Source organism: Streptomyces sp. ISL-100, from assembly GCF_018614615.1.
Lineage (GTDB): Bacteria > Actinomycetota > Actinomycetes > Streptomycetales > Streptomycetaceae > Streptomyces.
Genome location: NZ_JAGGOK010000025.1, coordinates 56531 through 111894 on the forward strand (window position 1 = coordinate 56531; position 55364 = coordinate 111894).

The window sequence follows — 55364 nt, forward strand, 5'->3', positions numbered from 1 at the left end:
GTGATCTGATAGGTCGCGTCGTAATTGTTGGTGGTGACGTAGTCCGTCAGGTCGGCGGAGGTCGCCGAGCCCTTCGGCTCGGTCGTTGTCTTGAGGTTGCCGACCTTGTCGTAGGTGTAGGTGCTCTTCCGGCCGGTGGTGACGTTGTTGGCCGGAGCGCTGGCCTCCGTGATCAGGTCGTTGCCGTTGTAGACCGCTTCGGAAATTGCTCCATTCGGAGCCGTGGCCTTGGTGATGTTGTCGTTGACGTCGTACACCGGGGCCGGTGTGGTGATGTAGATCCCTGTCGCTTGGTTCTTCGGAACCTTGCTGACTAGCGGGCGGCCAAAGGTGTCGTACGTCTGCGTCGTCGACTTTTCCAGCGCGTCGGTGACCTGGGCGACCTGGCCGCGCTCGTCGTACACGTACTTCGTCGCGTGCAACTCGGGGTCGGTGATGGTCTTCGGGTAACCAACCACGTCATAGTCCGAGTTGACGGTGACGTTGCCGTTGGCATCGACGGCCTTGGCCAGCTGTCCGAAACCGTCGTACTCGTACTTCGTGGTGTAGTCGTCAACGGTCGACGACGCCACGCCCTTGGGGTCGGTGACCGTTTTCACATTGCCGAAGGCGTCATAGCCGAACTGGTGAGTGCGGCCCGCCGGCGAGGTCTTCGTGAAGAGGTCTGCGGAGTACCCGTCCAGACGCGTCTGATACGCGTACTTCGCAGAGTTCGGCAGACTGCCGTCGTTCGCCGGGTCGCAGTAGTAGGTGGCAATCAGCTGCGTGGACGTCCAGGACTTGGTCGTCTCCGCATCCCACTGCCGCAGCGGATAGCCGGTCTTCTGGTCGTAGCAGAAGGCCGTCTTGGCTCCGTTCGTCTCCTCCAGGTACGTGACGTTGTTGTCGGCGTCCCAGTTCATCTTGGTCGTCTCGGACTTGGCGTTGGTGACCTGCACCTGCCGCCCGAAATCGTCCACGACGTAGGTGGCGGCGTTCGACTCGGCGTCCGTGACCGTGGTGTTGGTGAACTTGAGGTTCGCAACGTTTGGCTTGTACGCGAAACCGGTGGTGCCCCTCAGACGGTCGGTGATCGTCTGCGTCCACCAGTGGTACTTCGGATCGTCACCCTCCTTGGGGAAGTAGTACGCCAGGTCGGTCGCGTTGCCCCGGGGGTCAGTGATCTTGACCAGCTTGACGTTCTTCTTGCCCTGGACGGCGTCGTAGGTGAACTTGAAGACCTTCGGCGCCCCGTTGGTCGAGCCCTCACCGTCGATGAACTGCCCGAGCAGGCCCTCTTTGGTGTAGTAGAAGGAGATCTTGCGGCCCGAGATGTCCGTCATGGACTTCACGTGGTCGTAGATGTTGTGGTTGTTCAGGTTGGTGCCGGAGACCTTGGCGCCGGTGGCGTCGATGTACTCGTAGGTCGCGTCACCCTTGTTGTAGTAGTCGACCGTCAGGGACTGACGGCCCGCTGGGTCGGTGACGTACGCGAGGAACTTGGCCGCCTTGCCGTTGGCCTTGTGCTCCTCGTAGGTGAACAACTGAGTGTTGCCGTTCTGGTCGATCGACGACGTCATGTAGCCGTCACAACCGAACAGGAACCGCGTGCCGTCCGGACGGGTCATCGTCCAGGCGTCCGGGATCGGGTCCTTCGCCGGCGTGCAGTCCAGGTTCGCCTTCGGGGCGAGCTTGTAATGCACCCCCGCCGGGGCCTTCCAGCTGCCATCCGGCTCCTTGCGGAAGACGTGCGTCGTACCATCCCCGTCCGGCAGCCTGACCTCGGTCGGGCTCGGCTTCGGATGCAGCTCCAGATGCGCACCCATGCGGATGGGACCTGCCGCCTGGCCTGACCAGCCCGCACCGAGCACCGTGTCCGAGGTGTCCAGCGAGTTGTAGGAGAACCGGGCGAAGGTGCTCAGCCCGCGCCCCGGATTGCTGAACGCGTTGTAGGACCAGACGCTGTTGCCCGCGGCCAGGTTGTTCATCAGCGAAGCGCCGGCGCCGGTGTTCTTGCCCGTGTAGGCGTAGAACTTCTCCAGGCCGATCTGGTTGGAGGTCGGGTCCTCCACCGTGACGTTCTGGTTCAGCGGGGCGATGGTGCCGCCGGCCGACAGCCAGCTGCCGTCCGCGACCTTGCGTACGTCCCAGCCCAGCACGTAGTCGTTGCGCTTGTTGCCCGAGTCGGAGTTGATCGGGGTCTTGACCTGCGCCTTGATCGTCGCGGACTGGCCGGGCGCGAGGGTCGGGATGGCTGTCGAGACCTGGTTGCCGCCGTTGGTGACGTCGGTGCCGTCGGGCAGCTTCCAGGTGTACGACATCTGCCGCTCACCGGTGGCCCAGGTGGAGGCCGTGGTGTTGGTGACCGTCATGTCCACCGTGTAGGTGGAGTTCGGGGTCATCCGGGCCGGCGTCTGCGGCGCGTAGTACGTGTCCTCGGTCGTCGAGTCGACGTAGATGACCTGCATGTACGGGCGCAGCTGCGGGTCGGAGGCCTCCGAGGACAGGAACAGGGTGCGTTCCTGTGGGCCGGTGGTCGACTCGTCCTTGAGCTTGACCAGGACGCCCTTGTTGTTGGCCGGGGTCTTGACCCAGGACTGCATCAGGGAGGTGGCGCCCCACCAGTGGCGGCCGACCTCGTCGGTGATCTGCGGGACGGTGTCCGCGACCGTGGCCGAGTAGTCGCCGCCTGCCGTGGTCCACGGGGTCGTGGCGTGGGCGTTGTTCCAGGTGGCGGCGGTTTCGGTGAAGTCGCGGGTCAGCGCGTGGAGTTCGTAGACCGCACCGTTGCTGGTGCTGGTGGTCTCCGCTCCCCACATGTACATCTTGTTTTCCAGCACCGTCGCGGTGGTGGGGATGTCGCTGGTGGGGAACTTGACGACGGCGCGGGTCTTTCCGTACGTCGAGGAGTTGTTGCCGACGCTCAGCCAGGTCTGGCCGACGTCCCAGGACTTGATCTTGTCCTGGTTGGTGGTGGGCTGGGCGGAGGACAGGGTGGTGTCGTACTGGCCGCCGGCCGCCGGAGCCTGGATGATCTTCATCGTCCGGCCGGCCTTGGGGATGCCCACCACCCGGGTCGGGGACCCGAGTACCTCACCGGTCTTGGTCTTGACCGCGAGCTGGTAGAAGTACGACTTGCCGATCTCCGCAGAGCTGGAGTCCGGGGTCGGCACCGCCGTGGTGTCCGTGTACGTCGTCGCCGTGGACGCGATCGGGGCGATCAGCGTGGCGGCGGACGGCGTGAAGACCTGCTGCGTGGAGCGGTGCAGCTGGTACTCGGCGATGTCGTTGCTCGTGCTGCCGGTGTTGTTGGTGTACTTCGGCCAGGACAGCTCCGGGCCCGTGGAGTGCACCACAGTCGGGGAGTTCAGCGAGGTGCCGACCTTGCCGTAGCTGACGGTCAGCCGCGGGATGGTCGAGGTCTCGCCGCCGTAGTCGCCGTCACCGGCCTCGTAGCGCGGGCCACCGGTCAGCGCGGTCGCCTCATCGGCGGCCTTGATGACGAAGCCGTGGTTGGACGCGGTTCCGGACACCCACTTCTGGACGGTGTCGGCGACCCGGAAGTTGTGCCACTGGTTGTATTCACCCGTGTCCTTGCGGATCTGGGCGGGGTTGACCAGGCGGATCGCATCCGCGACGGTCTTCTTGGTGGAGTCGCCGGTGTCGCCGAGTACGACCTTTCCGGCATTGCCCTTGGCGAAGTCGAGCTGGCTGGTGCCCAGCTGCTTCCACGTCGCGGTACCGGTCTGGTTGATCGTGTGCGTCGACGTGCCCTCACCGGAGGTGACCGTGTAAGGGGCGACCGTCGTAGCGTCGGCCAGTGCCTGCGTACGGACCTCGACCTTGTAGTCGGCCGTGTCCGCGATGCGCGGCTGCCAGGTGTAGGACTCGCCGGTCGCGGTGTTCTTGTTGTACGCGTAGTCGTCGTTGACGGCGGCGCCGCCGGTCGTCGCGCCCTTGGGCCACTCACCGACCGCGGCCGTGCCGGCATCGCCGTCGTCGAGCAGGACCGTACTGGCGGACTGCTCGCCCACGAGCGCGTTGGTGTTGGACCACGTCGCCGTCGCCTCGTCCCAGGCGCCCGTGGCCCGGTGAACCGCCATGTCCACGTTGTTGGCGTTCGTGGTGTGGGCCTGGTCGAAGTACAGGCCCAGCTGGGCGGCGTCGACCTTCACACCCGACGGGATCTCGTCCAGCGGGAACTTGATCAGCGACCGGGAAGTGCCCGTGCCGGTCAAGCCCGCCGACAGCTTCCAGGTCGAGTTGAAGTTCACCGACGGCTGATCCGACAGGACCATCACGTCCTGCGACGCCGACGGTGACGGCGCGATGGTGATCGTCGGGTCGATCACGACCGGGTACTGGCGCTCCTTGGCCGCGAGCCACTTGGCGTCCGGCGTCACCTTGAGCTTCCAGCTCTTGCCGTCACCCGAGCGGGTCAGCTTCTGGGTGACCTTGGTGGAGTACGTACCACCGGTCGGCGACAGCTTGTCCTTCTTGGCGTCCGTCATGTACGGCGCCGGAATTACCAGGACAGGAGTGTTAGGCGCCTCGCCGAACAGGGCGATCGAGCCGTCCTTGCGCGCTTTCGGCGTCAGGCCCTCAGTGCCCAGGGCGAAGGTGAAGGACACCGGCTCGGCAGGAGCCGCATCAAGGACGATGTTCTCCTTGACCTGCCCCCGGCCCACCTTGTATTCGAGGTCGGCGCCGGCCACCGCGTCCTTGTAGGAGACGGTGTCGCCCTTGGAGGTGGGGGCGAGATCCTTCTTGCCGCCCTCCAGGCCCAGGCGCACCGAGCGGCCGTCCGGTGCCTCGAAGCGCATCAGCTTCTTCGGATCCGAACCGAACCAGCTCCGCCCGGAGTTGGCGGTGTTGGCGAAGTCGAAGCCCTTGGCGTCCGTCGCACGGACGGAGGTGTCGATCGACTTCCAGGACTTGCCGGCTTTGTACGAAACCGGGACGGCCGACAGCTCGGCCTCCACCCGACCGTCCGACATCTCCCAGAACCGGGCCTGCGCGGTCCGCTGCCCCGTCAGCTCCTTGACACGCTTGGCCTTCGGAAGCTTCTTGCCCTTCGGCAGCTTCTCCCGGCTCGGTATCTCGTACTTCCCGCCGACGGGCGGTTTGGCCAGTTCCCTTTCGGAATCGTCGTCGTCCGAAAACCAGCCCTTGACGGTGTCGACAACACCCTTGCCGTCATCGCCCCCGGATGCCGGAGCGGCGTAAGCCACTTGCGGTAGCGCAGTTCCTGCGACCGCCGACACCACAAGGCAGGAGATGAATCTCCCCAACCTTATATTCACAATGCCCTTCCTGGGGCGGCCCAAAAATGGGCACGCCAATTACGCCGACCCTGCATTGCAGGACCGACTTTGGGGGTGAACTCTCATCACCCCTGGCCAGGAGCATGGTGATGTCTAGTCAGGTTGACTGCGCCACGTCAACCCCACGAACAATTCCGACACGTCCGCTTCTTCCGCATGCTCGCACTCGCCGGATCGCCTGGTGTATAACCGGCCGGTTCCAAATTTTTTCCCCGCCGAGTGAAAGATGGACTTCCCATGCCGCCAGCGACGGAAATTGTCGAAAATTCAGATGTTTCGACGGACGAGCCGAAGGGAATGAACTGGCGCGCAATTGCCGTCGCTCTTACGCTTCTGGTCGCCTGCGGCGGTCTCGTCGGTTACGGCATCCTCGACACGCCGGACAAGCCGAAGCCCCGCACCGTCCCCACCGCCGAGGTGACCTACGAGGTCACCGGCGAGGGCACCGCCGACATCTCCTACCTCGCCCGCAACGAGGCCGGGGACGCCACCGTTGTGTCCGGTGTGAAGCTGCCGTGGAAGAAGTCCGTACAGGTGCCGGTCGGCAAGGCGCCCACCGTCTACATCACCCTGGACGAGAAGGGCGGCGAGGTCAGCTGCACCCTCGCCATTCGCGGCAAGCACGTCCAGCGCGCCATGGCCATGGGCAAGTTCGGCCGCGCTACCTGCACCGGTGCGCTGCCCAAGGCCGACGGGAGCATCGGCTGATGCGCGCCACTGTCTCCCGCACCGCCGTGCTGCTCGCCGCGACGTCCCTTGTCGCCGGCTCACTCGGCCTCGTCGGCCCCGCCGCGTTCGCGGACGCGCCGGCCACCACCCCAGCGAAGTCCGGCACTCTGGACACCGTCGCCGTCCCGGCCGGCAGCGACCCGGCGGTCCGCGCGCTCGCGCCGCGCACCACCCGCCCGTTCAGCCTCCTCGGCCTCACCTGGGACGACCCGTACGCCCAACTCGGCGGTACGGCCGAGGTCCGCACCCGGGACAGCCGCACCGGTACCTGGTCCGGCTGGCGTGCGCTGGACACGGATGCACGAACGCCGGAGAGCGGGCCCGAGCACGCCAAGCCCGGACTGCGCGCCGGGACCCAGCCCCTGTGGACCGGTCCCTCGGACGGCGTACAGCTGCGCGCGTCCGCCAAGCGCAATCTCCCGGAGGGGCTGCGGGTGGAACTGGTCGACCCTGAGGGCGCCGCCACGGCGACGACTACCCCTACCGCTTCAGCCTCGGCTTCCGCCACCCCCACCGCCGCCCCGCAGCCGCCCGTCACCTCGCGGGCCGGCTGGGGCGCCGACGAGTCGATCGTCGGCGGCCCGCCGACGTACACGACCGACACCAAGGCCATCTTCGTCCACCACACGGCGGGGACGAACGACTACACCTGCGCCGAGTCCGCTTCGCTCATCCGGGGCATCTTCACCTACCACGTGAAGAGCCAGGGCTGGAACGACATCGGCTACCACTTCCTCGTCGACAAGTGCGGCACCATCTTCGAGGGCCGCGCGGGCGGCATCGACAAGCCCATCCAGGGCGCGCACACCTACGGCTTCAACACCGACACCAGCAGCATCTCGGTCCTCGGTGACTACAACACCGCCACCGCCACACCCGCCGTCCGCGAGTCCGTCGCCAAGGTCGCCGCCTGGAAGCTCGGCCTGTACGGGCACAACCCCACCAGCACCGTGACGCTGACCGCCGGCGCCGACAACGGCAAGTACACGGCGGGCCAGAAGGTCGTCATGGACCGGATCTCCGGTCACCGCGACGGCTACCCGACCGAGTGCCCCGGCAGCAACCTCTACGCCGACCTCCCCGCCATCCGCACGGCCGCCGCCGCCGCCAGCACACCGGCCGAGCGAGGCGACTTCAACCGCGAAGGGCACGCCGACCTCGCCGTCGGGCTCCCCCGCGCGAGCGCCGGGACGCTGAGCGGCGCGGGCCAGGTGACCGTCGTCCCCGGCGGGCGCAGCGGCCCCCAGACGGCGTACAAGATCGTGGTCAACCAGGAGACGACCGGTGTGCCCGGCGGCTCGGAGACCGGTGACGCCTTCGGCGGGGCCACGGCGTACGGGGACGTGGACCGCGACGGTTTCGCGGATCTCGTCGTCGCCGCGCCGGGCGAGGAGATCACGGCAGGGGCCACCGACGAAGGCGTACTGACCGTGCTGCGCGGTACGGCGAACGGGTTCGTCTCCCATCCGTCGATGCTCAGCGTCCCGGCCGCCTCCCGGCAGAGCGGCGACCGCTTCGGCGAGGCACTCGCCACCGGCGACTTCGACCACGACGGCGGCGACGACATCCTCGCCGTCGCGCCCGGCAGCGGCCGGGCCTGGGCCGTCGACGGCGCCGACCACACCTTCTCCGCCGCACTCGCTCTCGCTTCCGGCCCCGTACAGGACGCCGACGTCACCACCGGCGACTTCGACCGCGACGGTTACGACGACGCCGCCCTCACCTTCCGTACGCCCGAAGGCGCGACGCCCCTGGTCGTGGTGTCCGGTTCCGCGACCGGCCTGCGCACCGACGCGCCCGCCGTACTGCACGGCGCCGGCGGCCGGTCGCTGGCCTCTGGCGACCTCAACGGCGACGGTTACGCCGACCTGGCCGTCGGCCGCCCCGGCGCACCGAACGGCGGCCAGATCGCCACCTTCCACGGTTCCGCCACCGGCCTCACCAGCACGGGGGCGGCCGTCCTCGACCAGGCCACCGAAGGCGTCCCCGGCGATCCCGCTGACGGCGACTCGCTCGGCACGTCGGTCGCGGCCGCGGACACCGACGCGGACGGGTACGCCGACGTACTGGCCGGCATCCCCGGCAAGGACGTCACCACGGCGGCCACCGACGCGGGCGCGGTACTGCGCGTACCCGGTTCCGCGGGCGGACTGGGCGCGGCAGGCTCGGCGGCGTACGACACGGACCAGCCCGGCATGCCGGGCGCCGCCGAGGCGGGCGACCGCCTGGGATCGGCGGTGACTCTGGACGACCTCACCGGCGACGGGTACGCCGACCTCGGCATCGGCGCCGACGGCGAGAACACCGACGACGGCACCGTGCTCGCACTTGCCGCCGGCGCGACCGGGATCGTACCGACGAGCGGCCTCTACGCCGGCCCGGTGACGCTCGGCGCGTCCACGGGCTCCCGCGTGGGAGAGGTACTGGCCCCGTAACGGAGCCGGCGGGGGCGGCGGGTCATCGCCGTCGCCCCGCGACGCCGCAGTGATCTGCGCCACAACCCCGCCGACCAGCGTGACGTTTGCGCGGCACGACTCGCTGGGTAAAACAGGCGGCCTCCGCGTGAGGTTCGCCGCAAGTGAACTCTCATGAGGGGTAAGGGATTTGAGCCCGCGCAAGTCGCATGCCTACAGACCGCTGAGCATGAAACGCCGAGCATGGCTGACCGTCGGCGCGGTCGTACTCGGCGGTGCAGGGGCCGTAACCGTCGCCATCGCCAATCCCGACGCGGACCCGGCGCAGGACGGACTGAAGCCGCGCAAGGCCGAGGTGCACTCCCTCACCTTCAAGGGGACCGGTGCCGAGAAGCGCGAGCTGCCGCGCACCGGTACCGACCCCTTCTCGCTGGTCGGTGTCACGTGGGCCGACCCGGACGCGGAGATCGACGGCGAGGCGGAGGTGCGTACGCGCAACCGCGAGACCGGCGAGTGGGGCAAGTGGCTCGAGGTGCACCTCGACCAGCACCTGGCCGAGAAGCGCGACGCCAAGGCCAAGCTGCCCGGTATGTCCGAACCGCTGTGGGTCGGGCCCTCCGACGCCGTCGAGGCACGCATCGTGCGCGCCGACGGCACCGAGACCGCCGGTCTGCCCAAGGGTCTCGAACTGACCCTGGTGGACCCGGGCGTCACGCCCAAGGAGGCCAAGGCGCCGGGCGCGGACGCGCAGAGCGCGGCATTCGCCGCGCTCGCCGCCGAGGAGACCCCGACGCCGACCGAAACGGCGACGGAGACGGCCACCACGGTCCCGACGACGGAGCCGGAGCCCACCGACACCGCGACCGAGTCGGCCACGCCGACCGACACCGCGACGGCCACGCCGTCCGACACCGCCACGCCCACGGACACGGCGACCCCCACGGTCACGCCGACCGACACCGCCACGCCGACGCCGACCGTCCCGACCGCGCCGCCGTCCACCGTGACCCGGCCGCCGATGACCCTGCGCGCGGGGTGGGGCCCGGACAAGTCGCTCGCCACGAACTACAGCGACCCCGAGTACATCGACAAGGTCCAGGCCGTCTTCATTCACCACACGGTCGACTCGAACAACTACAGCTGCGCCGAGTCCCCGGCGATGATCCGGGCGATCTACGCGTACCACGTGACCCCGCGCCCGGGCTACGACGGCTGGAAGGACATCGGCTACAACTTCCTCGTCGACAAGTGCGGCCAGATCTTCGAGGGCCGTGAGGGCGGCGCCGACCTGCCCGTCCTCGGCGCGCACACGTACGGCTTCAACTCCTACTCCACCGGCATCGCGCTGCTCGGCAACTTCGAGACGGGCAAGCCCACCCAGGCCGCCCTCGACTCGGCCGCGCGCGTCGCCGCCTGGAAGCTCGGCCAGTACGGCGTCAGCCCGACCGGCACGGTCACGCTGGAAGCGGCCGCCGACACCGGCGTGTACAACAAGGGTGAGAAGGCCACCCTCAACACCATCTCCGGCCACCGCGACGGCTTCGCCACCGCGTGCCCCGGCGCCAACCTGTACAGCAAGCTGCCGGCGATCCGTAAGTTCGCGGCAGGCGCGGGCCGCAACTCCGCGATCCCGACGACCGACTTCAACCGCGACGGCGTCACCGACCTCGCCGTCGGTACGCCGAAGGTCGCGAGCGGCGACGGCACCATCACCGTGCTGCCCGGCTCCACGGACGGCCCGGTCGCCGACGCCGAGTCCCGCCGCAGCCTGAACCAGAACAGCCCCGGCGTCCCCGGCAGCTCCGAGGGCGACGACCGCTTCGGTTCCTCGTCGGCGTACGGCGACGTGAACGGCGACGGCTTCGCCGACCTGGTCGTCGGCGCGCCCGGCGAGAACGGCACGTCCACCCAGACCAACACCGGCTCCGTCACGGTCATGTACGGCCCCGGGCTCACCTCCGGCACGGCGTACTGGACCAACGAGGCCACCCGCACCGCCGGTGAGGCCCTCGGCGCGACCGTCGCCACCGGCGACTTCAACGCCGACGGCAAGTCCGACGTCTTTTCCGTCGCACCGGGCAAGCCGGGCCGCTGGTGGGCCTGGGACTCCAAGACGGGCGCCGCGAAGAACGGTTACCTCAACACGGCGGCGTACACCGGCTCCGTCTCGTACGCCTCCGCCGCGAGCGGCGACTTCAACCGCGACGGCTACGCCGACGTGGCGGTCTCCTACCGCGACCCGGCGGGCACGGGCCGCCTGCTGTGGCTGAAGGGCTCGTCGTCCGGTCTCCAGCGCGTCGGCATCCTGACCGCCAAGGGCGGCCGTTCGCTCGCCTCCGGCGACATCAACGGTGACGGCTACACCGACCTCGCCGTCGGCCAGCCGTCCGCCACCGAGTCGGGTCACACCGCCAAGGGCGGCGCGGTCAGCGCCGTGTTCGGTTCGTCGACCGGCCTCACCTCCACCGGCGTCAAGACCTTCCACCAGGACACGACGAGCGTTCCGGGCGGCGGCGAGACCGGTGACGACCTCGGTGCGTCCGTCTCCATCGGCGACGTCAACCTCGACGGGTACGGCGACATCCTCGCCGGTCTGCCGGGCGAGGACCTGACCCGCAGCGGCGTCTCGTACGCCAACGCCGGCCAGACCCTCCTGCTGCTCGGTACGTCCACCGGTCCGACCGGCACGGGCTCCGTCGCCTACTCCCAGGACACCTCGGGTGTTCCGGGCGCGGCCGAGGCCAACGACCGCTTCGGCTCGGCGGTCTCGCTGACCGACCTGTCCGGGTACACCCGGGCGGACCTGGCGATTGGCGCGGACGGCGAGGACGCTAACAACGGCACCGTCCTCCAGCTCGACAACAGCAGCACGTCGGGCGTCGTCACCTCCTCCGGCATTTACTACGGCCGTTCGTCGCTCGGCGCCCCGGCGGGCGTCAACATCGGCAAGGTGCTCAGCCCGTAACACCCGCCCCACACGCACGCCCCGGGGCCCCTCCGACAAAAGGAGGGGCCCCGGTTGTATTTCCACCGCTTTACCTACCTACCGAAGGCAGCCATGAAGACCCTCACTTCACGCCGTCTCGCGCCGGCCGTCACCGCCGCCGCCCTGCTGGCCGCTCTCGCAACCGGCTGTTCGGGCTCGAACCCGGCGTCACCCGCCAAGAACGCCCAAGACGCCAAGGACGCCAAGCCGACAGCGGAGCAGCCCGCGCAGCCCGCCGACCAGCCCGCCGGCGCGGTCCTGACGGCTGCCCAGTTGAAGGCAGCGCTCGTGACCCCCGCCGACGCCAAGGGCTTCGAGGGCGTGGACAACGCCCCCACCCCCGTCCGCCCCAAGTCCGACAAGCCGGAGTGCGGCCCCCTCGCCGACGCGACGGCCTCCGGAACAGCCCGTACCCCCGAGGCCAAGGCCTGGTCCAGCCGCAACTACAGCTCCGGCACCACGCCCGGCCTGTCCACCACCACCAGCCTCTTCTCGTACGAGGGCGAGGGCGCCCAGCAGACGCTCGACAGCATGCGCAAGGCGGTCACCGACTGCGCCGGCGGCTTCTCGACCAGCGGCAACAACGGCGGCGCCACGATCAAGTACGTCTCGGTGAAGCCGGGAGAGAGCGCGAAGGCCGCCGACGGCTCGGTGTCCTGGGTCATGACGGGCGAGGCCGGCGGCACGCAGATCCCGATGCACCTCACGGCGGTGCGCGAGGACAACACAGTGGCGCTCTTCTTCACGATCCACCTCACCGACCCGTCGAAGTCGAAGCTCCCGCGGGCCCTCTTCGACAGCCAGACCGCCAAGCTGGCGGAGCACGCCGGCAAGGGCGCGAGCTGAGCTTCGACGACTGGGACGTCATCCGCGCGCGCTGTCCTGGTTCGAAGCGCTGTGGCAGGCCGGGCACGAGGAACTGACGGCGCGGTACGGGCAGCCCTGTGCCCCCTCGGAGGTCGTGGGTGTCAGCCGCTGCTGCGGGCCCGGCGCGACGCCGCGGCCCGCAGCACGCGCTTGCCTTCGTTGGAGAGCTGGAGGGCGTGGTTCAGTCCGCCGCCCGAGTCCTCGGACAGCATTTCGAGGAGCTGGCACTGGCGGCGCAGTTCGCCGGCCGTGAGCGGGCTGATGCCGTCGGTCTCGCCGTTCCGGTACGCCTTCACCCGCGCCTCGTCGCCGCCCGGCGGCACCCCGTCCAGCCGCAGATGGACCTCCAGCACAGCGGCCGAGCAGTCCTCGGCCCACTCGCGCAGCGCGGTCGCGTCGTAGGCGGTGGGGACTGCGGCGGCCATGCGGATGGCGAAGCCGGCCAGTTCGCCGGGGGCGGCCCCGGCGACCCGCTCCACCACGGCGGCGACCCTGCGCAGCCGGCCGAGCCACGCGTCGCCGCCCTCGACCGCGACCCACAGCGGCCGGAGCGCCTCATCCGTGTCGAGGCCGATACGCCCGGCACCGTCGACGTACTCCAGCAGGGGCAGGCAGCGGTCCAGGCAGGCCACCGCGCTCGCCGCCAGGGCCCGTTCGTCGGCGCGGCCGATCAGTTCCACCAGGGTCACGGTGCCTCCCTCGGCACTGCAGGGCCCGCTCGGTGCGGACCTTCTCCTTCCGTCTGCGTACCGCGCCGCGTTTACGTCACAGTGCGCTCACCGGCCGGTCACCGACGATCACAGCCCGAGCCGGTCAAGGAAGCGCGCGAAGAGCTCCTCGGCCACCGGATCCGCCTCTTCGCGCAGTACGTCGAGCAGTGCGCCCGGGGCCACCGTCCGCCCGGTCGCGGCCGCCCACTCAGCCGCTTTCGCCGCGGCTTTCTCCGGCGACAGGAACAGGTCCTCCAGGACCAGCCCGTCGGCGCTCAGGTAGCCCGCCATCGCCTCGCGCCCCAGGCAGCCGAACCAGGACCCGGCCGCCGTCGCGGTGGTGGCGGCCTCCAGGACCACGCAGTCGCTGTCCATGACGAACGCGAACAGCGCGGGCATCCCCGTCTCTCCGCATACGCCGCGGGCGAGCGCCCCCATGTCACCGACCTGCGGCTCACTCGGCCGCACCCACACCTGCCAGCCGTCCCCACGCGTCTCGTGGAGCGTCAGCCCTTCCCGTACGTCCGCGAGCGCGGCCAGCTCGGCGAGCGGCCGCCCGCTGCGGCCCACCACGAAGTAACCCCAGAAACCCATGCTCCGCTCCCCCCACGGCGCTCAACAGTGCTGTCGCTGCTGTCACATTCTGCCCACATCAAGTCGCGTCGCGGGCGGCTCAGTTGAAACAGCGGGCCCGCCAGTGGCCTTGAGGTGCTGCATGCGCGTCAGCGCGCGTACGAAGAGGATCGCCAGCACGGCGGCCGCGATGTCGAGCAGGTCGGCGACGACCAGCTGGTCGAGGGCGTCGCGGATGTCGGCCGGCGCCTCGGCAGCGTCGTAGCGCCTGGTGGCGAACCGGCCGTACAGCAACGACACCACCCAGGCCGTCCACCACAGGTCGAGGACGAGCTTCGGCTCCCTCTTGCCGGTCTCCAGCCCGTACGGATCAACCCTGCTCGCCGCCCAGACGTCGACGGCGATCCCGCGCGGCATCCACAGGTTGGCGATCGGAATGAACCAGGTGCCGATCGCCCAGCCCGGCCCTCTGCGCTGGAGGTCGGGAGCGAAGACGTCGGCGTTGCGCCGCACCCGGAAGAACCAGACGAGGAAGACGACAGCCGTCGCCACCACTGCGGGGGCGTATATCTGCGACGACCAGACCAGCAGGGTCTGGCTCTGGTCGATCTCCTCTGCGGCGATGGCGGAGAAGCCCTCCGACGCCAGCTCACTCCACTGACCGCGCGAGCGGAACAGCGCGAAGAGGGAGAAGCAGTCGGCCGCGATGACGGCGCCCAGCAGCGCCGTCACGGCGTACGAGAGTCCGACCGGCGAGCGGAGCACCGCCGTCGGCCCGGACAGCGGCACCGCGGGCGCGCGCGGCGGCGGCGCCGAGTTGGCGGCGGCGATCACGCAGCCGCCGCAGAGCCCTTCACCGGTCGTGGCCTTTTCCGTACCGCAGTTCGCGCACAGCATGGCTGGGCAGCCCCCCCAAGAGCGCCGGGACGCCCCTCCCCAGAGGCGTGAAGAATGTGCGGACGCCGGGCGGCGGCTGCATGCGGAAGATACGCCGCCGCCGACCGGGCCGTCCATCACGAACCCACAGCTCAGGCCGTACGTGCTCAGCCCGTACGCCCCGCCAGCGCCTTGAAGCCCTCCCAGTCCAGCTTGGGCGTGCTCGGGTCCCAGACCTTCTGGGCGAGCGCGCGCAGCGGGAGATGGATGCCGCGCGCGACTTGCTCCTCCGTCTGGGCGTTCGGGAGGTCGCCCCAGATGGCGAGGCGGCCGCCCTGGATCTGGTCCGCGTAGCGCGCGGGCACGGGCTCGGTGCCGCGCACGACCATCGGGGTCCAGGACTCGTAGATGCGGCGGCCCGTCGGATAGGTGAACGTGTTGGGCTCGCCGAGTACGTAGTAGAGGTACTCGTCGTTGGCGTTGACCATCGTGCGGCCCTCGCTCAGATACTCCGCCGGCTGCCGCGCGCCCAGTTCCTTGCCGGTCCAGTACTCGACCTCGCGGTCCTGGTCGGCCTTGACGACGCCGCCCGCGTGCAGCCCGTCGTTCCACGACTTGAGGTGCTTGCCGTACGGCCGAAGGGTCGCGGCGCGGTCGTTCAGCCAGCCGGTGGCCAGGTCCTGGATCTTGGCGTTCGGGCCGTACTTGCGAACGGCCTCGCGAGCGAGCCCCGGGTACGACGCCTCCGGGTTCCGCTTCATCAGCGCCTGGTACTCGTCACCGCCCAGGTGCCAGTACCGGCCGGGGAAGACATCGGCGTACTCGCGCAGCAGATCGTCGACGATCCGCGCCGAGTCGGGGTTGGAGATGTCGACGGCGCCCGGCGTCGGCACACCGTTGACGTCGCGCAGCTGGAGGTCCGGGTGCGCGCGCATCACCGAGCCGAGGTGCCCCGGCGAGTCGATCTCCGGGATCACCGCGATGTGACGGCTCGCGGCCAGCTTCACGATCCGCCGGACCTCGGCCTTGGTGAGGTGCTGCTCGGACACGACCTCGGGGTGGCTGTCGGATGCGATCCGGAAGCCCTGGTCGTCGGAGAAGTGCAGGACGAGCTGGTTGAGCTTGAGGTCGCCCATCTCGCGGACGGTGTCCTCGATCCACCGCGCGCTGTAGTGCTTGCGCGCGGTGTCGAGCATCAGACCCCGCTGCGGCTTGGCGGGCTTGTCGCGTACGACGCCCTCGGACAGGCGGCCGTCGGCGCGCAGGGCCTGCTTGACGGTGCGGGTCCCGTAGAAGACGCCTGCCTCGTCGGCTCCGGTGACGCGCACACGCCCGTCACGGACAGTCACGGTGTACGACTCGGGGGCACCGCCCGGCGCCAGCGCCAGCTCGATGTCTCCGGCACGGCCGGACCCGGCGGCCGCGTAGCCGCGCTTCAGTTCCTGGGCCAGGAGCTTGCCCTCGTCGCCGAGCGCCTTGCTGTTGTCCGGCGCCACGACGACATGCGTGGACGGCTGGGGCTGCCAGCCGGGGCCGGTCGCAGGCTCGTAGTTCTGCACGGACGGGACGGCGCTGGGCGCCTTGGTCGGTCCTGCCTTCACCGCAGGCTTCACCGGCGGCTTGGAGGGCGCGGCGGGCTTCGACGGTGCTGCTGATGCTGTCGGCGCTGCTGGTGCTGGTGCCGCCGATTTCGGCTGTGCTGCCGGTTCTGCGGGTGCCGACGACGCCGACGGTCCAGAGCTTGCGGCGGTGGCGATGAGCGGGACGATCAGGGAGACGGCGGCTACGGCCAGCGGACCCCGGAATTGCGACATCATTGGGCGAACGATGCCCAATCAGCCCCCCAATCGTCCAGTAATCCTCCAGTATGTGTGTCCGAACTCTCCCGTTCGAGTGAGATTCGCGCATCCGTCGGGCAGCGTCCTCCGAGCGCCGATAGCGTTGCTGCCCATCCGCCCCACCCTTCTCGCCGGTCCCATTCCGAGGAGCTCACGCTGTCCAGCGAATCGCCGGGACGTACGGCCGTGCCCCAGCAGAGCCGCAGGCCGGCGCCCCCTGTCGGCCTCGACCGCTTCAACGCCGCGCCGGCCGACGCCGCCGAGTCCGCCCTGCTCGCCTGCTGCCGCAGCCTGCGCTGGGCGCGGCGCATCGCCGACACCCGCCCGTACCCCGACCTCGACGCGCTGCTCGCCGCGGCCGACGAGGCGGCGTACGACCTGTCCCGCGAGGAGATCGCCGACGCGCTGACCGGGGAAACCCCGGCGGGCCTGCGCGAGGGCGCCCCGGCCGCCGCGTACACCGCGCTGCGCGCGGCCCATGCGGCGTACGAGAGCAGCTTCGGCCACGCCTTCGTGATCTGCCTGGACGACTTCCGCCCCGAGGAGCATCTCGACCAGGTCCTGACGGGCATCCGGTCACGACTGGGCAACGAACCGGACGAGGAGCGGGTGGTCGCCGCCGACGAGCTGCGCAGGCTGGCGAGGGGACGGCTCGCCCATCTCATTTCTGATCCGCAGATTGCGGGTGCTTTTACGACAAACACCGATCTTGCAGGCCACACAGGCTGCCCGGACCGGCCCGATAGCCCGTCCGTGCCCGTTTGAGTGCCACTTTGATCACACGTGTGGACCCCGCGCGAACGAACCGACAACTCGTCGCTACGATGGCCGGGGCCGGTGGACCGTACCCGGCCGGGCCAGACCGACACTGAAGCCGGCATGGCCCCTATCCCCGCTCCCGGAGGGTTTTTCCGTGCCGGCTGGAACGCTGTATCGCGGCCGGGAAGGTATGTGGTCCTGGGTGGCTCATCGAGTCACCGGCGTCCTCATTTTCTTCTTCCTGTTCGTACACGTCCTCGACACCGCTCTCGTCCGCGTCTCTCCCGAGGCGTATGACGATGTCGTGGCCACCTACAAGACCCCTCTCGTAGCGCTGCTCGAGTACGGCCTTGTCGCCGCCATCCTGTTCCACGCGCTGAACGGCCTCCGGGTCGTCGCCGTGGACTTCTGGTCCAAGGGCCCCCGGTACCAGAAGCAGATGCTCTGGACCGTCATGGGCATCTGGATCGTGCTGATGGCAGGCGCCCTCTACCCCGTGCTCGGCCATGCCGTACGCGAAGTCTTCGGGAGCTGACGCAGAGATGTCTGAGACCACTACTTCCGCAGTCGGTCCTGTCGAGGGCGAAAGCCTCTACGACGTGGACAACCCGGCTCCCGTCATCGAAGCCCCGCGCGTTCGTACCAAGAAGACGCCCAAGGCCACCCGTACGAACTTCGAGCTGTACGGCTGGCTGTTCATGCGGCTGTCCGGCATCGTGCTCGTCGTCCTGGTCCTCGGCCACCTGCTGATCCAGCTCGTGCTGGACGGCGGCGTGTCCAAGATCGGCTTCGCCTTCGTGGCCGGCCGCTGGGCCTCGCCGTTCTGGCAGACCTGGGACCTGCTCATGCTGTGGCTGGCGATGCTGCACGGCGCCAACGGCCTGCGTACCGTCATCAACGACTACGCGGAGCGGCCGAACACCCGCTTCTGGCTGAAGAACCTGCTGTACACCGCCACGGTGTTCACCGTCCTTCTGGGCACGCTGGTGATCTTCACCTTCGACCCGAACATCCGCTAGGCGCGGGGCTGAGGCAACCACCATGAAGATTCACAAGTACGACACCGTCATCGTCGGCGCCGGTGGCGCGGGCATGCGCGCGGCCATCGAGTCGACGAAGCGCAGCCGCACCGCCGTTCTGACGAAGCTCTACCCCACCCGCTCCCACACGGGCGCGGCGCAGGGCGGCATGGCCGCCGCGCTGGCGAACGTGGAGGAGGACAACTGGGAGTGGCACACCTTCGACACGATCAAGGGCGGCGACTACCTGGTCGACCAGGACGCCGCCGAGATCCTGGCGAAGGAGGCCATCGACTCCGTTCTCGACCTGGAGAAGATGGGCCTGCCGTTCAACCGCACCCCGGACGGCACCATCGACCAGCGCCGCTTCGGCGGCCACAGCCGTAACCACGGTGAGGCCCCGGTCCGCCGGTCCTGCTACGCGTCGGACCGCACCGGCCACATGATCCTCCAGACGCTGTACCAGAACTGCGTCAAGGAGGGTGTGGAGTTCTTCAACGAGTTCTACGTCCTGGACCTGCTCATGCAGGAGATCGACGGGGTCCGCAAGTCCGCGGGCGTCGTCGCCTACGAGCTGGCGACCGGCGAGATCCACGTCTTCCAGGCGAAGGCGGTCATCTTCGCCTCCGGCGGCACCGGCAAGTTCTTCAAGGTGACGTCGAACGCGCACACCCTGACCGGTGACGGCCAGGCCGCGGCGTACCGCCGCGGGCTGCCGCTGGAGGACATGGAGTTCTTCCAGTTCCACCCGACGGGCATCTGGCGCATGGGCATCCTGCTGACGGAGGGCGCCCGTGGTGAGGGCGGCATCCTCCGCAACAAGGACGGCGAGCGCTTCATGGAGAAGTACGCGCCGGTCATGAAGGACCTCGCATCCCGTGACGTCGTCTCGCGGTCCATCTACACGGAGATCCGCGAAGGCCGTGGCTGCGGTCCCGAGGGCGACCACGTCTTCCTCGACCTGACGCACCTGCCGCCGGAGCAGCTCGACGCCAAGCTCCCGGACATCACGGAGTTCGCGCGTACGTACCTGGGCATCGAGCCGTACACGGACCCGATCCCGATCCAGCCGACCGCGCACTACGCCATGGGCGGCATCCCCACGAACGTCAGGGGTGAGGTCCTCGCGGACAACACCACGGTCGTTCCGGGTCTGTACGCCGCCGGTGAGGTCGCCTGCGTGTCCGTGCACGGCGCGAACCGTCTGGGTACGAACTCGCTGCTCGACATCAACGTCTTCGGCAAGCGCGCCGGCATCGCCGCCGCGGAGTACTCGGCGGCGCACGACTACGTCGAGCTCCCCGAGGACCCGGCGTCGCTCGTCGTCGCGCAGGTCGAGCGCCTGCGCAGCAACACCGGCACCGAGCGGGTCCACGACATCCGCCGGGAGCTCCAGGAGACGATGGACGCCAACGTGATGGTGTTCCGTACCGAGCAGACGATCAAGACGGCGGTCGAGAAGATCGGCGAGCTGCGCGAGCGTTACCTCAACGTCTCGATCCAGGACAAGGGCAAGCGGTTCAACACCGACCTGCTGGAGGCCATCGAGCTGGGCAACCTGCTCGACCTCGCCGAGGTCATGGCCGTGTCCGCCCTGGCGCGCAAGGAGTCCCGCGGGGGTCACTACCGCGAGGACTTCCCGAACCGCGACGACGTCAACTTCATGCGCCACACCATGGCGTACCGCGAGGTCGGCGACGACGGCACCGAGTCGATCCGTCTCGACTACAAGCCGGTCGTCCAGACCCGCTACCAGCCGATGGAGCGTAAGTACTGATGGCTACCCCGACTCTGGACAAGGTCGAGGACGCGAAGCCCGCGTCCGTCCCGTCCCCGTACATCACGGTCACGTTCCGGATCCGCCGCTTCAACCCGGAGATCTCCGCCGAGGCCGAGTGGCAGGACTTCCCGATCGAGATCGACCCGAAGGAGCGTGTGCTCGACGGTCTCCACAAGATCAAGTGGGAGACCGACGGCACGCTCACCTTCCGTCGCTCGTGCGCGCACGGTATCTGCGGCTCCGACGCGATGCGGATCAACGGCAAGAACAGGCTCGCCTGCAAGACGCTGATCAAGGACATCAACCCGGAGAAGCCGATCACGATCGAGGCCATAAAAGGCCTCACGGTCCTCAAGGACCTCGTGGTCGACATGGACCCGTTCTTCCAGGCGTACCGCGATGTCATGCCCTTCCTCATCACGAAGGGCAACGAGCCGACGCGTGAGCGTCTGCAGACGGCCGAGGAGCGCGAGCGCTTCGACGACACCACCAAGTGCATCCTGTGCGCCGCGTGCACGTCCTCGTGCCCCGTGTTCTGGAACGACGGCCAGTACTTCGGCCCGGCGGCGATCGTCAACGCGCACCGCTTCATCTTCGACTCGCGTGACGAGGCCGGCGAGCAGCGGCTGGAGATCCTGAACGACAAGGACGGCGTGTGGCGTTGCCGCACGACGTTCAACTGCACGGACGCCTGCCCGCGCGGTATCGAGGTCACGAAGGCCATCCAGGAAGTGAAGCGCGCGCTGATCACGCGTCGCTTCTAGTAGTTCCTTTCGGCTGTACGTACGCGAAGGCCCTGGCCCCCGGTGTGAGAACCGGGGGCCAGGGCCTTTTGCCCATGCTGGCCGTGCTCAGTTCGCAGGCAGCAGATCCCCCACCAACTGCTGTCGCGGAGCGTGGCGACTTCGGCCGCGTCGTGGCCCAGCGGTGCCAACGGCCCCAACCCGCGACTCCCCGTTCGGGTGATCCCCCGCCGATCGCCGGAAAGGCGGCAGCGAGTACGCCAACGTACTAGTATGTATACGTACTGCTGGATGAGGGCTCATGGCCTGGCACCTTGAAATGGCCGGGGAGGTTCGCGAATGGCTGCACGTTCTCCGCAAGGGCGACCGCACCACGGCACGTCTCGTGGGCCAGGCCATCCAGGCTCTCGTCGACGAAGGTCCCGATCTCGGGCGGCCACTGGTAGACCGGATCAAAGGTTCCGCACTGCACAATCTCAAAGAACTACGGCCCGGCTCGACTGGGACTACTGAAATCAGGGTCCTGTTCATCTTCGACCCGGAGCGCAGCGCGGTACTTCTCGTGGCCGGTGACAAATCGGGTCAGTGGGCCGAGTGGTATCGCCGCTCGATCCCACTGGCCGAGACACGCTATGCCGAGTGGCTGGAGCACCTGGCTCAGCAACAGAAGAAGGAGGCGCAGGAATGACCAGCTTCCACTCCTGGGACGAGGTCAAGCACGAAGTCTTCGACACCGAGGACCTCGAAGAAATCGCCGCGGGTGCCCGGCGCATGGTGGCCGAGGCGCGCGCGCACCGGCTCGCCGAGGTGCGCAAGCAACTCGGGCTGACACAACGCGAAGTGGCCGACCGCATGCACGTGAGGCAAGAGCGCGTATCTGCCATTGAGCGCGGCAAGGCTACGTCCGCCGAGGTGGGAACGGTGGCGGCGTACATTGCCGCGCTGGGCGGCGAATTGGAGATCGTCGCCAACTTCAACGGAACCCGGGTGGTCGTGGCGTAGCGGCCCCCATAAGCCCCCTTCACAGAATCGGGTCCGTGAAGAGGGCGGGGTTCGACGCCGGGGTGCCGACGCGCGCGCTCCTTTGCGGTCAGCAGGCCTTACCGGGGCCGCCTGTGCCAGGATCGGGGCATTGCAGGCGCGCCCAGGGGAGCACCAGGAATCATGAGCGATCAGAATCCGAACCCGTACGCGGCGGACGGCGACCCGGACGGGAACTACCAGTGGGGGCCGGTTCCCGGCTACGGCTACCCGCAGCAGCCTCCGACGCTTCCGGGAATGCCGATGCCGTACACCGGCCCGCCGGCGGGTTTCGCGCCCGCGCCCCTCATGTCGATCGGTGACATCACCGTCATGACCGACTCCATCGTCACCCCGTCCGGCACGATGCCGCTCAAGGGCGCGGTGTGGACGGTGACCGACATGTCCCGGACGGAGGAAAGGATGCCGACGGCCGCCGTCGTGCTGGCCATCGTCTTCTTCGTCTTCTGTCTGCTCGGTCTGCTGTTCCTCCTGATGAAGGAGAAGGTGACGACCGGATACGTCCAGGTCACGGTGACCAGCGGCGGCCGCCACCACTCCACGGTCGTGCCGGCCCTCGGCCCCCACACCCTCCACATGGTCATGGGCCAGGTCAACTACGCCCGGTCGCTGAGCGCCTGAGGCTCGTACGGCGTCACGGGCCGCTCAAAGAATGTCTCCAGCGACACCGTCGCCCTGGTGCCGCTGACGCCCTCGATCTCGTACAAGCGGCGCAGCACGTCCTGAAGTTGCTCGGTCGTCGACGCACGCACCTTCACCAGCACGGAGGCGCTGCCCGCGATGACGTGCGCCTCCTGGATCTCGGGAATCGCGGCGAAGGCGGCGGCCGAATCTCCCATCCAGGCCGATGATTCGACGTGAACGAAGGCCAGTACGCCGCGCCCGAGCGCCGCCGGGTCGACATCCACCGTCGTACGGCGGATCACGCCGCGCTCGCGGAGTTTGCGTACGCGCTCATGGGCGGCGCCCGCCGAAAGGCCGACGGCCTTGCCGAGGGCTGCGTACGACTGGGTGGCGTCCCGCTGGAGCAGGGCGACGAGTTCACGGTCTATCAGGTCCACGCTTGCCACCGTATCGCATCCTGCGGTAATCATTCTGGGCCGAATGATGTTCAGTGATACAGCAGAAGGGCTTGACCTTGTCCTCCACTGGCCGTACCTCCATTTACGAGATCCTGGACGAACGCTTCCGCACCGGACGGTGCGCCAACGGGGACGAGCGGCTGGAGACGCTGTACGACGACTGCCGCTGGGCCGAAGGGCCGCTCTACCTCCCCGCCTGGCGGCAGGCCATCTGGAGCGACATCCCCAACGACCGCATGCTGCGATGGGACGAGACGACGGGCGCCGTCAGCGTTTTCCGCTCCCCCGCCGGACACAGCAACGGCAACACCCTCGACCGCGAGGGCCGGCTGATCAGCTGCGAGCAGGGCAACCGCCGCGTCAGCCGTACCGAGCACGACGGCCGGATCACCGTCATCGCCGACCGCTTCGAGGGCAAGCGGCTCAACAGCCCGAACGACGCGGCCGTGCACTCCGACGGCTCGATCTATTTCTCCGACCCGGACTTCGGGATCACCAGCGACTACGAGGGCTTTCGCGCGGAGAGCGAGATCGGCTCCTGCAACGTCTACCGCGTCGACCCGTCCTCCGGTGAGGTCCGGCTCGTCACCGACAGCACCGAGGCGCCGAACGGCCTCGTCTTCTCCCCGGACGAGCGGCAGTTGTACGTCTCCGACACGCGGGGCGGCTGTATCCGGGTCTTCGACGTACGGGAGGACGGGACCCTCTCCGACGGCAAGGTCTTCGCCGAGGCGCGGAACGGGGCGCGCTTCGACAACATCCGCTTCGACGACGAGGGGCGGCTGTGGGTGGCGGCGATGGACGACGGGGTGCACTGCTACGACCCGGACGGCACGCTCATCGGCCGCATCCTCGTCCCCGAGACCGTCTCGAACATCTCCTTCGGCGGCCCGAAGAACAACCGCGCGTTCATCACGGCCACGACGACGCTGTACTCGCTGGTGATGTCCGTGACGGGCGCGCCTCGGATCCGCCGTACGCACTGACCGCTATCGGCCGACGCGTCCGCCGCCCGTCCGCACGTCCTTCCGTGCATCCTTGTGCGCCCGCACGGAGTCCCGCAGCCGCTCAGCCTTTCCCCGCACGATGTCGGCGGGAAGCCCCGGTTGCGGGATGTACGGAACGCTCCTGCAGACCCGGCACAACCCACCCGGCAACGACTCGGCCGTCCCCGGTGCCTGACACCCGGTGCACTCCAGTACGTACCGTCCCTGGACCGGTGCGGGTGGCCGGGGCGGCAGCTGCTTCTCCAGGCGCGCCCGTACGAAGCCGAACGGGTATCCCACAGGCCCGGGAAGCCGCAGCGCCACCGCCTGCATCAGCTGCGTCTCAGTGGCCCCGCGCCGGAACCACTCCCCGGCAAGGGGCGCGAGCGCTTTGCATTCCAGCTCGGACAAGGCCAACTCCGGTGCGGTACGCCCCAACCGGGCCAACGCGTCGTACCCACGCACGGCCGTCTCCTCAGCGGGCACGGGCTCGTCCATCCCACTCTGCGGCACGTTGTCCCCGAGGAACGCCGCCCACCACGCGTCACTGCGCGCCGTCCTCGAGAAGTACGACAGCGACACCCACCGCACGCCCTCCCAGTCCTCCACCGGCCGCCGTACGCGTCGCAGATGCCCGGCCGCCGACAGGGCGCGCAGGGCGGTGCCGATGGCGCACTGGCCGTAGTCCGCCATCTCCCTGGCCAGCGCTTTGATCGAGATGTCGGCCCCGTCGGGCAGCCGGTCGACGTACGAGGCGATGGCCGCTTCACGCCTGGGCAGATGGACGAAATCCCGCCCGCGCCGGGCCTCTTGATCGGGCGCGGACCGTTTTCCGAACCCTGGCTTGGCCATGGGGTGGGCGGGCGCGTGCGGGGCAGGACTAAGCTGCTGGGTAGCCATACGGATCGCCTGTTTCGATCTTGTTGGTCAGACCCCCGTCCGGTGCGACAACACCTGCGGGGGTCGTTCTATGTGTCTGTGCTCGCCGCACGCTACACGTCAATCGCACTGCGTGGCGACCCGATCACAAAAAGTCATCACTGCTGCGCGACGGGGCAGTTGGCGGTCCACAGGGGAGGGTGGGTGGGAATGTTCCCCACCATCCATTCCTAGCAAAAGAAGCTCGACCCTCGCCCCCCGAAGCTCAAGCACCCTTGAGCGCCGCCACCTGGTGGGCGTGATCGGTCAGGGTGCGGACGGAGCGGGCCTTCGCGTGGGGGCGGATTCGGCGAAGCATCGTCTCGTAGTGTTCGTCGCCCCGTGAGGTGGACAGCCGCGCTTGAAGTGCTCTCCCGGCTGAAGCCGGGAGATTCCTGCCTACCTTACGGTGGCGGGCTTGACGCGACGAGCGCGCCTGACGTCTCCCTCCCGGCAGCCGGGATGAGCGCGAGGCCCATCCGGTACAAGTGCAAGACGTTCCGGACTGCGTTGTGGTCGGCGTTGCCCGACCAGCCGCAGTGCGGGTTCTTGCATACGAACGGCTGTGGCGTGCGCGGGGACTGTGGCTGGGGTGTTGCTCTCCGGCTCCTCGGTGGCCTCCCGCTCGGGGCGGCGGCGCAGCATTGTGAGGGCGACGACGAAGGCGGTTGCTAACCCTTGTCGTCAACCCCTCGGCACTGACCGTGTGATCCGGTGCGCGGCGGGAACCCTTCCCGTGAGGGCTGGGCCGAGTGGGGCCGAGCATTCCAGGTGTTCCGTTCACCCTGGGCGCATCGGTGGCGGGACCTACCATCGGAGTACAGCCACCGAGCCTGAGCAAACCCACCGAGGTGATCGTGAGCAACTGGGCCGACCTTACGAACGGTAAGCGCATCAAGCACCTGCGGGGCTCCGATCTGACTCAGCAGGGACTCGCCGATGCTGCGGGCGTCTCGCTCGCCCTGGTGCAGGAAGCCGAGCAGGATCGCGGCGAGCTGTCTGTCGGCTCGCTGCTCAAGCTCGCCAGCGCTCTCAAGACAGACGTTGCGGTGATCCTGGGACAGCAGGCACCACGCCGGGGCATGAACCGCGACGACCGCGCCGCGCTGCGCCACCTGTCCGACTCCGTGCACGAGAGCGCGCTCGGAGAATGGGACGGTATCGACGACCCGAGCACGCTCGATGAACTGACCAGGGCGCGCGACCTCGCTTGGTCCGCCTACTGGGCGAGCGATACGGCGAAAGTGAGTAGCCTCGCCTCGAAAGTCCTCATGGAAGGACAGGTTCGCTACGACAGCGCCACAGGTGCCGAGCGTGAGCAACTGGCCTTGGTTCTGGCGAGCACGTACAGGGTTGCTGCATCGTGTGCGAACGGCTTCGGGCAACGCGACCTCGCATTGAGCGCGCTCACCTCGGCCAAACTCCTTGCCAAGGAAGCCGACGACCCGGTGATGAGTGCGCTACTCGAATCCACGCTCTCGTGGATCTACCTGCGCGGAGCCAAGACGCCCCGCGCGGTGGCCGTGGCCGAGCGGGCGGCACTGGCGATTGAGCCATCGTTCAGTAGGGCGTCCCGCCCCGAACTGCTTGCGTATGGGCGCCTGATGATCTCCGCGGCTGTCGCGGCATCGAGGCGCGAAGACGAGAGCGCGGCCGACGACTACATTTCGCAGGCGCACGCTGCGGCGGCGAGGCTCGGCCGAGACGAGAGGCTGTACGGGACCAGCTTCGGGCCAACAGCCGCTAAAACAGAGGCGGTTGGAATCCATGTCGCGCTGAAGAACTACGGGCGCGCGCTCAAGCTCGCCAGCCACCCCGACATGAGGAAGCTCCCAAAGAGCATGTCGAAGGTGGCGCGCAACCGCTACAAGCTCGATGTTGCCCTCGCACAGTGCGCGGCCGGCCTCTACGACCAGGCCGGAGACACGCTGATCGAGGTGGGTCTCGACGCCCCGGATTGGGTCAAGCATCAGGCGTTGCCCGGCGTTATCGGGAACCGTCTTGCGAAGGTGTCCACGGCGCGCGTGCGGAACATCAGCGAGCTAATCGGCGTGCCCCTGATCGCATAACTCCTACGGAGCGTATGAGTTGGGGCCGGGTGACCTGTCCCAGTCCTACGCCCTGTCACTTCACCATGCGTGATCGATTGGACACGATTGATGCATGGTCAGCATCCAGAGCGGACAGGGGCAGGGGCCGACTACGGTTCGTCGAACCGAGGGCGACCTGAAACGGCGTCGGGCACTCGCGGACGCGTCAGCGGGCATCTCGCCGGGCGAGGCCGACGTTCCGGCCGAGGCCGCGAAGATCGAGCGGTTCCGCTGTGTGATCTATCTGTGCAGTGCCCCCAACGCGAACATCGGGGCGCCCCGCAAGGAGTGCACCGAGTACGCAGAGGCGTTCGGGTGGGAGATCGCGGGCGTGATCGAGGACCACGCGGGATTGCTGCCGCCCGAGGGTCGCGACGGGCTGCGGCAGGCTGTCGACCGCATCAAGCTCGGCGAGGCTGGCGCGGTTCTTACGGCGTGGCGCTCGATGATCTCGCCCGTACCGCAGGAGTACGGCACGGTCGCGCGTGAGATCGAGAAGGCCGGCGGTTTCCTGCACGTCAAGGACTCGGCGCGTGGCGAGCACGGTACCGAGCGATGCTGACGGGATCTCGGCGGGCGGCGCGTATGGAGCCGAAGACCGCCATCAACAGGGCCGGGTGGACGCTGTGAGCGGGCCGAGTTACGACACGAGCCGTCCGCCTGTCCCCGTCCCGGGGTGTGCGACGTGTGCCGAACTCGCGGGACAACGCGAGGACGCGCGGGCTCAATTCGACGGCAGCAAAGAGACTGACGCCAACGTGTTGATGCGTCAGCACCAGCGACGGGAGCACCGCGAATGACTCGGCGGACGTTCCGGTACGTGCCCTTCTCGATCGTGCAGGACGCGACGGCCGAGCCGGAGTACGCGGCGCGGTGCGTCTCGGGTGCCGAGTCCGAGTGCGGCGCCGAGTCCGGTGTGAGGCACGACCCGGCGGAGGTCGAGGAGTGGCAGCGCAAGCACACGCAGGAGTCCCGGCACGTGCGCTACCGCCGGAACTTTGCCGACTACGCGGTCATGGAAGCCCCGGAAGGTCTCCCGCTCGGACTCGAACCGCCGGGTGCCCGGGTGCACGTATGAGGCGCTTACGCGGATGGAAAGTCACGGCGGACGGCGCCTTCTGGGGCGGGGTGCTCGTGATCAGCAGCGTTGGCGGCATCTTGGCCGTGATCGTTGTGGCCGTGACCCGTCAACCGCCGTGATGCTGCACCACGCGGGCAGTGTCGCCCGAAGACTCCCGCCCCGGCGGATCATCCGCCCGCAACCCAGTCGAGAGCAGACAGGTCGAGCGCCTGCCGGGGCGGGTCCTGCACCACATCCACCGTACGAAGCGATCAAGGAGGAGACTTGCAGACAAGCCTCGCAGGTACGGAGACGACCGCACAGGCCCCGTGGGGACTGCGCCGTATGGCTCCGCTGCGCAACGGTTCCCCCTCGCCCTGGCGGTACGCGGGCGTTGACCCGGCCACGCAGACCGGCCGGTGGGTCGGGGAGGACGGCGCGATGACGCCGGCCGAACTCGGCAAGCACGGTACGAGCGTGAACACCTACCCGCCGACGCAGGTCGGGAAGGACGGCAAGGTAGACGCCGACTCCGGCCACGACGCGACGCAGGACTAGGGGGTAGCGCCATGGACGGACGCCCGGTGCTGGTCTGCACGCAGGATGAGGACGCAACCGCTGATCTGGTCATCGCGGAGTTGAACCGGCGCCGGGTGCCCGTCCTCCGCTTCGACCCCGGACGGGACTTTCCTGCCCCGGCGGTGCTCGCCACACGTACCGGGACGGACGGATGGGGCGGACGACTCACGGTCGGGGAGCGCACGGCCGACTTATCCGCCGTCCGCGCCCTGTACCACCGTCGCCCCAACGCCTACCCGACAGACGGCGGTGAGCAGGCCGCGCGGTTCGCCGCACAGGAGAACCGGCGGGGACTGGGTGGAGTACTGGGCGCGCTGCCGGGGTGCCTGTACCTCAGCCACCCGCAGGCCATCGCGCGGGCGGAGTACAAGCCCGCGCAGTTGGATGTGGCGGCCCGGGTAGGGCTCACGGTCCCGGCCACCCTGATCACGAACGACCCTGGTGAGGCCAAGACGTTCTGCGCCGAGCAGTCGGCCATCTACAAGCCCTTGCACGCCGGGGCGTACGACGTCGAGGGCGAGCCCGCCGGAATCTGGGCCGCTCCGGTCGAGGCTGGAGAGATCGACGGCGCGGTGAGCTACAGCGCGCACCTGTTCCAAGCTCAGGTGCCCAAGGTGGCGGACGTGCGCGCGGTCGTCGTCGGCGAGCAGGTGTTCAGCGCTCTGATTACCGCGCCGCCCGGGGTCGTGGACTGGAGAGCGGAGTATCAGAGCCTCGCCTATAAGCCGGTCGCCTGTCCGGAAGAGATTCGCCTGGCGCTGGTGCGGTTCCTCGCCGACTTCGGGCTGAGCTTCGGCGCCTTCGACTTCGCCGTGACCCCCGACGGCGCATGGTGGTTCTTGGAGTGCAACCCGAACGGTCAATGGGCGTGGCTCGAAGACGCGGCCGGACTGCCGGTCACAAGCGCAATCGCAGATCTGTTGGAGAACGGAGCGAGCCATCATGACTGACCACCTGCCCTCGGAACACCTGCGGGCCGACCTCGCTCGGCACCTGACCAAGGCCGGTGCGCTGCGCAGCCCGGAATGGGAAGCGGCCGTGTTGTCCGTGCCCCGCGAGGCGTTCCTCTCGCGCGGCTGGTTCGAGTACGAAGACGGCGGCTGGTACCGGCCCGTATCCGGCGACTCTGCGGCCGGGCTCGGGCGGATCTACGAAGACGACACCCTCGTGACACAGGTGGCCGGGGGCGTCTTCCCCGACCAGGTCGAGGGGCGCATCGCGGCGGCCCCCTCGTCGTCGTCCACCCTGCCAGGGCTGGTCGTGCGGATGCTTGAAGACCTGCGGGCGACCGAAGGGACGCGTGTCCTGGAGATCGGCACGGGTACGGGCTACTCAACCGCGCTGCTCTGCCGCGTCGTTGGCGAGGACAACGTGACCACGGTCGAGGTCGACGCCGAGGTGTCCGCCCGCGCAGCAATGGCGCTCGGGAGCGCCGGTTACTGGCCTGTCCGGGTGGTCGGTGACGGCCTGGCGGGTTACAAGGAGGGCGGGCCGTATGACCGGGTGATCGCGACATGCGGTGTGCACACCGTGCCGGCTGACTGGCTCGCGCAGACTCGGCCTGGCGGTGAGGTCCTGGTCACGGTCGGCGGATGGATGCACGCATCCGAACTTGTACGGCTGACGGTCGCCGACGATGGCACGGCTAGCGGCCCGGTTCTCGGCGGTCAGGTCTCGTTCATGCTGGCCCGCCCGCACCTTCCGCCCCCGTTCGGGATGCTGCCGAATCTCAGCGAGGGCAAGGCCGTGCCCACGGAATTCGGCGCGGACGTGCTCGACGACTGGGCGGCCCGATTCATCGCGCAGTTCGCCGTACCCCGTGCGCAGCGGCTCGCGCTTGAACGGGGCGGCCGGACGGAACACGTCGTGATCGACGTGGACGCGGAATCGTGGGCGGTCGTCTTCCGGGACGGCGCGCGGTGGATGGTCCGGCAGGGCGGCGCGGCGCGCTTGTGGGATCAGATCGCCGAACGCGTCACACACTGGCAGGCGGACGGGCGACCGCCGGCCGACCGAATGCGGCTGCACGTCGGCCCCGACGGGCAACGCCTCACGTGGGCGTAGCCATCAGCTGACAGCCCCATGTTGGGAGCTGACGAACGTGACTGACCTTATCGCGCACCTTTTGCGCCTCCTCGCGCGGCTATTCCCCGCGCGCGGGAAGCATCGCGCCACCCCCCGTACATCAGCCGCCCCCTGCCCCGTCCGTGCGGCCCCGGCGCACGCTGCCGGAGCACAAGAGCCCGTACGCCCGCGAGGCGGCCGAGAAGCGGCCGTTTGTGAACACGATCAGCCAGGTACGCCCCTACGTCACGGCCGCGCCCCGCAGGCGTCCGGACGATCCGGAGCGGCGCGCGCAGGCCGAACGGCGCTGGGCGCTGGATATGGCGCTGCGCGGTATCGACGTGGGCCCGGCGACGATTCACAGCGTGCACGTGCGGCCCGACGGCCGTACGGTCCGGGTGGCGGTAGGAGCGTGAGCGCCGCTGTCTACTGCCGCTGCGAGCGGCTGACTCTCGCCCCGGTCGCGGTGCGCTACATCGAGCGGGCGAGCGGCCCCGGGGTGACGCTGTATGCCTGCCCCGACTGCGCGCCCCGTCTCACGCCCGGCCCCCTGCCTGCCGAGACCGCCCCGCCGCGCGGCTGATTCTCTGCCGACCCCTGCCCCGCCCGGACCGCTCCGGGCGGGGCTTCGTCGTCTCCGGGCGCGGCGGGTGGCGCCTACGCAGTCGACGGCGGTGCGGCCTGCTGGTCGGCGAGGCGGGCGGCTATGGCGGAGCGTAGGCCGTTGCTGGGGTCGGCGGTGCCGTCGACTTCCCGGCGCAGTCCGGCGAAGGTTTCGCGTAGGCCGGGCTCGATGGCGTCGAGGTCGAGGCGGGCGCGCAGGGCTGCGGCCTGGAGGACGGTCGACAGGTGGGGGTGGCCGGTGCTTGTGACGCTCGCGAGCACGCCGAACTGCTGTTGCTGCAACAGCTGGGAGAGTTCCTCGTCCGTGAGCACTCGGGGCGCCGGGCCGTCGTTCTTCGTGGTGGCGTTCGCGTTCATGGGCAGTGGCCCTTCTCAGTGGGGTGGTCGGTCAGACCGAGACGGGGTGGGTGGTGGCCGGATTGGTGGCCGGGGTGTTGTCGACCTGCTCGGCGGACGGCCGGCTCCCGGGGCGGCGCAGCATCGTGAACGCGACTACGAAAGCGGTGACCAGGAGCCCCGCGCCGACGCCGAAGGCGAGGTGGTAGCCGCCGGTCAGGGCCTCGGCCTGGGTCTTGCCGTCCGCTACGAGGCTTTCGGTGCGCGAGGCCGCCAGGGTGGAGAGGACCGCGACGCCCATGGCCATGCCGATCTGCTGGGTGGTGTTGAACAGCCCGGAGGCGAGCCCGGCGTCCTCGTCGCTCGCGCCGGACATACCGAGCGTGGTCAGCGCCGGGAGGGCGAGGCCGAAGCCGGCGGCGAGCAGCATTACCGGGAGCAGGTCGATGGCGTAGTTGGCGTGTACGGGGACGCGGGTGAGGAGGCCGAGTACGCCGATGAGGAGTACGAGGCCCGCCAGCAGGACGTTGCGTTCGCCGAAGCGGGCGTTGAGGCGGGCGGAGACGCCCAGCGAGACCGCACCGATGACGGCAGCCGCAGGGAGCATCGCGAGGCCGGTCTCGGCGGCGCCGTAACCGAGCACCTTCTGGAGGTAGAGGGCGACCAGGATCTGGAAGGAGAAGAGCGCGGCGACCATCAGGATCTGGACCAGGTTGGCGCCGGAGACGCTGCGGGAGCGGAAGACCGCCAGCGGCATGAGCGGGTTCTTCGCGGTGGCCTGGCGGACGAGGAACGCGGCGAGCAGTACGGCGGCGAGCGCGCCGAAGCCGAGGGTGTGCGCCGAGGTCCAGCCGTACTCCTCGACCTTGACGACGGTGTAGATGCCCAGTACCAGACCCGCTGTGACGAGGACGGCGCCGATGACGTCCGCGCCCGCCTTGAGGCCGAGGCCGCGGTCGCCCGGCAGTACGGGTACGGCGAGCGCGAGGGCGGCGAGGCCGATCGGCAGGTTGATGAAGAAGATCCAGTGCCAGTTGAGCGCGTCGGTGAGTACGCCGCCGAGCACCTGGCCGATCGACGCGCCTGCCGCGCCGGTGAAGCTGAAGACGGCGATCGCCTTTGCCCGCTCCTTGGGCTCGGTGAACAGCGTCACGAGAATGCCGAGGCTGACCGCCGAGGCCATCGCGCTGCCGATTCCCTGGAGGAAGCGGGCGGCGATCAGTACCGCCGGAGAGGTGGCCACGCCGGCCAGGAGTGAGGCGGCGGTGAAGACTGCTGTGCCTGCCAGGAACATGCGCTTGCGGCCGATCAGGTCGCCGAGCCGACCGGCGAGCAGGAGCAGGCTGCCGAACGCGATCAGGTAGGCGTTGACCACCCAGCTGAGGCCGGCGGGGGTGAAGTTGAGGTCCTGCTGGATGGCCGGCATCGCCACGGTCACGATGGAGCCGTCGAGGATGATCATCAGCATCCCGGTGGCGATGACTCCGAGGGCGAGCCAGCGGGAACGGGGAACGGTGGGTGCGGGAGACGGTGCCGATTCGGATGCGGATGTGGCAAACATGCTGTCTCTCCTGTCAGTTGGGGCGACAGGAGAGACCGTAGCAGATGGTTTTGTTGCAGACTATCTTTTTCAGCCCTACTTTTTGGGCTGCCGCGCGCGCCGGGCGGGGCGAGGGTTCTCAGCAGGGGCGGCCAGGCCGTCGTTGACCAGGCGATTCAAGGCGCGCAGCAGGACCTCCCGCTCCCCCTCGGGAAGTGCGGCCAGGGCCTCCCGGTGCACGCGGTCGACGATCTTCTGACTCTGCCCGGCGATACGGGCACCCTCCTCCGTGACCGCGATGATCCGGGCGCGCCGGTCCGTGGTGGAGGGGCGGCGCTCGGCGAGACCGGCCTTCTCCAGCGCGTCCACCGTCACCACCATCGTGGTCTTGTCCATGTCGCCGATCTCGGCGAGCTGGATCTGGGTGCGCTCCTCCTCCAGGGCGTGGACGAGTACGCAGTGCATCCGTGCCGTCAGGCCGATCTCGGCGAGCGCGGCGGACATCTGGGTGCGCAGGACGTGGCTGGTGTGGTCGAGGAGGAAGGACAGGTCCGGCTCGGTGCGGGTGGGCGTCATGGCGGTCATGCCGGCAAGCGTAGCAATTGGATCCGTGCCGGATTATCCGGAAGTGGAGCTTCTCGCATCCTACTTGAACATGTTCAAAAAGAGATCTAAGTTCATTCCTGCCAGCCTTTTGAACACGTTCAAGAAGGGGTGGGGAATGGACCTCACTGTTGTCGCCTACGCCATCTACCTGCTGATCAGCGTCGCGCTCACCATCTGGGTCGCCCGGACGCTGAGCCGCAACGGACGCATCTTCATCGCGAGCGTCCTGCACGGGGACGAGAAGCTCGCCGACGCGGTCAACCACCTCCTGGTGGTCGGCTTCTACCTCGTCAACCTCGGCTTCGTAGCCCTGTACCTCAAGGCGGCGGACGCCGTCGAGGACGCCCGCGGGCTCTTCGAGGCGCTCTCGGTGAAGCTCGGTGTCGTCCTGCTGGTCCTCGGCGTCATGCACCTCGGCAACGTCTGGGTCCTCAACAAGATCCGGCGGCGCTCGATCATGGAGCGCGAGCAGCTCCCCCCGGTTCCGCCGCAGGGCTGGACCGCCGCTCCCACCGGAGCGTGAGCGCGATGGGCGGCCTCCCGGTCAAGCGCCTGACGGTCCTGTACGACGCCCAGTGCTCCCTCTGCGTCCACCTGCGGACCTGGCTGCTGCGCCAACGGCAGCTCGTACCGCTGGACCTGGTCCCGGCGGGCTCGGACGAGGCGCGGCGCAGGTACCCGCGCCTCGACCACGCCCGCACCATGCGGGAGATCACCGTCATCGGTGACCAGGGTCAGGTCTACGCCGGCCCCGCCGCCTGGGTGGTCTGCCTCTGGGCGCTGGCCGAGTACCGGCCCAAGGCCCACTGGCTCGCCACCCCGGCGGGTGCCCCGTTCGTACGGGTGACGATGCTCGCGGCGGCCAAGTACCGGGACGTAACGGCAACCGGAGCAGCAGCCGTCGCAGCGCCCTGCGACGACCGGTGTTCCGTACCCGGTTAGGCTCGGACACCGTGACAGAAGACAAGGCCCCCAAGAGCGAGCAGACCCGCACGCTCATCCTCGAAACCGCCCTCCAGCTCTTCCAGGACCGTGGTTACGACAAGACGACCATGCGGGCCATCGCGAAGGAGGCGGGCGTCTCCGTAGGGAACGCGTACTACTACTTCAGCTCCAAGGAACACCTGGTCCAGGGCTTCTACGACCGGATCGCCGCCGAACACCAGGCGGCGGTCCGGCCCGTACTGGACAAGGAGACCGACCTGGAGGCGCGGATGGCCGGGGTGCTGAAGGCCTGGCTGGACATCGCCGCGCCGTACCACGAGTTCGCCGCCCAGTTCTTCAAGAACGCCGCGGATCCCGAGAGCCCGCTGAGCCCCTTCTCGCCCGAGTCGGAGCACGCCCGCGAGGCGGCCATCGCCGTCCACCGGGAGGTCCTGGCCGGCTCCAGGGCCAAGGTCGCCGAGGAACTGCGGGACGTCCTCCCCGAGTTGATGTGGCTCTCCCAGATGGGACTCGTCCTGTACTGGGTCTTCGACCGTTCCGAGGACCGGGAGCGCAGCCGCCGCCTCGCCGAACGCGGCGCCCGCCTCACCGCGCGCGGGGTCGCGCTCGCCCGCTTCCGGGTGCTGCGTCCGCTCGTACGCGAAGTGCACGAACTGTTTACGGACTTCCTGCCCGGGATGGCCCAGGCGACGGCCGGCCGCAAGGCGGACTGAGGTCGCCGCGTCTGCCCTCCCCTACAGCCAGTCCAGTGCCCAAAGGCGCCACACGCCCGTGCCGTCCGACAGGTACTGCCCGCCGGAGATGTCCTTGCCGCTCAGCACGTAGTCCTTCTTCTGCCACAGCGGCACCAGCGGCACGTCGTCCGCCACGATCAGCTGGAGCTTCTGGAAGTCGTCCGCCGTACGGCCGCGGTCGCTGAACTGCTGGGTGTCCAGGATCAGTCTGTCGATCTCGGGGTTCGCGTAGCCGTTGCTGAGGCTGTTCCCGCTGCCGACGAGCGGCTGGCTGAAGTTGTCGGGGTCGGGGAAGTCCATGACCCAGCCAACGGTGTACGCGTCGAACTTGCCCGCCGTGAAGTCGGCCTGGAAGTCCGCCCACTCGGCCTTCTCCACGACCCGCACCTCGAACAGGTCCTCAGCTTCGAGCTGCCGCTTCAGCTCGGCCGCCTCCTGCCTGGCCGCACCGCCCAGCGCGTACCCCAGCGTGATCCTGACCGGGGTCCGCACTCCGGCGTTCAGCAGCAGTTGCTCGGCGCGCGCCGCGTCGTGGGTGGAGTTCTTGTCGAAGAAGGGGGTGCTGTGGCCGGTGACGCCCTGCGGGATCAGCGAGTACAGCGGCTCGACAGTGCCGTAGTAGATCGACGAGGCGATGCCGGAGCGGTCGACGAGCGTGGCGGCGGCCTGCCGCACAGCGCGCCCGGCCATCGGCGAGCCCTTGCGGACGTTGAAGACGAGGTGGCGTATCTCGGAACTGCCGGCCTCGTGGACCCCCACCTGCGGGTCACCCGGCGCCAGCCCGGCAACCACGGCCGGCGGCATCTGCCGGTGGGTGACGTCTACCTGCTTGGCCTTCCAGGCGCGGTCGAGCTCCTCGGACTTCTTGAAGTACCGGACGCTGATCGCGTTGCCGACGCTCCCGATGGCGCCCCGGTACTTCGGGTTGGGTTCGAGGCGGGCGCTGACACCGCTCTCGTACGCCTTGAGCACGTACGGTCCCGAGCCGTCGACCGCGTCGCCCTCACGCAGGCCGTCGGCCGGGTACTTCGTCCGGTCGACGATGGCGCCCGCGCCCGTGGCGACCTTGTAGGGGAAGGTGGCGTCGCGGGTCGAGAGGTTGAAGGTGACGGTCAGGCCCTGGGCCCGGACGGACTTCAGCGACCCGAAGAGGGACTTGGGACCGACGTCGGCCTTGATGTGCATGACCCGGTCGAAGGAGTACTTGACGTCCTCGGCGGTGATCGGGCGGCCGCTGGAGAAGGTCAGGTCGTCCCGTAACTCGCACTGGTACGTCCGGAGCATCTGCCCGACGAAGCGGCAGCCGCTCGCGGCGTCGGGAACCGGCTCGGCGGAGCCGGGGCTGAAGGTCATCAGCGACTGGTAGAGGTTGCTGTACAGCGCCCACGATCCGGCGTCGTACGCCCCGGCGGGATCGAGCCCGGTGACGGCGTCCGTGGTGCCCACCTTGATCGGGGCGTTGTTTCCGTCCCCCGCGGACAGCAGTTGCCAGCCACCGACAGCGGCGGCCGACACGACCGCGCAGGTCACCAGAATCCGTAATCGGATCGACCGCATTGCCGCGCTCTCCTCATCGCCCCACCCACCGGCATGCGAAAATCCGCACTTCCCCCCGGAGATCCGCCCTACCCAATCACACCAACTTCACCTGGGGAAGGGCTAGTTGCAGGACCGCCTCGGTGCCTTTCAGTCCGTCCGGCGTTTGAGGACGCGGCTACGCCTGGCGGGAGGACAGTTCTACTACCGTGATGTCTGACTCCGCGCCCACGCGGACCGGCGGGCCCCACGCCCCCGCACCCCGGGACACGTACAGCTGGGTGTCGCCGTAGCGCTCAAGGCCGGCGACCGTCGGATTCGCCTGGGCCGCGATGTAGTTGCCGGGCCAGAGCTGGCCGCCGTGCGTGTGGCCGGACAACTGCAGGTCCACCCCGTGGCGTACCGCGTCGTGGATGACCACCGGCTGGTGGGCGAGCAGGACGGACGCGCGGGTACGGTCCCGGTCCCCCAGCGCCCGTACGAAGTCGGGGCCCTGGCCTTCCTCCTCGCCCGCGATGTCGTTGACGCCGGCGAGGTCGAAGCCTGCGATCTCGACGCGGTCGTTCTCCAGCGGCCGCAGACCGAGCTCGCGCACATGCTCGACCCACTGCTCGGCGCCGGAGAAGTACTCGTGATTGCCCGTGACGAAGAAGGCCCCGTGCTTGGCCTTGAGCTGCGCCAGCGGCTCGGCGGCGTGCCCCAGGTCGGCGACGCTCCCGTCGACGAGGTCACCGACGACGGCCACCAGATCGGGCTGGACGGAGTTGATGGTGTCGACGATCCGTTGAGTGTGCGCGCGTCCGAGGACCGGCCCCAGGTGTACGTCGCTGACGACGGCGATCCGGAACCCGTGCGCCCCACGCGGCAGCTTGGCCAGCGGCACCCTGACCCGCTTCACTCGCGGCCCGCGCATCACCCCGTACGTCCCGTAGCCAACGGTCCCCAGCCCGGCCACTGCGGCACCCGCCCCCACCACCCGCGAGACGAACAACCGCCGCGAGAACTCACCCGTGGGGGTGGAGCCACTGCCGGCCGCGTCGGCGGCATTCGGTGCGGGAGGAGCGGGAGGGGCAGGAGGCGCAGGTGCCGTCACCGTGTCCGTGTCACCGGGCGCGGGCGCGGTGGCGCCGAGCGGCGACGCGGCTCGCGCCCCGCCGCCGGCGGCGCCGAGCGCCGATGCCGGGGCGAGGGGCTCGTCGGGAGGAGTCCCGTCGCCGGCACCGGCCGCACCACCCCGGCTCCGCCGGCCCAACGCCCGCCGCAGCAGGGGCCGCACCGCCTCGCCGATCACCAGCGCCATCACCAGGTACAGCAGCACCGCCAGCCACATGTACCCCGGCCACGCCAGTACCTGCTGCGCCCAGAACGGCACACCGGCCCGCCCCGAGACCAGCGCGCCGACCGCCAGCAGCGGCAGCAGCACCGCCGCCACCGTCCCCGCCCGCCGGGCGACGCCGCCCGGTGCCGTCGTATCGCGGACCAGGCGGCGCCAGACGTACCAGTGCGCCCCGGCCAGCAGGGCAACGACCGAAAGCGCGATGAGAACGAAGACGACGACCACAGTTATCCCTGGCTCCGCTCACGTCGCAGGGCCCGCACGCCACGGAACCCGATCACCCCAACCGCCGTCCCCAAGAGAAAGGACGTGACGGCGAGCAGCAGATGCACCCAGAAGTACGTGGTCGGGTCACCCGCGTCGTCGAAGGCGAGCCCGCTGCCGTCCTTCAGCAAATTCTTGGCGAAAGTGATCCAGATGAACCAGCTCCACACCCCGAAGGCGAGCAGGAACCAGGAGACGGAGCGGCTGAGCTTCATAGGCCCAGTATCGCCACCGGCTCCCGCCCCCCGCCGCCGGGGTGCGAAGGCGAGCGCGGACACCGGCGCTGGGCCGACCTGGCGCACCTCACGGCGGGTCACTACCGCCATGTCCGCATCCACATCAGCGCCCTGTACGTTCTCGATCGTGTCTGCCGTTAAAAAGACCGCACTGACGGTCCTCTCCGCAACGCTGCTGCCCGCACTCACCGCACTGCCCGCGCACGCGGCAGCCGCGGACGACAAGCAGCCAAAGCCCCCAGTTTCGATGTCGACGGTGGGCGGCACACAACTCGGGCAGCCCGGTACGCAGGTGGAGCTCGGCCCGGGCTCCCCCATTCTCCCGAAGGAGCTGAGCGCCCGGTCGTGGATCGTCGCCGATGCCGAATCCGGCGACGTACTCGCGGCGCACAACTCCCACTGGCGGCTGCCCCCGGCGTCCACCATGAAGATGCTCTTCGCGGACACGGTCCTGCCCAAGCTGCCCAAGACGCAGGTCTACAAGGTGAAGGACACCGACCTCGCCGGCATCGGTGAGGGCAGCAGCCTCGTCGGCATCAAGGAGAAGCACACATACACCGTCCACGACATGTGGCTCGGCGTGTTCCTGAAGTCAGGCAACGACGCCGTGCACGTCCTGGCCGAGATGAACGGCGGGATGAAGAAGACCGTCCGGGACATGCAGGCGCACGCCGAAGAGCTCCAGGCGCTCGACACCACCGTCGTCTCGCCCGACGGTTACGACGCGAAGGGCCAGGTCAGCAGCGCGTACGACCTGACGCTCATCGCCCGCAGCGGCATGCAGAAGAAGGACTTCCGCGAGTACTGCTCGACTGCGAGCGCCATCTTCCCCGGCGAGAAGAGAGGGAAGAAGCGCGAAACCTTCGAGATCCAGAACACCAACCGCCTGCTGACGGGCACGCCGGACATCGAGCCGTACAAGGGCATGGCGGGCGTCAAGAACGGCAACACCACGCATGCCGGAGCGACGTTCACGGGTGTCGCGCAGCGCGGCGACAAGGTGCTGCTGGTGACCGTCATGAACCCGTCCGCGAAGGAGGGCCACGCCGTCTACAAGGAGGCCGCCCGCCTGCTCGACTGGGGCTTCGAGGCCTCGGGGAAGGTCACCCCGGTGGGTGAGCTCGTGCCGCCGAAGTCCGCCGAGACCGGCCCCGACGCACCCTCCGCCAAGGGCAAGGGCGGCAAGGGCAAGGAGGTCGGCACAGGCGGCGACAAGGCGGCCGCCAATGATCCGGCCACCCAGCTCGCGGTGACCGACGACGGCAGCAGCGGCGTCGGCACCGCGCTCGCGATCACGGGCGGCGCGCTGGTGGTGCTGGCGGCCGGCGTGTTCCTGGTCAATCGGCGCTGGCCGCTGCCCGCCCTGGCGCGCCGCCGCCCGCGCCGCTAGCGGGCGCGCTGCCGGGCGGGGGGCTGCCGGTTCCAGTGGGCGGGCTCCCGGCCGGCGGTTCACCGGCCGGCGGACCGGCGGCCGGCGGACCGGCGGCCGGCGGACCGGCGGCCGGCGGACCGGCGGCCGGTGCGTCGTCCTGGTCGTCCTCGGCCTTCTCCGCTTCGGACCCGTCGGACCCGTCACCCTGCTCGGCCCGTTCGCCGGCGTGCCGCGTCGCCGTCCAGGCCGCGCAGCACAGCAGCAGCTTCGCCGTGAGGTTGATCCACAGCAGCAGGGCCACGGGAACGCCGAACGCCCCGTACATGCTCTTCGCCGCGACGCCCTTCATGTAGCTGCCGAGCAGCACCTTGAGCAGCTCGAAGCCGACCGCGCCGATGAGCGACGCGGTGATCAGCCGGTGCCTGACCGGCTGTACCCCCGGCAGCAGGGTCAGGACGTACAGCAGGATCAGGAAGTCCGCGCCGACCGCGAGGACGAGCGCGGCGATCTGCAGCATCACGCCGCCCGCGCCGCTCTCAGGGATGCCGATCTGTTCGGCGGTCCAGTCGACGGCCGTCGAGCCGATCGAGGAGGCGGCCCAGGACGACAGCCCGATCACGCCGAGGCCGCCCAGCACCACGGCGTCCTTGAGCTTGCGCACGACGGGGTTGCCCTCGTCCACGTCGTCCAGCTCCCAGACGGCCCGCAGGCATTCCCGCATCGAGCCGACCCACCCGATGCCGGTGAAGAGCAGCAGGGCGCCGGCGACGAGGCCGACTGTGCCCGCGTTCTCCACAAGGGAGGCGAGGTCGAGCTGGCCGGAGATACCGGGCACCTGCTCGGCGATCTTGTTCTCCATGCGGTGCAGCTGATCGTCGGAGAGCAGGGCCGCGCCGATCGCGGCGGTGACGGTGATCAGCGGGAAGAGCGAGAGGAAGCTGATGAAGGTGATCGCGGCGGCCAGCCGGGTCCAGTGGACGCGGTCGAGCGTTTCGTACGTACGCCAGGCGTGAGTGACCATCAGTCGGGTCACGAACGGGCCGACGACGGGCAGTCTTTTTAGCCAGTCCATGAAATGCGCCTACCCTCCGCGGCGAAAACCAGCGTCCGGGTTCCCCAGAAACGCAGGCAGGTGGCGAGCGCCATGCCGGCGACCGCTCCCGAGACGGTGTCGGCGCGGGGGGAGGTGAGCCCGAGGCCGTAGTGGCAGGCGGTGAGGCAGAGGAGTTGTACGAGGGCTCCCGCGAGGTTGACGGCGAAGAAGATCGCGTACTGCCGCGCCCGTGCCCGGACGCGGACCGCCGCCCGCTGCTGCCGCTGCCGGTAGGTGCCGAGTGCGTTTCCGGCGTACGCGCTGGTCGCACTGGTCAGGCCCTTGACGGCCGCCCCTCTCACAGATCGGCCACCGCGAGCCCGTACATCGCCACCCACACCAGGCCGATGACGGCGAGCCCCCGGTCGCGCAGGACGACGTCCTCGGGGGCTCCGGCCGTGCCCCGGTCGGCGAAAACGGCGTACCGCAGCACGGAGAGGATGAACGCGACCATCGACAGCTGACGCCACGGCAGCAGGCTGCCGTTGGCCGTGCCGCCGCTCTCCAGCGCCCACAGGCAGTACCCCAGTACGGCGACTCCGGCCGCGAGCTGCCAGACGAAGCGCAGGTAGCCGGTGGTGTATTCGCCGAGGAGGGCGCGGGTGGCGCCGCGCTTCTCCGGGCGGCCGGCCATCTGCACGGCCTCGGAGTAGCGCTTCGCGGCGACCATGAAGAGCGCGCCGAAGCCCGCGGTGATCAGGAACCAGCGGGAGAGGGGGATGTGGAGCGCCACGCCGCCGATCATCGCGCGCATCAGGAAACCGGTGGTGACGACGACGAGATCGACGACGAGGACGTGCTTGAGCCGCACGCAGTACGCGAACTGCATGAGGACGTACGCCGTGAGGAGAGCGGCCGTCATCGCGTTGCAGAGCAGGACGGCGGCGACCGGTGCGAGGACGGCGAGCAGCCCCCCGGCGGCGTACGCGACGGGTACGGGGACCTGGCCCGCGGCGACGGGGCGGCGGCACTTGACGGGGTGCGCGCGGTCGGCGTCGGCGTCGCGCGCGTCGTTGATCAGGTAGACGGCGGACGCGGCGGCGGTGAACAGTACGAAGACGACGGCCAGTTGGGCCAGGGACCGGGGGGAGGCCAGTTCGCCGGCGGCGGCGGGCGCGGCGAGGACCAGCACGTTCTTGACCCACTGGCGGGGGCGCGCGGTGCGCAGCAACCCGGCGGGCAGGCTCAGCGGCCGCCGCCTCGGCGCTCGGGGCGGCGCGGCGCGGCGGGGCTGCCCGATGACGGCGGCGGGGGTGGTGGCGGTTGTGGTTGTTGTGGTGGTGGTACTGCGCTCAGACATACGGGGCACCTCCGTCGGTCGCGGCCACGGCCACGGCTGCGGCGGCGGCCGGCCCGGCCATCCAGGCCGCGCCGAGTCCGGCGGTGATCCCGCCGAGCAGGACACCGGCCACGACATCGGTCGGGTAGTGGACGCCGACCACCAGCCGGGACACGCACATCGCGGCGGCCAGCGGCGGCACAAGGCGGTGGCCGGCGGGGCGCAGCACGCCGAAGGCCACGGCCGCGGCGGCCGCCGATGCCGCGTGGGAGCTGGGGAAGGAGTGCCGGCCCGCGGTGCTCACCAGGGGCTCCAGGGCGGCGAGCTGGGGGCGGGCGCGGCGTACGGCCAGCTTGATTCCCATGCTCGCCAGGTGCGCCGCGCCGATCAGCGCCGTACCGCGCAGCCAGGCGTGGCGGCGTTCGTGGTCGGCCCCCGCGCCCAGGAGGCCTGCGGCGATCCAGACGGCGCCGTGCTCACCGCACCAGGAGAGCCCCCGGGCGGCGGCCGCCACGCGTGGATCCGTACCGCAGTCCCGCATTGCCGACAGCAGACGGCGATCAACCTCTCGCATCCGTCACCCCTTTTCCGTAGCGGCGACCCGGCCAGTCGGTCGGGCGCAGGCAAGGGGCGACTCTGCTCGGATTAAGCAGACTAGTCATGTTAATTGCTGACGACACACCACCAACCACCCATTTGCCCAGCACACCAGGCGATTTACTGAACTGCGATGTTTAGGGACGATACGGTCACTGTCATGCCTGTCGACACCGCGTCCGCCTCGGCCTCTGCCTCCGCTTCCGCCTCCGCCTCCGCCTCGGCCTCCGCCTCAGTGGAAGTCACCGGTTGGGGCCGCACCGCCCCGACGACCGCCGCCCGCCTGGTCCGGCCCCGTTCGTACGAGGAGGCGGCGGCCGCGGTCCTCGACTGCGCGGCCCACGGCGCGCGCGGCGGCATCGCGCGCGGGCTCGGCCGGGCGTACGGCGACGCGGCGCAGAACGCGGGCGGCTCCGTACTCGAAATGACCGGGCTGGACCGCATCAGTACGGTCGACGCCCGGGCGGGCGTCGTGGTGTGCGACGCGGGCGTGAGCCTGCACCGGCTGATGGAAGTGCTGCTGCCGCTCGGCTGGTTCGTGCCGGTGACGCCCGGGACCCGGTACGTGACCGTGGGCGGCGCGATCGGCGCCGACATCCACGGCAAGAACCACCACGGCTCGGGCTCCTTCTCGCGTCACGTCGTCTCGCTCGAACTGCTCACCGCCGACGGCGAGGTGCGTACGGTCCCCTCCGGCACCGGACTGTTCGACGCAACGGCCGGCGGCATGGGCCTGACCGGCGTCATCCTTTCGGCGAGCATCCAACTCCTCCCGGTGGAGACCTCCTTCATGCGGGTCGACACCGAACGCGCCGCCGACCTGGACGACCTGATGGCCCGCCTCACCGCCACCGACCACCGCTACCGCTACTCGGTCGCCTGGATCGACCTCCTCGCGCGCGGCGCGGCCATGGGGCGCTCGGTCCTCACCCGGGGGGAGCACGCCCCGCTGGACGCGCTCCCGGCGGGCGCCCGCCGGGAGCCGCTCGCGTTCCGGCCGGGACGGCTCCCGGCCGCGCCCGGGTTCGTACCGGAAGGGCTGCTCGGCAGGGCATCGGTGGGGCTGTTCAACGAGCTCTGGTACCGCAGGGCACCGCAAGCGCGCCGCACCGGTGAAATCCAGAAACTGTCGACGTTCTTCCACCCGCTGGACGGTGTCCCGCACTGGAACCGGATCTACGGGCCCGGCGGGTTCGTCCAGTACCAGTTCGTCGTCGGGTACGGACAGGAGGAGGCCCTGCGCCGGATCGTCGGCCGCATCTCGGGGCGTGGTTGCCCGTCGTTTCTCGCCGTACTGAAACGGTTCGGGGACAGCGATCCGGGCTGGCTTTCCTTCCCGGTGCCCGGCTGGACGCTCGCGCTGGACATCCCGGCGGGCCTGCCGGGGCTGGGCGCGTTCCTCGACGAGCTCGACGAGGAGGTCGTGGCGGCCGGCGGCCGCGTCTACCTGGCGAAGGACTCCCGGCTGCGGCCGGAGCTGCTGGCGGCGATGTATCCGCGGCTGCCGGAATTCCGGGCGCTGCGCGCCGAACTCGACCCGCGCGGCGTCTTCACGTCGGACCTCTCCCGCCGCCTTTCCCTCTGACTGACGTTGTCCGTACACGTCCCCCTCCAGGAGCGCATCATGAAGGACGCCTTCGGCATCCCCCAGTCCCTGCTCGTCCTCGGCGGCACGTCCGAGATCGGCCTCGCCACGGCCCGCCGCCTGATCGCCCGCCGCACGCGTACGGTCTGGCTGGCCGGCCGCCCGTCCCCCGCCCTCGAAGAGGCGGCGGCCGGGCTGCGGGGGCTGGGCGCGGAGGTCCGTACCATCGCATTCGACGCGCTCGACCCCGTGGCGCACGAGGAAAAGCTCGGCAAGGTCTTCGCCGAGGGTGACGTCGACATGGTGCTGCTGGCCTTCGGCGTCCTCGGCGACCAGGCGCACGACGAGGAACAGTCCCTGTCGGCGGTCAGGGTCGCGCAGACGAACTACACGGGCGCCGTCTCGGCCGCCCTGGTGTGCGCGAACGCGCTCCAGGGACAGGGCCACGGCTCACTGGTCGTGCTGTCGTCGGTGGCGGGCGAGCGCGCCCGCCGCGCGAATTTCATCTATGGGTCGAGCAAGGCGGGCCTGGACGCCTTCGCGCAGGGCCTGGGCGACGCGCTGTACGGGACGGGCGTGCACGTGATGGTCGTACGCCCCGGATTCGTCCGGTCGAAGATGACGGCGGGCCTGCCGGAGGCACCCCTGGCGACCACCCCCGCGCTGGTCGCTACCGCCATCGAGCTCGGGCTGCGGCGGCGCTCGGAGACGGTGTGGGTGCCGGGGGCGATGCGGTTCGTGATGTCGGCGCTCCGGCACCTACCGCGACCGTTGTTCCGGCGGCTGCCGGTCTGAGCGCGAATCCGGCCCCTCCGGCGCTTGAGGAGCGGGGTCTGGGGCAGCGCCCCAAAAAGCCCCGCAGGGCACGCCCCAGCCGTCAGGACCGAAGCGAGGGCGTCGCCGGCTGGTCCACCGGCGAGTTCTGGGCCGGGACAACGCCTACGGCCCCGCCCCCGAACGCGTACTCCCGGAGCTTGCGCCACACCCCGTCCGCCCCCTGCTCGTACAGCGCGAACCCGGTGCAGGCCCACTCCGCCTCGTACTCCGCGAGCTCTTCGTAGGCCCGGTCCATCCCCTCTTCGGAGATGCCGTGGGCGACCGTGACATGCGGGTGATACGGGAACTGAAGATCGCGCACCAGCGGCCCCGACGCGTCCCGCACCCGCTTCTGGAGCCACGCGCAGGCCGCCGCACCCTCGACGACCTGCACAAAGACGACCGGGGAGAGCGGGCGGAACGTACCCGTACCCGACAGCCGCATCGGGAAGGAGCGCCCGGACGCAGCGACGGCGCCGAGGTGCGCCTCGACGGCGGGCAGGAGCGCCGCGTCGACCTCGGTGGGCGGGAGGAGGGTGACATGCGTGGGGATGCCGTGCGCGGCCGGATCCCCGAAGCTAGCGCGCCGCTCCTGGAGCAGGCTGCCGTACGGCTCCGGGACCGCGATCGAAACGCCGAGCGTTACGGTCCCCACGTCGTTCTCCTCCGTCGTCGTCCGGTACGTCCTGTGTGGTGCTGCCAGTGTGCAGTGTGGCGGGCCCGCGGCCCTCGTGGCCAGAGTCCTTGGTCCGAACCTTGGTCACGTTCCGGACCGACCGGCACCCTCGCTCAGTGCTTGGCGGGCAGCAGACCGACCTTCTCGTAGGCCTGGGCGAGGGTCTCCGCGGCAACCGTACGGGCCTTCTCGGCGCCCTTGGCCAGGACCGAGTCCAGCGTCTCCGGGTCGTCCAGATATTCCTGGGTGCGGGCCCGGAACGGCGTGACGAACTCCACCATCACCTCGGCAAGGTCCGTCTTCAGCGCGCCGTACATCTTGCCCTCGTACTTCTTCTCCAGCTCGGCGACGGTCTCGCCGGTGAGCGTGGAGTAGATGGAGAGCAGGTTGCTGACGCCCGGCTTCTCGACGGCGTCGTAACGGATCACGGTGTCGGTGTCCGTGACCGCGCTCTTGATCTTCTTAGCGGTCACCTTGGGCTCGTCGAGCAGGTTGATCAGGCCCTTCGGCGTCGACGCCGACTTGCTCATCTTGATCGCCGGGTCCTGGAGATCAAAGATCTTCGCCGTCTCCTTGAGGATGTACGGCGCCGGGACGGTGAACGTCTCGCCGAAGCGGCCGTTGAACCGCTCGGCCAGGTCGCGGGTCAGCTCGATGTGCTGACGCTGGTCCTCGCCGACCGGGACCTGATTGGCCTGGTAGAGCAGGATGTCGGCGACCTGGAGGATCGGGTACGTGAAGAGGCCGACGGTGGCGCGGTCGGAGCCCTGCTTGGCGGACTTGTCCTTGAACTGCGTCATGCGCGACGCCTCGCCGAATCCGGCCAGGCAGTTCATGACCCAGCCGAGCTGGGCGTGCTCGGGCACGTGGCTCTGCACGAAGAGCGTGCAGCGGTCCGGGTCGAGGCCGGCAGCCAGCAGCTGGGCCGCGGCGAGCCTGGTGTTGGCACGCAGTTCGGCAGGGTCCTGCGGAACGGTGATCGCATGCAGGTCGACGACCATGTAGAAGGCGTCGTGCGTTTCCTGCAGGGCGACCCATTGGCGTACGGCGCCAAGATAGTTGCCGAGGTGGAACGAGCCTGCGGTGGGCTGGATGCCGGAGAGCACGCGGGGACGATCAGAGGCCATGAACTCATTCTCTCAGGTGTGGAACCCAACTCGGTTCTCCGGTGTATCAAGAGTGTGGAGACGCGGGAGGGGACCCTGGAGGGGGGCCGCATCGGCATCGACGATGCTGCGGTGATCGCGCGCGTACGGTCCGGGGAGCCCGAGGCGTACGCGGAACTGGTGCGCGCCTACACAGGTATCGCGGTCAGAGCGGCTGTGGCGCTTGGAGCGGGTGCGGACGCGGAAGACGTGGTGCAGGCGGGCTTCTTCAAGGCGTACCAGTCGCTGGGGCGCTTCAGGGACGGCTCGGCGTTCCGGCCGTGGTTGCTCCAGATTGTCGCGAATGAGACGAGAAACACAGTTCGCTCGGCGGGGCGTCTGCGGGCGGCGACGGGGCGGGAAGCGGCGTTGCTGGGTGCGGGGCCGGTGATACCGGAATCGGCCGATCCGGCGGTGGCGGCGCTGGCGGAGGAGCGGCGGCAGCAGTTACTGGCCGCGCTGGACGAGCTGAGCGAGGACCAGCGCCGGGTCGTCACGTACCGCTATCTGCTGGAGATGGACGAGGCGGAGACGGCGGAGGCACTGGGCTGGCCGCGGGGCACGGTGAAGTCGAGGCTGAACCGCGGGCTGAAGAAACTGGGGCAGATTCTGCCGGGGGCGTGGGAAGGGGGTGATGAGCATGAGTAGCGACCTGCCCGAGGAGCTGCGCGAGACGCTGCCCGACGAGCTGCGCGAGCTGGGGCGCGGGATGCGGGTCCCGGACGTCGACGGGGCGACGATGGCCGAGCGGGTGCTGGCGCAGATCATCGCGGAGGCGGTACCCGTGCCGGTGGCCGGGCCTCCGGGGCGCGGCGAGCGGGTACGGGCCTGGGCGCGGCGCAGGTGGCGGCTGCTGACCGCCGGGCTGTCCGGGCTGCTGGTCGTGCTGGTGCTCACGCCCCCGGTGCGGGCGGCCGTCGTGGAGTGGTTCGACTTCGGCGGCGTGGAGGTGCGGTACGACCCGACGGCCTCGCCGCCGGGGTCGCCCGGCGCGGGGCCGCCCGGCTGCCCGCAGGGGCTGACGGTGGCGGAGGCGGCGCTGCGGGCCGGCTTCGATCCGGTGCTGCCGGCGGGGCTGGGGGAGCCGGTGGCGGCTTCGGTCTCGGACGACCGGCGGGTGCTGTCCGTGTGCTGGGGGAAGGTCCGGATCGACGAGTTCCGGGCGACCATCGATCCGCTCTTCTACAAGGCGACGCCCGTGCCCGCCGCTTATACGGAAGTGGACGGCCGCACAGCCCTGTGGTTTTCGGAGCGCCACCGGCTGACGCTGAAGCTCGTGGACGAGGCCGGCCGGTCGTACGGGTACGAGGTCAGGGCGGCCGGCCCGACCCTGCTCTGGCAGCACGGCGGGCTGCTGACGCTGCGGCTGGAGGGCGTGGAGTCCATGGAGCGCGCGGTGAAACTCGCAGAATCCACCCGCTGAGAGTGGAACCCGCAAGGCGTGGGCGGTGTATGAGAAGTGACACCGCAGCGAGGTGTCACGACACTGCGGCGACGCATCGACGGGGGACGAACCATGCGATTGCTACGACGACTTGCCGCCCTTGCCGGGGTGGTGCTCGCGATGATTCTGCTGGGTGCGTCACGGGCCGCGGCGGGCGGTCCTACCAGCGTGCTGGTGGTCTCGCCGGACAGCGGACAGGCCGCTTCGCTCTACCACACAGCCGCCCGCTACCAGGAGTTGGCGAAGCACCTCGGTCCCGGGGAGGCGCACGGAGTGCGCAAGCGTCCCCTGGAGATCGACGGCGCGGTGGACGAGGGCGGGACATGGCGCCGGCTCACTGTGACGTGGCTTCGGCACGATGTGTCCGTGTGGCGGGTCGACCGGGTGCACCTGCCGAAGCAGGGCGGCCCGATATGGGTCAGCACACAGACCGAGGGCCAGTTGGTCCCAGCCGAGCGCTGGCACCTGGCCGACGAGCCCGCGAAGCTGCGCGCCCTGCTGGACCGGCTGGGCGTGCTGGGCAAGGCCGGGGCCGTCGGCGCGGCGGGCGTGGGCGGCGGCGGCTTCCCGCCGGACTTTGTCAGCAGGTCAGAAGCCGAAGAGCGCGAGTCCGAAGCAGCCGTGCGAGAAGACGCCGAACCGGAAGCCGCGTCACCGGGAGCGGCTGAATCCGGCGTGGCGGCGCCGGGCCGGTCGGGTGACAGAGCCGGCTCGGCGGACTGGTGGTGGCCGATACCGGGGCTGGCGGCCGGGGCCCTGATCGGCTTCGCCGGGGTCACTCTGGTCCGGCGCGGCACGGCCCGACGGGAGCCGGGTCACCAGGACCCGGGCCCGCCGGGGCCTCGACGTCAACTCATCGACATGTGAGGGGCGTCGGACGGGTTCGCTGTCTCAGCCCGTGCCGGCCCCTGCCGGGTCAGCCCGGTCAGTCCGTGGGGAGGCCCGGTGCGGGGAAGGCGGCCATGAGGTCGGCGACTTCGGCGCGGATCGCGGCGAGGGCGTCCTCGTCGCCGGTGCGGGCGGCGGTGACGCCCCGGTCGATCCAGTCGGCGACGGCCGGCATGTGTTCCGTCGCGAGACCGCGCGAGGTGAGGGAGGGGGTGCCGATGCGGACGCCGGACGGGTCGAACGGCTTCCTCGGGTCGTACGGGACGGTGTTGTAGTTGACGACGATCCCGGCCCGGTCCAGGGCCTTCGCCGCCACCTTGCCGGGCACATCCTTGGGGGTGAGGTCCATCAGGATCAGGTGGTTGTCGGTGCCGCCCGAGACCAGGTCGAAGCCGCGGGCCAGCAGGGCCTCGGCGAGCGCCTTGGCGTTGTCGACGACCGCGTGCGCGTAGTCGCGGAAGGAGGGCTGGGCCGCCTCGTGGAGGGCGACGGCGATGGCTGCGGTGGTCTGGTTGTGCGGGCCGCCCTGGAGGCCCGGGAAGACGGCCTTGTCGATGGCCTTCGCGTGCTCCTCGCGGGACATCAGCATCGCGCCGCGCGGGCCGCGCAGGGTCTTGTGCGTGGTCGTCGAGATCACGTCGGCGTGCGGGACCGGGGACGGGTGGGCGCCGCCGGCGATGAGGCCTGCGATGTGGGCTACGTCCGCGACGAGCACGGCGCCGGACTCGCGGGCGATCTCCGCGAAGGCGGCGAAGTCGATGGTGCGAGGGAGAGCGGTGCCACCGCAGAAGATCAGCTTCGGGCGTTCCTTGAGGGCGAGATCGCGCACCTCGTCGAAGTCGATCAGCCCGGTGTCCTGGCGTACGCCGTACTGGACGCCGCGGAACCACTTTCCGGTGGCCGAGACACCCCAGCCGTGGGTGAGGTGACCGCCCATCGGGAGGGCCATGCCCATCACGGTGTCGCCGGGCTCGGCGAAGGCGAGGTAGACGGCGAGATTGGCGGGCGAGCCGGAGTAGGGCTGGACGTTGGCGTGGTCGACGCCGAACAGGGCCTTGGCCCGGGCGGTGGCGAGCCGTTCGACCTGGTCGATGTTCTGCTGGCCCTCGTAGTAGCGCCGGCCCGCGTAGCCCTCGCTGTACTTGTTCTGCAGCACGGTGCCGGAGGCTTCGAGTACGGCCTGCGAGACGTAGTTCTCGCTGGGGATCAGGCGCAGGGTGTCGGCCTGCAGCTGTTCCTCGGCTCCGACCAGGGCGGCCAGTTCCGGGTCCGTGGCGGAGAGGGCGGGGTGGCTGAGCGGGAGAGTCATCTTGTCCTCCGGGGCGAGCGGTCAGTGTCCGGTCGTGATCCCGGGGTGCCCAGGCGGGCGGCACCTCGTGCTTTGTTCCCCGCACGGCTTCCCCGCGGTCTGTTCCGCGTACGCCAGTCGCCGTGCGTACCCGCCACCCTAGCGGCCGCACCGCAAAGCATGGTTTCTTCGTCCGGCATACGAGCGACGATAGAAAGGGGCACCATCCATGCCCCTCGCCGGATGGATTTGTTTCGACGATCGGAGACCCCGTGTCGACCACCCAAGCCGCCCTCGCCTCTGCCGAGGCTCACAGCGCACACAACTACCATCCTCTCCCCATCGTCGTGTCGTCGGCGGACGGCGCCTGGATGACCGACATCGAGGGGCGCCGCTACCTCGACATGCTCGCCGGGTACTCGGCGCTGAACTTCGGCCACTGCAACCGCCGGCTCATTGACGCCGCCAAGGCGCAGCTCGACAGAGTGACGCTGACCTCCCGGGCCTTCCATCACGACCGGTTCGCCGAGTTCTGCACGCAGCTCGCCGAGCTCTGCGGCATGGAAATGGTGCTGCCGATGAATACCGGGGCCGAGGCGGTGGAGACAGCCGTGAAGACGGCCCGCAAGTGGGGCTACAAGGTGAAGGGCGTGCTGGACGGCCGAGCGAAGATTGTGGTCGCGGGAAACAATTTCCACGGCCGTACGACGACGATCGTCAGCTTCTCGACCGACCACGAGGCCCGCGCGGACTTCGGCCCGTACACCCCGGGCTTCGAAATCGTCCCGTACGGAGATCTGACCGCGCTGAACGCCGCGGTGACCGAGAACACCGTGGCCGTGCTGCTCGAACCGATCCAGGGTGAGGCGGGCGTCCTGGTACCGCCGGCCGGATACCTGGCGGGCGTACGGGAATTGACCCGCCGGCGGAACGTGCTCTTCATCGCGGACGAGATCCAGTCCGGTCTCGGGCGTACGGGAAAGACCTTCGCCTGCGAGCACGAAGGCGTCGTCCCCGACATGTACGTCCTGGGCAAGGCGCTCGGCGGCGGCGTGGTGCCGGTGTCCGCCGTCGTGTCGTCGGCCGAGGTGCTGGGGGTGTACAAGCCGGGCGAGCACGGTTCGACGTTCGGCGGAAACCCGCTGGCCTGCGCGGTGGCGCTGGAGGTCATCGCGATGCTGCGCACCGGCGAGTTCCAGCAGCGCGCCACCGAGCTCGGCGACCACCTCCACCAGCAGCTGGGCCTGCTGGTGGGCGGCGGCGCGGTGGAGGCGGTGCGCGGCCGCGGGCTGTGGGCGGGCGTCGACATCGCCCCGTCGCGCGGCACCGGGCGGCAGATCTCCGAGAAGCTGATGGACCGGGGCGTCCTGGTCAAGGACACCCACGGTTCGACCATCCGGATCGCCCCGCCGCTGGTGATCAGCAAGGAGGACCTGGACTGGGGCCTCGACCAGCTCGGCGCGGTGCTGGCGGGCCAGTAGAGACCTGCGCCCTGCGCCGTGCGTTCGCTGTGGCGTCACAGCGAACGCACGGATGCGGCGGCCGCCAGCGCTGCCTCGACGGCGCGTGTGGGCATGCGAACTCCTGGAGAGTGCGAGGCGCGGCATGGGCGCCGAGCCTGTTCGGCCCTCCCCCTGGACCTCACCCCGGCCCACGCGAGCAGCATGTCCGTCAGGGCCGCGCGCCGCACGCGGGGTGGCCCATTCGAGCCTGGCCCGGGCCGCCCCCGGTCCGTCCCGGCCCGCCGCCACCGCCTCTCAGAGGATTACGTGCGGCAGGAAGCGGGCGTACTCGTCCGTGATCAGGCCCGAGGACTCCCGGATGCCCAGTCCCGCCGCCTCGTCCTCGACGACCCACGCCCCGAGCACCACACGGTTGCCGTCGAAGTCGGGCAAGGGCGCCAACTCCTGGTAGCAGAAGGGTTGTTCATCCTCCGCGCGAGCGGCAGCCGACTCCGAGCCCGGCTCGTGGATCGTGACGCCGGCGCCCTCGCGGCCAAGCAGCGGCTTGGCGACGTATCCGGGCCCGTCGGAGGCGGCGAGCTCGCGCGGGCTGTCGAGATACGCGGCGAGCAGGTTCGGATGGCCGGGGTAGAGCTCCCAGAGGATCGCGAGCAGCGCCTTGTTGGAGAGCAGCATCTTCCAGGCCGGCTCGATCCAGCAGGTGGTGCCCGAGCCGCCGCCGTTGTCGAGCGTGTTCAGGACGTGCGGCCCGAAGCGGTCGGTCGTCAGCCACTCCCACGGGTAGAGCTTGAAGCAGCTGCGGATGAAGCGCAGCCGGCCGTCGACGAAGCGGCCCGAGAGCCGGTCCCAGCCGATCTGTTCGACGGACAGCGCCTCCGTGGCGATCCCGGCCTGCTGGGCCGTCTCGCGCAGGTACGCGACCGTCATCAGGTCCTCGCCGAGCTCGTCGCCCTCCGAGTGGACGAAGTGCAGCGGCCCGGGCGGCAGCAGCGGTGCCTGGCGCTTCCACGCGTCGACGAGCCGCTCGTGCAGGGAGTTCCACTGGTCTGCGCCGGGGAAGCGCTCCTCCATCCAGAACCACTGCGGGCTGGCGGCCTCCACCAGCGAGGTGGGGGTGTCGGCGTTGTACTCCAGCATCTTGGCGGGGCCCGTGCCGTCGTACCGCAGATCGAACCGCCCGTAGATGGAGGGGAGTTCGGCGCGTCGCCGCCAGGAGGTGGCGATCCGCGAGGCCAGTCGCGGGTCCGTGATGCCGAGGTCGGCGAAGCGGTCGTGCTCCACGATGTGCGCGGCGGCGGCCAGGCACATGGCGTGCAGTTCCTCGACGACCTCCTCCAGCGCCTCGACCTCGGGCAGCGAGAATTCGTAGTACGCGCTCTCGTCCCAGTACGGGCGCAGCGACCCGTCCGGGAAGCGGGTCAGCGGGTAGATGAGGCCCTGCTCCTCGACGGTCTGCTGCCAGCCGGGGCGTGGTTCGATCGTGTGTCGCTTCATCGGTCCGTCCGGTCCGTCAGCCGCCGCCGGAACCGAAGCCGGAGCCGAAGCCGCCCCGGTCGACCGCGGACTTGTCGAAGCTGCCGTCCGTCACCTTGCCGCTGCTGACGCTGCCGCCGTAGTAGTACCGGCCGGAGCTGCTGGAGCCGTCGTCCTCGCACTCGTAGTCCGGCAGCACTTCCTGGGTGACCCGATCCACGCACCGCCGGTCCGGCTCCGAGCCGCAGGCGGTGAGCGTCGCCGCGAGCACGCCCATGCCGCCGAGCAGGACCGTGCCTGACCTCAGTTTGCGCCGTCGTGCCGCCATGTCCCGGCCCCTCCCCCGTCGTTCGAACAGATTCTCCAGACCGTCCGACAGACTAGATGGCCCGCTCCGGCCGCCGGAACCCGGTGCACGATCTCCAACCCCTCTAGAGTCGGTTTGTGATCCTTGGGATGATCTGCGCGCTCTCTTCGGCGGTCTGCATCGGTACGGCCTCCGTGCTCCAGGCCGTCGGGGCCCGCGCCGCGCAGCTCGGCACCGGCAGCGGGGTCGACGTGGCGCTGATGCTGCGCGCCCTGCGTCAGTGGCGGTACGTCGCCGGTCTCGCCCTCTACGGCCTCAGCTTCGCGCTCCAGATCGTCGCCCTGCTCACCATCCCCATCTACGCCGTCGAGGCGGCCCAGGCCGCGAGCCTCGCCGTCACCGCCGTGCTCGCCGCCCGCGTGCTGAAGGTCCGCCTCCGAGGTACGGAGTGGGCCGCGGTGACCGTCGTCTGCGCGGGCCTGGCGATGCTCGGGCTGTCCGTCGGCGCGGACGGCAGGAGCGACGGCCCGCCCGCCCTGCGGTACGCCATGCTCGGCGTCGCCTTCGCCGTGCTGCTCGCGGGCGCGGCGGCGGGCCGCCTGCCGGGCCGGGCCCGCGCCCTGGTCCTGGGCTTCGGCGCGGGCACCGGCTTCGGGGTGGTGTCGGTCTCGGTGCGGCTGCTCGACGACCTGGCACCGTCGGCGCTCGTCGCCAATCCGGCCGTGTACGCGCTGCTGCTGGGCGGCGGCACGGCGTTCCTGCTGCTCACGTCGGCGTTCCAGCGCGGCTCGGTGACCACGGCGACGGCGGGCATGGTGGTCGGCGAGACGATCGGCCCGGCCGTGGTGGGTGTCGTGTGGCTCGGCGACCGTACGCGGGAGGGCTTGGCGGTGCCGGCGGCCGTGGGCTTCGCGGTGGCGGTGGCGGGCGCGCTGGCCCTGGCCCGGTTCGGCGAGCCCCCGGCGATCGCGGCGGCGGCGGGGCCGGCCGACGCGCCGTAGGAGGCGCTGGGGAACGGCCCTGCGGGGGGCTCGGGAGCGGGGGTGCGTGGGCGCGGGAGCGCGGCGCACGTTCCCTGCGGGGCTTTCCCCGACCCGCCCCTTCCCGCTGTGACACTTTGCGGCTCCGCCGCGTGAGGGGCACTGCCCCAGACCCCGCTCCTCAAACGCCGGAGAGGCTGGAATGCGGCTGGGCCGGGGTTGATCACATCCAGCCCGGCCGACGTTTGAGGCCTTTCGGGAAGGGGCGGGGTGGGGGGAAAGGCCCCTCGGACGCCCCCCACGCACCAGACCCGCCCGCAGTGGTTTATCGTTCACCCGTGCGTGGAGCGCTGCCGCCGAAAGGTGGCCGCACACGCACCGCCC

General features: G+C 69.8%; 53 protein-coding genes, 2 pseudogenes and 1 riboswitch (1 of these 56 cut by a window edge). Of the genes and pseudogenes, 32 read left to right on the plus strand and 23 right to left on the minus strand.

Going from position 1 to position 55364, the window contains the following annotated elements:
• Positions 1-4277, minus strand: partial view of a DNRLRE domain-containing protein gene (locus J7E89_RS11290; protein WP_251060408.1) — the 5' portion only. Its footprint begins 2929 nt before the window's first position; 4277 of the gene's 7206 nt are visible here — the first part of the coding sequence; it begins with the start codon at positions 4275-4277; its stop codon lies off the left edge, out of view.
• A gap of 1323 nt (positions 4278-5600) precedes the next feature.
• On the opposite strand from J7E89_RS11290, the gene J7E89_RS11295 reads away from it, so the two are divergent.
• The 4 genes from J7E89_RS11295 to J7E89_RS11310 all read left to right on the plus strand — a co-directional run bounded on the left by J7E89_RS11295 (position 5601) and on the right by J7E89_RS11310 (position 12278).
• Complete coding sequence (locus J7E89_RS11295; RefSeq protein ID WP_214972150.1) at positions 5601-6011, plus strand: MmpS family transport accessory protein; 411 nt, start codon at positions 5601-5603, stop codon at positions 6009-6011.
• Positions 6011-8467 (plus strand): N-acetylmuramoyl-L-alanine amidase, encoded by a 2457-nt coding sequence (locus J7E89_RS11300; RefSeq protein WP_214972153.1) that lies wholly within the window; start codon positions 6011-6013, stop codon positions 8465-8467. Before J7E89_RS11295 ends, J7E89_RS11300 begins: the two co-directional genes overlap by 1 nt.
• Before the next feature lie 208 nt (positions 8468-8675).
• Positions 8676-11411, plus strand: a complete 2736-nt coding sequence (locus J7E89_RS11305) for an FG-GAP-like repeat-containing protein (protein ID WP_214972156.1) — start codon at positions 8676-8678, stop codon at positions 11409-11411.
• Between the two features lie 93 nt (positions 11412-11504).
• A complete protein-coding gene (locus J7E89_RS11310) occupies positions 11505-12278 on the plus strand; it encodes a hypothetical protein (RefSeq protein ID WP_214972159.1) in 774 nt (257 codons plus the stop codon).
• 122 nt (positions 12279-12400) lie between these two features.
• Here J7E89_RS11310 and J7E89_RS11315 read toward each other — a convergent pair whose 3' ends face one another.
• The 4 genes from J7E89_RS11315 to J7E89_RS11330 form a co-directional block, all read right to left on the minus strand.
• Positions 12401-12988 (minus strand): hypothetical protein, encoded by a 588-nt coding sequence (locus J7E89_RS11315; RefSeq protein ID WP_214972161.1) that lies wholly within the window; start codon positions 12986-12988, stop codon positions 12401-12403.
• Positions 12989-13096: 108 nt separating this feature from the next.
• On the minus strand, positions 13097-13603 hold the full coding sequence (locus J7E89_RS11320) for a hypothetical protein (RefSeq protein ID WP_214972164.1): 507 nt from the start codon (positions 13601-13603) through the stop codon (positions 13097-13099).
• A 42-nt stretch (positions 13604-13645) separates the two neighbouring features.
• Positions 13646-14479 carry a DUF4328 domain-containing protein gene (locus tag J7E89_RS11325; protein WP_214972166.1) on the minus strand — a complete coding sequence of 278 codons (834 nt, stop codon included), beginning with the start codon at positions 14477-14479 and terminating at the stop codon, positions 13646-13648.
• Between the two features lie 146 nt (positions 14480-14625).
• Positions 14626-16059: a glycoside hydrolase family 20 protein gene (locus J7E89_RS11330; RefSeq protein WP_374196806.1), complete on the minus strand. Its 1434-nt coding sequence runs from the start codon at positions 16057-16059 to the stop codon at positions 14626-14628.
• Positions 16060-16482: 423 nt separating this feature from the next.
• Here J7E89_RS11330 and J7E89_RS11335 point away from each other — a divergent pair, with 423 nt between their 5' ends.
• The 8 genes from J7E89_RS11335 to J7E89_RS11370 all read left to right on the plus strand — a co-directional run bounded on the left by J7E89_RS11335 (position 16483) and on the right by J7E89_RS11370 (position 22259).
• Positions 16483-17061 carry a 2-oxo-4-hydroxy-4-carboxy-5-ureidoimidazoline decarboxylase gene (locus J7E89_RS11335; protein ID WP_308315435.1) on the plus strand — a complete coding sequence of 193 codons (579 nt, stop codon included), beginning with the start codon at positions 16483-16485 and terminating at the stop codon, positions 17059-17061.
• A gap of 148 nt (positions 17062-17209) precedes the next feature.
• Positions 17210-17590 carry a succinate dehydrogenase, cytochrome b556 subunit gene (sdhC, locus tag J7E89_RS11340; protein WP_214921237.1) on the plus strand — a complete coding sequence of 127 codons (381 nt, stop codon included), beginning with the start codon at positions 17210-17212 and terminating at the stop codon, positions 17588-17590.
• A gap of 7 nt (positions 17591-17597) precedes the next feature.
• Complete coding sequence (locus tag J7E89_RS11345; protein WP_214972168.1) at positions 17598-18074, plus strand: succinate dehydrogenase hydrophobic membrane anchor subunit; 477 nt, start codon at positions 17598-17600, stop codon at positions 18072-18074.
• Between the two features lie 22 nt (positions 18075-18096).
• Positions 18097-19851, plus strand: coding sequence for a succinate dehydrogenase flavoprotein subunit (sdhA, locus tag J7E89_RS11350; RefSeq protein WP_214972170.1), 1755 nt, complete (start codon positions 18097-18099; stop codon positions 19849-19851).
• Positions 19851-20618 (plus strand): succinate dehydrogenase iron-sulfur subunit, encoded by a 768-nt coding sequence (locus J7E89_RS11355; RefSeq protein WP_214972172.1) that lies wholly within the window; start codon positions 19851-19853, stop codon positions 20616-20618. The genes sdhA and J7E89_RS11355 overlap by 1 nt, the downstream gene beginning before the upstream one ends.
• A gap of 280 nt (positions 20619-20898) precedes the next feature.
• On the plus strand, positions 20899-21285 hold the full coding sequence (locus J7E89_RS11360) for a type II toxin-antitoxin system RelE/ParE family toxin (RefSeq protein WP_251060393.1): 387 nt from the start codon (positions 20899-20901) through the stop codon (positions 21283-21285).
• A complete protein-coding gene (locus J7E89_RS11365; RefSeq protein ID WP_214972174.1) occupies positions 21282-21599 on the plus strand; it encodes a helix-turn-helix transcriptional regulator in 318 nt (105 codons plus the stop codon). The genes J7E89_RS11360 and J7E89_RS11365 overlap by 4 nt, the downstream gene beginning before the upstream one ends.
• Positions 21600-21761: 162 nt before the next feature.
• Positions 21762-22259, plus strand: coding sequence for a hypothetical protein (locus tag J7E89_RS11370; RefSeq protein ID WP_214972178.1), 498 nt, complete (start codon positions 21762-21764; stop codon positions 22257-22259).
• Here J7E89_RS11370 and J7E89_RS11375 read toward each other — a convergent pair.
• On the minus strand, positions 22235-22699 hold the full coding sequence (locus J7E89_RS11375; RefSeq protein ID WP_214972181.1) for an Lrp/AsnC family transcriptional regulator: 465 nt from the start codon (positions 22697-22699) through the stop codon (positions 22235-22237). The two genes, J7E89_RS11370 and J7E89_RS11375, sit on opposite strands and share 25 nt — an antisense overlap.
• 77 nt (positions 22700-22776) lie before the next feature.
• On the opposite strand from J7E89_RS11375, the gene J7E89_RS11380 reads away from it, so the two are divergent.
• The gene (locus tag J7E89_RS11380) at positions 22777-23706 is read left to right on the plus strand and encodes an SMP-30/gluconolactonase/LRE family protein (protein ID WP_251060395.1); all 930 of its coding nucleotides are present in this window, start codon (positions 22777-22779) and stop codon (positions 23704-23706) included.
• A 3-nt stretch (positions 23707-23709) separates the two neighbouring features.
• Here the strand turns inward: J7E89_RS11380 and J7E89_RS11385 are convergent, their stop codons facing one another.
• Together J7E89_RS11385 and J7E89_RS40755 are read right to left on the minus strand one after the other, a co-directional pair.
• The gene (locus J7E89_RS11385) at positions 23710-24606 is read right to left on the minus strand and encodes a hypothetical protein (protein ID WP_214972184.1); all 897 of its coding nucleotides are present in this window, start codon (positions 24604-24606) and stop codon (positions 23710-23712) included.
• 417 nt (positions 24607-25023) lie between these two features.
• Positions 25024-25190 (minus strand): annotated as a pseudogene (locus tag J7E89_RS40755) (RNA-guided endonuclease TnpB family protein); the annotation flags it as partial.
• 291 nt (positions 25191-25481) lie between these two features.
• Between J7E89_RS40755 and J7E89_RS11390 the strand changes: the two are divergent.
• The 8 genes from J7E89_RS11390 (at position 25482) to J7E89_RS11425 (ending at position 31000) form a co-directional block, all read left to right on the plus strand.
• A complete protein-coding gene (locus J7E89_RS11390; protein ID WP_214972186.1) occupies positions 25482-26693 on the plus strand; it encodes a helix-turn-helix domain-containing protein in 1212 nt (403 codons plus the stop codon).
• Positions 26694-26787: 94 nt separating this feature from the next.
• Positions 26788-27276: a hypothetical protein gene (locus tag J7E89_RS11395; RefSeq protein ID WP_214972188.1), complete on the plus strand. Its 489-nt coding sequence runs from the start codon at positions 26788-26790 to the stop codon at positions 27274-27276.
• A 234-nt stretch (positions 27277-27510) separates the two neighbouring features.
• The gene (locus tag J7E89_RS11400) at positions 27511-27792 is read left to right on the plus strand and encodes a hypothetical protein (protein WP_214972189.1); all 282 of its coding nucleotides are present in this window, start codon (positions 27511-27513) and stop codon (positions 27790-27792) included.
• A 267-nt stretch (positions 27793-28059) separates the two neighbouring features.
• Entirely contained in the window at positions 28060-28332 is a 273-nt protein-coding gene (tgmA, locus tag J7E89_RS11405) for a putative ATP-grasp-modified RiPP (RefSeq protein WP_251060396.1), read from the plus strand.
• A gap of 11 nt (positions 28333-28343) precedes the next feature.
• Positions 28344-29303, plus strand: coding sequence for an ATP-grasp ribosomal peptide maturase (gene tgmB, locus J7E89_RS11410; RefSeq protein WP_214972191.1), 960 nt, complete (start codon positions 28344-28346; stop codon positions 29301-29303).
• A complete protein-coding gene (tgmC, locus tag J7E89_RS11415) occupies positions 29296-30417 on the plus strand; it encodes an ATP-grasp peptide maturase system methyltransferase (RefSeq protein ID WP_214972198.1) in 1122 nt (373 codons plus the stop codon). The genes tgmB and tgmC overlap by 8 nt, the downstream gene beginning before the upstream one ends.
• Positions 30418-30560: 143 nt before the next feature.
• Positions 30561-30833 carry a hypothetical protein gene (locus J7E89_RS11420; protein WP_214972201.1) on the plus strand — a complete coding sequence of 91 codons (273 nt, stop codon included), beginning with the start codon at positions 30561-30563 and terminating at the stop codon, positions 30831-30833.
• A complete protein-coding gene (locus J7E89_RS11425) occupies positions 30830-31000 on the plus strand; it encodes a hypothetical protein (RefSeq protein WP_214972203.1) in 171 nt (56 codons plus the stop codon). Before J7E89_RS11420 ends, J7E89_RS11425 begins: the two co-directional genes overlap by 4 nt.
• 74 nt (positions 31001-31074) lie before the next feature.
• Here J7E89_RS11425 and J7E89_RS42040 read toward each other — a convergent pair whose 3' ends face one another.
• The 3 genes from J7E89_RS42040 to J7E89_RS11440 all read right to left on the minus strand — a co-directional run bounded on the left by J7E89_RS42040 (position 31075) and on the right by J7E89_RS11440 (position 33502).
• Positions 31075-31398 carry a pyridoxamine 5'-phosphate oxidase family protein gene (locus tag J7E89_RS42040; protein WP_214972206.1) on the minus strand — a complete coding sequence of 108 codons (324 nt, stop codon included), beginning with the start codon at positions 31396-31398 and terminating at the stop codon, positions 31075-31077.
• A 31-nt stretch (positions 31399-31429) separates the two neighbouring features.
• Positions 31430-32938, minus strand: a complete 1509-nt coding sequence (locus J7E89_RS11435; protein ID WP_214972208.1) for an MFS transporter — start codon at positions 32936-32938, stop codon at positions 31430-31432.
• Between the two features lie 75 nt (positions 32939-33013).
• Positions 33014-33502, minus strand: a complete 489-nt coding sequence (locus J7E89_RS11440) for a MarR family winged helix-turn-helix transcriptional regulator (protein WP_214972210.1) — start codon at positions 33500-33502, stop codon at positions 33014-33016.
• 136 nt (positions 33503-33638) lie between these two features.
• Here J7E89_RS11440 and J7E89_RS11445 point away from each other — a divergent pair, with 136 nt between their 5' ends.
• The 3 genes from J7E89_RS11445 to J7E89_RS11455 are packed head-to-tail and all read left to right on the plus strand — an operon-like array spanning position 33639 to position 35181.
• Positions 33639-34046, plus strand: a complete 408-nt coding sequence (locus J7E89_RS11445) for a hypothetical protein (RefSeq protein WP_214972211.1) — start codon at positions 33639-33641, stop codon at positions 34044-34046.
• 5 nt (positions 34047-34051) lie between these two features.
• The gene (locus tag J7E89_RS11450; protein WP_214972212.1) at positions 34052-34465 is read left to right on the plus strand and encodes a thiol-disulfide oxidoreductase DCC family protein; all 414 of its coding nucleotides are present in this window, start codon (positions 34052-34054) and stop codon (positions 34463-34465) included.
• Between the two features lie 11 nt (positions 34466-34476).
• Positions 34477-35181 (plus strand): TetR family transcriptional regulator, encoded by a 705-nt coding sequence (locus J7E89_RS11455; RefSeq protein WP_214972213.1) that lies wholly within the window; start codon positions 34477-34479, stop codon positions 35179-35181.
• A gap of 21 nt (positions 35182-35202) precedes the next feature.
• On the opposite strand, the gene J7E89_RS11460 is transcribed toward J7E89_RS11455, so the two are convergent.
• The 3 genes from J7E89_RS11460 to J7E89_RS11470 all read right to left on the minus strand — a co-directional run bounded on the left by J7E89_RS11460 (position 35203) and on the right by J7E89_RS11470 (position 38553).
• A complete protein-coding gene (locus J7E89_RS11460) occupies positions 35203-36759 on the minus strand; it encodes an ABC transporter substrate-binding protein (protein ID WP_214972214.1) in 1557 nt (518 codons plus the stop codon).
• 157 nt (positions 36760-36916) lie between these two features.
• Positions 36917-38299: a metallophosphoesterase gene (locus J7E89_RS11465; RefSeq protein WP_214972215.1), complete on the minus strand. Its 1383-nt coding sequence runs from the start codon at positions 38297-38299 to the stop codon at positions 36917-36919.
• Positions 38300-38301: 2 nt separating this feature from the next.
• Positions 38302-38553, minus strand: a complete 252-nt coding sequence (locus J7E89_RS11470; protein WP_214972217.1) for an SCO4848 family membrane protein — start codon at positions 38551-38553, stop codon at positions 38302-38304.
• Between J7E89_RS11470 and J7E89_RS11475 the strand changes: the two genes are divergently transcribed.
• A complete protein-coding gene (locus J7E89_RS11475; RefSeq protein ID WP_214972219.1) occupies positions 38492-39964 on the plus strand; it encodes a hypothetical protein in 1473 nt (490 codons plus the stop codon). The two genes, J7E89_RS11470 and J7E89_RS11475, sit on opposite strands and share 62 nt — an antisense overlap.
• Here the strand turns inward: J7E89_RS11475 and J7E89_RS11480 are convergent.
• The 4 genes and pseudogenes from J7E89_RS11480 to J7E89_RS11495 form a co-directional block, all read right to left on the minus strand.
• Complete coding sequence (locus J7E89_RS11480) at positions 39912-41018, minus strand: YihY/virulence factor BrkB family protein (protein WP_214972222.1); 1107 nt, start codon at positions 41016-41018, stop codon at positions 39912-39914. The genes J7E89_RS11475 and J7E89_RS11480 overlap by 53 nt on opposite strands.
• A pseudogene (locus tag J7E89_RS11485) lies at positions 41006-41317 on the minus strand (GtrA family protein); the annotation flags it as partial. The gene J7E89_RS11480 and the pseudogene J7E89_RS11485, both read right to left, overlap by 13 nt.
• A 20-nt stretch (positions 41318-41337) precedes the next feature.
• Positions 41338-42339: a decaprenyl-phosphate phosphoribosyltransferase gene (locus tag J7E89_RS11490; protein ID WP_214972229.1), complete on the minus strand. Its 1002-nt coding sequence runs from the start codon at positions 42337-42339 to the stop codon at positions 41338-41340.
• Positions 42332-42892, minus strand: a complete 561-nt coding sequence (locus J7E89_RS11495) for a phosphatase PAP2 family protein (protein WP_214972233.1) — start codon at positions 42890-42892, stop codon at positions 42332-42334. Before J7E89_RS11495 ends, J7E89_RS11490 begins: the two co-directional genes overlap by 8 nt.
• 183 nt (positions 42893-43075) lie before the next feature.
• On the opposite strand from J7E89_RS11495, the gene J7E89_RS11500 reads away from it, so the two are divergent.
• Complete coding sequence (locus tag J7E89_RS11500; protein ID WP_214972237.1) at positions 43076-44500, plus strand: FAD-binding protein; 1425 nt, start codon at positions 43076-43078, stop codon at positions 44498-44500.
• A gap of 39 nt (positions 44501-44539) precedes the next feature.
• Positions 44540-45295, plus strand: a complete 756-nt coding sequence (locus tag J7E89_RS11505) for a decaprenylphospho-beta-D-erythro-pentofuranosid-2-ulose 2-reductase (protein WP_214972240.1) — start codon at positions 44540-44542, stop codon at positions 45293-45295.
• A gap of 82 nt (positions 45296-45377) precedes the next feature.
• Here J7E89_RS11505 and J7E89_RS11510 read toward each other — a convergent pair whose 3' ends face one another.
• Together J7E89_RS11510 and trpS are read right to left on the minus strand one after the other, a co-directional pair.
• Entirely contained in the window at positions 45378-45971 is a 594-nt protein-coding gene (locus tag J7E89_RS11510) for a 2'-5' RNA ligase family protein (RefSeq protein WP_214972243.1), read from the minus strand.
• Between the two features lie 134 nt (positions 45972-46105).
• Positions 46106-47119 (minus strand): tryptophan--tRNA ligase, encoded by a 1014-nt coding sequence (gene trpS, locus J7E89_RS11515; protein ID WP_214972246.1) that lies wholly within the window; start codon positions 47117-47119, stop codon positions 46106-46108.
• Between the two features lie 54 nt (positions 47120-47173).
• Between trpS and J7E89_RS11520 the strand changes: the two genes are divergently transcribed.
• The 3 genes from J7E89_RS11520 (at position 47174) to J7E89_RS11530 (ending at position 49448) form a co-directional block, all read left to right on the plus strand.
• Positions 47174-47785 (plus strand): RNA polymerase sigma factor, encoded by a 612-nt coding sequence (locus J7E89_RS11520; RefSeq protein ID WP_214972248.1) that lies wholly within the window; start codon positions 47174-47176, stop codon positions 47783-47785.
• Positions 47778-48560 (plus strand): hypothetical protein, encoded by a 783-nt coding sequence (locus J7E89_RS11525; protein WP_214972251.1) that lies wholly within the window; start codon positions 47778-47780, stop codon positions 48558-48560. Before J7E89_RS11520 ends, J7E89_RS11525 begins: the two co-directional genes overlap by 8 nt.
• A 93-nt stretch (positions 48561-48653) precedes the next feature.
• Positions 48654-49448 (plus strand): hypothetical protein, encoded by a 795-nt coding sequence (locus tag J7E89_RS11530; protein WP_214972254.1) that lies wholly within the window; start codon positions 48654-48656, stop codon positions 49446-49448.
• A gap of 58 nt (positions 49449-49506) precedes the next feature.
• On the opposite strand, the gene glyA is transcribed toward J7E89_RS11530, so the two are convergent.
• Positions 49507-50778, minus strand: a complete 1272-nt coding sequence (glyA, locus tag J7E89_RS11535; RefSeq protein WP_214972257.1) for a serine hydroxymethyltransferase — start codon at positions 50776-50778, stop codon at positions 49507-49509.
• A gap of 40 nt (positions 50779-50818) precedes the next feature.
• Positions 50819-50909, minus strand: a riboswitch (ZMP/ZTP riboswitch).
• A gap of 120 nt (positions 50910-51029) precedes the next feature.
• Here glyA and rocD point away from each other — a divergent pair.
• The gene (gene rocD / locus J7E89_RS11540) at positions 51030-52238 is read left to right on the plus strand and encodes an ornithine--oxo-acid transaminase (protein ID WP_214972260.1); all 1209 of its coding nucleotides are present in this window, start codon (positions 51030-51032) and stop codon (positions 52236-52238) included.
• 276 nt (positions 52239-52514) lie between these two features.
• Here the strand turns inward: rocD and J7E89_RS11545 are convergent, their stop codons facing one another.
• Positions 52515-53714: a glutathionylspermidine synthase family protein gene (locus tag J7E89_RS11545; RefSeq protein ID WP_214972263.1), complete on the minus strand. Its 1200-nt coding sequence runs from the start codon at positions 53712-53714 to the stop codon at positions 52515-52517.
• Between the two features lie 16 nt (positions 53715-53730).
• A complete protein-coding gene (locus J7E89_RS11550) occupies positions 53731-54021 on the minus strand; it encodes a hypothetical protein (RefSeq protein WP_214972264.1) in 291 nt (96 codons plus the stop codon).
• A gap of 128 nt (positions 54022-54149) precedes the next feature.
• On the opposite strand from J7E89_RS11550, the gene J7E89_RS11555 reads away from it, so the two are divergent.
• On the plus strand, positions 54150-55001 hold the full coding sequence (locus J7E89_RS11555; RefSeq protein WP_214972400.1) for a hypothetical protein: 852 nt from the start codon (positions 54150-54152) through the stop codon (positions 54999-55001).
• Positions 55002-55364: the final 363 nt, after the last annotated feature.

What these genes read in the sequence shown, in the direction of transcription:
- J7E89_RS11295 (WP_214972150.1), top strand. Translation starts at nt 5,601, where the DNA reads ATGAACTGGCGCGCAATTGCCGTCGCTCTTACGCTTCTGGTCGCCTGC.
- tgmC (WP_214972198.1), top strand. Translation starts at nt 29,296, where the DNA reads ATGACTGACCACCTGCCCTCGGAACACCTGCGGGCCGACCTCGCTCGG.
- J7E89_RS11435 (WP_214972208.1), bottom strand. Translation starts at nt 32,938, where the DNA reads ATGTTTGCCACATCCGCATCCGAATCGGCACCGTCTCCCGCACCCACC.
- J7E89_RS11450 (WP_214972212.1), top strand. Translation starts at nt 34,052, where the DNA reads ATGGGCGGCCTCCCGGTCAAGCGCCTGACGGTCCTGTACGACGCCCAG.
- J7E89_RS11320 (WP_214972164.1), bottom strand. Translation starts at nt 13,603, where the DNA reads ATGGGTTTCTGGGGTTACTTCGTGGTGGGCCGCAGCGGGCGGCCGCTC.
- J7E89_RS11545 (WP_214972263.1), bottom strand. Translation starts at nt 53,714, where the DNA reads ATGAAGCGACACACGATCGAACCACGCCCCGGCTGGCAGCAGACCGTC.
- glyA (WP_214972257.1), bottom strand. Translation starts at nt 50,778, where the DNA reads ATGACTCTCCCGCTCAGCCACCCCGCCCTCTCCGCCACGGACCCGGAA.
- J7E89_RS11385 (WP_214972184.1), bottom strand. Translation starts at nt 24,606, where the DNA reads ATGGCTACCCAGCAGCTTAGTCCTGCCCCGCACGCGCCCGCCCACCCC.
- J7E89_RS11310 (WP_214972159.1), top strand. Translation starts at nt 11,505, where the DNA reads ATGAAGACCCTCACTTCACGCCGTCTCGCGCCGGCCGTCACCGCCGCC.
- tgmB (WP_214972191.1), top strand. Translation starts at nt 28,344, where the DNA reads ATGGACGGACGCCCGGTGCTGGTCTGCACGCAGGATGAGGACGCAACC.
- J7E89_RS11345 (WP_214972168.1), top strand. Translation starts at nt 17,598, where the DNA reads ATGTCTGAGACCACTACTTCCGCAGTCGGTCCTGTCGAGGGCGAAAGC.
- J7E89_RS11440 (WP_214972210.1), bottom strand. Translation starts at nt 33,502, where the DNA reads ATGACCGCCATGACGCCCACCCGCACCGAGCCGGACCTGTCCTTCCTC.
- J7E89_RS11445 (WP_214972211.1), top strand. Translation starts at nt 33,639, where the DNA reads ATGGACCTCACTGTTGTCGCCTACGCCATCTACCTGCTGATCAGCGTC.
- J7E89_RS11555 (WP_214972400.1), top strand. Translation starts at nt 54,150, where the DNA reads ATGATCTGCGCGCTCTCTTCGGCGGTCTGCATCGGTACGGCCTCCGTG.
- J7E89_RS11505 (WP_214972240.1), top strand. Translation starts at nt 44,540, where the DNA reads ATGAAGGACGCCTTCGGCATCCCCCAGTCCCTGCTCGTCCTCGGCGGC.
- J7E89_RS11490 (WP_214972229.1), bottom strand. Translation starts at nt 42,339, where the DNA reads ATGTCTGAGCGCAGTACCACCACCACAACAACCACAACCGCCACCACC.
- J7E89_RS11550 (WP_214972264.1), bottom strand. Translation starts at nt 54,021, where the DNA reads ATGGCGGCACGACGGCGCAAACTGAGGTCAGGCACGGTCCTGCTCGGC.
- J7E89_RS11365 (WP_214972174.1), top strand. Translation starts at nt 21,282, where the DNA reads ATGACCAGCTTCCACTCCTGGGACGAGGTCAAGCACGAAGTCTTCGAC.
- J7E89_RS11370 (WP_214972178.1), top strand. Translation starts at nt 21,762, where the DNA reads ATGAGCGATCAGAATCCGAACCCGTACGCGGCGGACGGCGACCCGGAC.
- J7E89_RS11305 (WP_214972156.1), top strand. Translation starts at nt 8,676, where the DNA reads ATGAAACGCCGAGCATGGCTGACCGTCGGCGCGGTCGTACTCGGCGGT.
- J7E89_RS11470 (WP_214972217.1), bottom strand. Translation starts at nt 38,553, where the DNA reads ATGAAGCTCAGCCGCTCCGTCTCCTGGTTCCTGCTCGCCTTCGGGGTG.
- J7E89_RS11355 (WP_214972172.1), top strand. Translation starts at nt 19,851, where the DNA reads ATGGCTACCCCGACTCTGGACAAGGTCGAGGACGCGAAGCCCGCGTCC.
- J7E89_RS11495 (WP_214972233.1), bottom strand. Translation starts at nt 42,892, where the DNA reads ATGCGAGAGGTTGATCGCCGTCTGCTGTCGGCAATGCGGGACTGCGGT.
- J7E89_RS42040 (WP_214972206.1), bottom strand. Translation starts at nt 31,398, where the DNA reads ATGAACGCGAACGCCACCACGAAGAACGACGGCCCGGCGCCCCGAGTG.
- J7E89_RS11395 (WP_214972188.1), top strand. Translation starts at nt 26,788, where the DNA reads ATGGTCAGCATCCAGAGCGGACAGGGGCAGGGGCCGACTACGGTTCGT.
- trpS (WP_214972246.1), bottom strand. Translation starts at nt 47,119, where the DNA reads ATGGCCTCTGATCGTCCCCGCGTGCTCTCCGGCATCCAGCCCACCGCA.
- J7E89_RS11530 (WP_214972254.1), top strand. Translation starts at nt 48,654, where the DNA reads ATGCGATTGCTACGACGACTTGCCGCCCTTGCCGGGGTGGTGCTCGCG.
- J7E89_RS11400 (WP_214972189.1), top strand. Translation starts at nt 27,511, where the DNA reads ATGACTCGGCGGACGTTCCGGTACGTGCCCTTCTCGATCGTGCAGGAC.
- J7E89_RS11460 (WP_214972214.1), bottom strand. Translation starts at nt 36,759, where the DNA reads ATGCGGTCGATCCGATTACGGATTCTGGTGACCTGCGCGGTCGTGTCG.
- J7E89_RS11500 (WP_214972237.1), top strand. Translation starts at nt 43,076, where the DNA reads ATGCCTGTCGACACCGCGTCCGCCTCGGCCTCTGCCTCCGCTTCCGCC.
- J7E89_RS11525 (WP_214972251.1), top strand. Translation starts at nt 47,778, where the DNA reads ATGAGTAGCGACCTGCCCGAGGAGCTGCGCGAGACGCTGCCCGACGAG.
- J7E89_RS11360 (WP_251060393.1), top strand. Translation starts at nt 20,899, where the DNA reads ATGGCCTGGCACCTTGAAATGGCCGGGGAGGTTCGCGAATGGCTGCAC.
- J7E89_RS11300 (WP_214972153.1), top strand. Translation starts at nt 6,011, where the DNA reads ATGCGCGCCACTGTCTCCCGCACCGCCGTGCTGCTCGCCGCGACGTCC.
- J7E89_RS11480 (WP_214972222.1), bottom strand. Translation starts at nt 41,018, where the DNA reads ATGGACTGGCTAAAAAGACTGCCCGTCGTCGGCCCGTTCGTGACCCGA.
- J7E89_RS11325 (WP_214972166.1), bottom strand. Translation starts at nt 14,479, where the DNA reads ATGCTGTGCGCGAACTGCGGTACGGAAAAGGCCACGACCGGTGAAGGG.
- sdhA (WP_214972170.1), top strand. Translation starts at nt 18,097, where the DNA reads ATGAAGATTCACAAGTACGACACCGTCATCGTCGGCGCCGGTGGCGCG.
- J7E89_RS11475 (WP_214972219.1), top strand. Translation starts at nt 38,492, where the DNA reads ATGAACCAGCTCCACACCCCGAAGGCGAGCAGGAACCAGGAGACGGAG.